This is a genomic window from Rhodospirillales bacterium, assembly GCA_028824295.1.
Taxonomy (GTDB): domain Bacteria; phylum Pseudomonadota; class Alphaproteobacteria; order TMED109; family TMED109; genus VXPW01.
In genome coordinates, this window is the sequence record JAPPED010000015.1 from 171,180 (window position 1) to 214,355 (window position 43,176).

A 43,176-nucleotide genomic window follows, 5' to 3' on the forward strand; every position below is an offset into this window, starting at 1 on the left:
CGAAGCTGATACCTCCCGCCACCAATGCCGCCAACAGCAACGTTTCCCGGTTCCGGACCATCGCGGCGATCAACACGCGGGGCTGATTAGGGGTGCCGGGAAACCACAGGGCGCCGATGAGCATGAAGACGCCCAGAATCAGTTGGGTGCCGGCGCCCGGAATCGAGGACGGATAGCCCTTGGGGTCACCGCCGGTCGCGATTGCGGATAGCGCGTACAGGACACCGTCAAACGCACTCACTCCGCCAGAGAAGAGAAGAAATACACAAGTCACTGTCAGCGCCGCATAGGCGACCGTGACCCCGCGGAACACCGAGGGCACCAAGCTGCTGACGCCGGCGGTCGATCCCGGGGTTGCGAACGCGGCACCGCCCAGCCCGGCCGGAAGAAACACGATGGCAGCCAGCAGGAGCGTGGTCAGACCTCCGATCCACTGCAGCACGGCCCGCCAGAGCACAAGGGCAGGGTCAGCCCCGCCGATCTGAATCGACCAGTAACCTGTGGTGGTAACGGCGGAGACGGAATCGAACAGCGCGGCATAGGGATCGGCCCCTGCAACCCAGAACGGAATGAGCCCGCCGATTGAAAGGGCCCCCCAGATCGCGGCCGCGCTAAGCAGGGCCGTCCTCCTCGTCCAGCTGCGGCCACGACTGCGAGTGGCGAGAAGTATTCCGCCGCTGACGAAGAGAGTACCGGTCGTCAGCAGCAGAAATCCACCCGCTGATGGAAGTCCGTCAAACCATGCCCAGAAGCCGACGACTCCTGCGAGCAGCCCTTCGGCACCCAGCGCCAACGCCAGGGCTCGCGAAATGGAGGCGAGTACCACTTAGAGCTTGACGGTTCCGAATGCAGCCTCGAGCGCCTGGACCTTCTCGTGGGTAACGAGGACAATGACTCGGTCGTGAGGGCGGATCACGGTGTCTCCGACCGGCAATATCACTTCGCCGTTTCGCACGATGGCACCGACCGCGATGTCGGAATCCAGTTTCAGGTTGCGGAGCGAAGTTCCGGCAATGTTGGAAGTGTCGAGCGCTTCGTAGTCCATGACTTCGGCACGTCCGTCATGCAGGGTATGGACAGCTTGGACGCGTCCGCGCCGCACCCATCGCAGGATCTTGGACACCGTCGCCGACCGGGGAACGATAGCCTGGTCGATCCCGAGCTGGCTTAGCAGGGAGCCGTACTTGTTGTCGTGCGTCACCGTCGCTGCGTAGGGACAGCCCTTTTGTTTGGCCAGCGCCGAAACAAGCGTGTTGACCTCGTCGTTCTCGGTGACTGCGAGGAGCATCGCCGCGTCGTGCACTCCGGCTTCTTCCAGCACGCCGTCGTCACGCGGGTCGCCGACTAGGACCTTCATGCCGTCGAGAATTTCGTCCGCCTGATGGGCGATATTCGGATCGGCCTCGAGAATCGTCACGCCCTCGGCTGACTCCTGTTTGGCAATCCGTTGCGCGACCAACCGGCCTAGGTTGCCGCCCCCGACAATCAGGATGCGTCGAGATGCCTCGATGTCCCGCCCAAAGGAACGGAGTACGCGATTGACGCGGTTGGCTTCCGTGACGACGAAGACCTCGTCTCCGACGGTCAGCGTCTCGTCTTTCCTGGGCACGATCCCGACACCGTCACGCACGATATAGACAACCCTGGCGTGGAGTTCGGGAAACAGCTCCGTCAGCTCGTGCAGGGGATGCGACAGGACCGGCGACTGTTGGTCCAGCTTCATGCCGATGAGCTGGACCCGGCCGCCCACAAAACCGACGGCATCGCTTGCCCCGGGCAGTGCGACCAGTCGTGACAGCGCGATTGCCACCTCTCGTTCCGGCACAATGATCTCGGCTGGCAGGTCGTTACGGCCGTATAGCTGCGGCCAGTCCTCCTCCTGGTAGGCCGGGTTGCTGACGCGGGCAATGCGCGTTCGAATCGAAAACACGCTGTGTGCCACCTGGCAGGCAACCATATTGGTCTCGTCGCTCCGGGTAACAGCTACCAGCAGATTCGCATTGTCGGCGCCGGCATCGCGCAGCACGGGAGGATGCGCCGGGTGCCCGTGGAGAGTTTCGATTCCAGCCGTGTCCCGGCGCGCCCGATCCAGGAATTCGGCTTCCTGGGCGACCAGCGTGACCGCGGCTGCTTCCTCCTCGGCAAGGTGCCGGGCGATGCTGCGGCCAACCTCCCCGGCCCCACAGACGATGGCCCGGAACTGGGCGTCTTCGTTCACGGTGTCTCCTGCTTGGAGCCGGTCTCGTCGGATATGCCCAGGAGCCGCAGCTTGCGATGCAGCGATGTGCGTTCCATGCCGACGAAAGCGGCCGTGCGCGTGATGTTGCCACCGAAACGCGCGAGTTGAGACGACAGGTACTGGCGTTCGAACTGTTCCCGGGCGGCCTTCAGCGGGTGGCTCATGATCGAGTCAGTTCCGAAGCCCCCGCCGGTTTCTCCGTGTTCGTAGAGTACGTCGTCGGGCAGCATCGAAGCCCGCACCGGACTGGCTTCCGAATCCGGTGCCAGGATCAGGACGCGCTCGATCACGTTTCGAAGTTGGCGAACGTTCCCGCGCCAGTTGTAGGCCTGCAGTCGGGCTTCCGCTTCTGCGTCAATTGGGCGCGGTGGCCTGCCCAGCGCCCGCGCGCATTGCGTCATGCAATGCCAGGCCAAGGCCGGAATGTCTTCCCGGCGTTCAGCCAGGGACGGCACGCGAATGGGCACGACGTTGATTCGGTAGTACAGGCTGGCCGACAGCCGGTCCTGGCGGATGTAGGTTTCGGGGTCCACGCTGGTTGAGGCGACGACACGAACGTCCACCTTTACGGGGGTTTGCCCGCCCACTCGCATGAAGCTGGGATTCTGGAGTGCCCGCAGCAGCCACGACTGGGCGTCCATCGACATTTCGGCGACTTCATCCACGAACAGTGTGCCGCCGTGGGCCTGCTCAAGCTGGCCGACGCGAAGGATGCGTCCGCTTTCATCCTCGCGGCCGAACAATTCCTCCTCGAATCGGTCGGCCGACGTGCGCGGAGCGTTCATCACGACAAACGGGGCATTGCGACGGTGCGATTGGGCGTGAATGGCGCGGGCTGCGGTCTCCTTGCCGGAACCGGGTTCCCCGGTGATCAGGACCCGGCTATTCGTGGTCGCCACGCGCGCGATCGCGTTCTTGAGGGCACGAATGGCCGGCGAAGTCCCCACAATCGCGTCCGTGGTGCCGGTGCGGTTCACCAGCACGGCATTTTCTCGGCGAAGATGCTGGGTCTCCAGGCTCCGCTTAACCACGTGCAGCAGCAGTCCGCTGTCGAACGGTTTTTCGAGGAAGTCGACCGCGCCGAGATTCATGGCGTCAACAGCAGTGCGTACTGATCCGTGCCCGCTGATCATGACGACCGGGAGGCCCTGAAATCGAGTGCCGATCGTCTCCAGGAGGTCGATGCCTTCTCGTTCGCCGTTGCGAAGCCAGATGTCGAGCAGCACAAGCGAAGGTACCCGTTCCGCCAAGGCGGCCAGCGCGCTATCGGTGTCGCTGGCCATTCGCGTCGTGTACCCCTCGTCCTGTAGCAAGTCCTGCACCGCCGCACAGATGTCCGGCTCGTCATCGACGATCAATATCTCGCCCATCCAATTGGTCGCCGTTCGAGAATTCTTGGACGAGGTGACCATGATGATCAGGCCGCCACGGCGGGCGTGGTCGGTGTGGACGGGGCGCAAGGAAGTGTCAGCATCACACGGGCGCCGCGACCTGTGTTGGCGAGGCTGATCTTTCCGCCCTGGTCCTCGACGATTCGACGGACGATCGCTAACCCGAGGCCGGTTCCGCCTTGGCGGGTGGTGACGTAGGGCTCGGTCGCGCGGTCAAGGAAGTCGTCGGGAAACCCGCCTCCATCGTCCTCGACCGTGACGTGATAGGTGTCGCTGTCGTCGGCCGCTTCCAAGATGATGTCGATGTTGCCCAACGCCGCAGCAGGTTCGGCGTGACCGTGAATGGCCTGGACGGCATTCTGGACCAGGTTTCCGAGGGCGCGGTCCAACTGGCTCGCGTCGCACAGAACGTACACGGGTTGGTCGGGGACGTGCGCGCTGACGCGGATATTGACGTGTGCCGTGTCATTGATGGCCTGGACGCCATTGATCAGGGCCACCATGTCGACCCGGCGCAACACTGGGGGCGGCAGCCGCGCAAACTCCGAGAATTCGTCAACCATTCGGGTCATTTCCACGACTTGGCGCACGATCGTATCGATGCAGGATTCAAATACTTCCGGCTCGGTCCGTACTTCCCCGGCGTAGCGGCGCTTGAGCCGTTCGGCGGCCAGGCGGATCGGGGTCAGGGGATTGCGGACTTCGTGGGCGATCCGCCGGGCCACGCCACGCCATGCCGCCGCCCGTTGGGCGAGAATCCGTTCCGTCATGTCGTCGAACGTGATGACGTACCCTTGGACCCGGGTGTTCCGGGTCGCGGCGTTGACACGCACCAGCAACACGCGCTCTTGTCCGTTTCGGGTCGTAACGACCTGATCCTGATTGACCCTGCTTGGGTAAATGGCCGCGCGGTGGAACAAGTCTGACATCGCCGGAATCGCTTGAGCGAAAGGCCGCCCGGTGAGCGAGTCCTCGGGCACGCCCAAGAGGTCCGACGCGGAGTGATTGGAGAGAAAGATCACGCCGCGGGAATCCACCGCGACCACCCCGGCGCTCACCCCTGCCAGCACCGCCTCCGTGAATCGCCGGCGCGTGTCGAGTTCGCGGTTGGCGGCTACGAGTTCGTAGCGCTGGTCCTCAATCTGGCCGGTCATGCGATTGAATGCGCGGAGCAACAGCAAGAGCTCGCCGCTCTGGCCCTCTTCCTTGACGCGGGCACTCAGATCGCCATCCCGCACTCGGTTGGCGGCATGGGCCAGTTCCGATACTGGACCGGCAAACCGGTTGGCGACCTGGAACCCGATCCAGGCGGCGACGGCCACGAGCAGTACGGCCACCGCGATGAACACCATCGTAAAAGTGATGTGCAGGCTGGCCCGCTCGCGTTCCGCCTGCTGGTATTCCCCCACCGCCGTTCGCACGGCATCGATGTTGCGCAGTACATTGGTGTCGATGTAGCGCCCCACATAGAGCAGCTGGTCGGCGAGTCCCGAGAGCGGAGCCAGTGCCCGCACGCGGTCGCCGCCGCGGATCTGAAACACGACGGTCTCACCCTGTAGCGCCCTCTGCAGCGCCCCTGCCGGTAGCTGGTCGAATGCCAGCAGCAGACTCAGCGAACTACGGGCCAAGATTTGCCCGTCCGCCCGAAGCACGAGAGCTTCGGCAATCCCACGCTCGGTCACCAGTTGGTCAAGTGTCGCGGTATCCAGGCGATTCTCGGTTGGGGTACGCGCGAGCCGGTTGGCAATCCACAACACGTCGGCCAGCACCAGTTTCCGATGATCTTCGTAGTAGGCGTCCGCCACGGCCATCGAATGCGTCAGCGCCGATGAGACGCGTTCCGAAAACCAGCCCTGGATGCCGATCGTGAAAAACCCTGCAGCCCCGGCGGCCACGATGACTGCCGGAGTGGCGGCCAGCAGGCCGAACGCGACGACCAGCTGGACGTGGAGTCGCGCACCCGGCTGCGCTCGCCGTCGCCGTGCCCAGAGCAGGGCTATCCGGCGCGCGAGGATCAACGTCAGCAGCAGGAGAACGAGCAAGTCGGCGTACAGGAGCGCAAGGATCAAGTCGGGATCCGAGTCCGCGCTCGGGGTCAGCACGGCGAACGTGACGACGCCCAGCACCGCTCCGGTCAGCGCGAGACCCCAGGCGAGCCACAGCTTTACCCGCTTGCTGCCGGCCAGCTGCCGAACTCGCGTCCGCAACGGCGCCCAGACGAACGTGACGGCAGTCATTCGGCTGCTCGCCGGCGACGCGGCAGTGCCCGGAGATCGAGATCGCGGATCTTCTTTCGGAGCGTGTTCCGGTTGATTCCCAAGAGCTCTGCTGCCCGGATCTGGTTGCCCCCGGTGGCGCGCAGGGTTCGCAGGATCAGCGGCCGTTCAACCTCTTGCACGAATCGCCGGTACAGCCCGGCAGGAGGCAAGGTATCTCCATGCGCCGCGAAATAGCGATGCAGGTGGCGCTCGACGCTGGCACCAAGCGTGGAGCCTTCGGTATCGGGCCTTACCGTTGACTGATCTGCACTGCCAAGCTCTTCCTCCACTGTATCGGCACTGATCACGTCCCCGGCTGTGAGCACCACCATCCGCCGGAGGAGGTTTTCCAGTTCGCGGACGTTTCCGGGCCACGTGTGTTCCGTCAGGCGTGTCAGGGCCTCCTCGGAGATCCGCTTGGGCTCCATACCGTCTTCCGAGGCGCGCGCAAGGAGATGCCGGGTCAGCAGGGGAAGGTCTTCCAATCGGTCCCGAAGCGGCGGCATACGGATCGGGACCACGTTCAATCGGTAGTACAGGTCCTCGCGGAACAGGCCTTCGCGGACCAAGGCGCCCAAGTCCCGGTGTGTGGCGGCGACGATGCGGACATCGGCCTGAACGGGAATCATTCCGCCGACGGGATTGAACTCGCCCTCCTGAAGCACGCGGAGAAGGCGGGTCTGTGCATCGGGCGGCATGTCCCCGATCTCGTCGAGGAACAGCGTTCCGCCCTCGGCCTGCCGAAAGCGCCCAGCGGACGCACGGTGTGCACCGGTAAACGCTCCGCGTTCATGCCCGAACAGTTCGCTCTCGATCAGGTCGCGGGGAATGGCCGCCATGTTGAGTGCAACGAATGGACGCGCCCGGCGTGGACTGAAATCATGCAGCGCCCGGGCAACGAGTTCCTTGCCCGTTCCCGATTCGCCAAGCACCAGAACCGTGAGGTTGGTGTTCACCACTCGGGCGACCACCCTGTACACGCGCTGCATCGCGGGCGACCGTCCGACCATTGGCAAGTCGTCCGGCGAAGTGTCGGCGGCGGATGGAGCGGGCACGCGGGTTTCCGCAATGGCGCGTCGGACGGTCGCCACGAGCTCGTCTAGGTCGAACGGTTTCGGGAAGTACTCGAAGGCTCCGCGCTCACCGGCCCGAAGGGCGGTCAGCATCGTGGACCGGGCGCTGATCACGATGACCGGAAGGTCGGGCCGAACCTTTCGAACCCGGGGCAGCAAATCAAGGCCGTTGCCGGATGGCATTGCGACATCGGTGATGACGAGATCGCCCGCTCCGGAGCTGATCCAGGACCAGAGTTCGCCCATGTCGCCGGTATCGCGGGCCGCGAAACCGTGCCGGTGCAGGGCACGCCGGACGACGGTCCGGATGGCCGCGTCGTCGTCGCCCACCAGGATAGTGGCGGTAGGGGATGTCAGCGTATTCAACGCGCTGTGTCCGTCGGCGAGGGGGCTTGGACCCCGTCTGTCGAGGAATTGACGGCCGGGAGGTACACCGTAAAGCGTGTCCCGGATCCGGCCGTCGCGTCCGTGACCTCCACCACGCCACCGTGGTCCTCGATTACCCGGGCCACCAACGAAAGTCCCAGACCGCGTCCGCCGGACTTGGTGGTAACGAACGGCTCGAATAGATGCTGGCGCATGTCTTCCGGAATACCGGGTCCGCTGTCCTCGATAGCGACAAACACCGGCAGCCCCCGGTGGGCCGCCGTTCCCGTCTGAACCCGCAGTCCATGTCGAATACCGGTGATCAGTCGAATGGTCCCCTCTGGATTGGCCTCGGCTGCATTCTTGGCGAGGTTGAGGAAGGATTGGACCAGCCGGTCGCGATCTCCTGGAACCATGGGGATGGAAGGATCGTACTCGCGCGTGAACGAAGCGTTCTTGGCAAACCCGTTCTTGGCCAGCATGAAGACTCGATCGAGCACAACGTGCACGTTCACGGGAGCAGTTGGCACGGTGGCCCCATCCACGAAGGTGTCGAACCGGGCGAGCAGCTTGCCAATTCGGTCGGTCTCGTCGCGGATCAGGCGGGTGAGCTCGCGGTCGGACGGACCGACGGCTTCTTCCAGCAGCTGGGCGGCCCCGCGGATCCCGGAGAGCGGGTTCCGAATCTCGTGGGTCAGGGTCTCCGCGAAACCGGTCGCCGAGCGCGCAGCGCTCATTTGCCCGAGGCGGTGCCCGCCAATCGACTGGGCTACCGACCGTGCGTGCAACGTCAGCACGATCTGATGGTGTGCGTCATGGCAAGGAGATGCCCGGGCATCGACGATCCGTGGCGCCATGGCAGGCCCGGTCAGGCGAATGCCGTACTCGACGGCGCTGCTGCCGCGGCGAACGACACGGTCGAGCATGGCGAGCACGGGGCTGTCGCCGGAGAGAAAGTTTCGGATCGGTCGCCGCAAGAGGCTGCGGGCACCGGTTCCGAACAGGTGCTCGCCGGCTGGATTGACATAGAGAATATGGCCGGTGTCAGAGATCAGGAAGACCGGCACTGCCATTGATTCGAGCAGATCCTGAGGACCGACAGCCGTTTGGGTGGAGGTGTCGCGGGACTCCGCCACTGCGCGGTACTCCTGCACAAGGATTAGGCACAACACACTAATACCAGAACACACTCCAGCCCAACATTGCGCAACGGTACGAGCGGCGACGTCGTCGCAGCGCTGGCCCGGCACAAGTCTTGCGACCGTCGGTCCAGCTTGCGAGGCCCGTTTGCGGATTCTCCACTGCGAACCTGTGCTCGGCGAGAGCTCGAGACCTTCTACGCCGGTTGCCGGTCCTCTACAGCGGCCCGGTTTCGCACCTGTCCGCCGTCAGGCTGGCGAGGGTCGGTCACCCAGCCGAGCCGACGTCCTCGGATCAGCGGCAACGATCACCCATCAGCACTGACCACAGGACCAGATCCGTCGCCAGTGAGTGCTGGTCGCGTCAGCGGGATCATGCCTTCGTCACACGCTTTGATCTGGAGTGCCAGGTATTTCGAGTAGATCCGGCACTGGGCGAAGCTGCCCGCGATGAACCAGAGTCCCGGCTGCCCGGTCCGGGTCCATAGGTTGCGGAGTTCCTGCTGTTCGGGATCGAACCCCCAGATTGGGCCGACCCGATCCGCGACATCATCGCCGAACAGTTTTCGGACCAGATAGTCCTGGCCCTTGAAGCCAGTGGCCAGCACGATGAGATCAGCTGCCCGCATATCGCCGCTTCGCATGCGGGCCCCGTTGGCGACGAACTTGTCGATATCGGAGAACTGGATCAGCGCGATCTTGCCATCGGCGATCAGGTCCGAGCAGCCGACGTTGAAGTAGTATCCGCCGCCGCGCTCGAGATACTTGAATTGCCACCCTGTACCGTCGGTTCCGAAGTCAAGCTTGAAGCCCGCGCGCGCAAGGCCGTCGAGAAGATCCCGGTCGAGAGCCTTGGCTTGCTCGGTAATCTGCTGGTGCGTTTTCCTCAGTAACTTCAAGGGTATCGACGTGGTGATGAGATCGCAGTCCGCCAGAGAAGGGCCCTCGTCGTACAGGGCGTAGGGAAGCTGTGCGCTCGGCTCAATGTTGACGATCAGGGTCGGGTTCCGCTGGACCAGCGTGACATTCGCACCGTGCGAATACAGGTCCTGCGCAATGTCATGGCCGCTGTTGCCCGTCCCGAGAACCAGCACGTTGCTGTCGGCCCAATCGGCACCTTCCCCGAATTCACTGGAATGCAGGACCTGGCCGGCAAAATCCATCAAGCTCGGAATATCCGGTCGGTTGGGAACGCCGCTGACACCAGTCGCCATGACGATATGGCGAGGATGGATCTCCCGTGTGCTGCCGTCGGGCAGACGCAGCATCACCGACCATCTCTCGTCCCGCTCTTCGTAGGTGCCGCCGGCGAACTCGGTGCCCGTCCAGAAATTGAGCTCCATGATTTCGACGTAGGCCTCGAACCAGCCGGCGATCTTGTCCTTGGGGATGTAGGTCGGCCAGTTCGGCGGGAAGGGCAGGTAAGGCAGATGATTGACCTGGACCTGGTTGTGCAGGGTCAGCGCATGGTATCGGTTGCGCCAGTTGTCCCCGATGCGTTCTTCGCGGTCAACGATGAGCGTGTCAATCTGCAATTGTGTCAGTTGCGCTGCGATGGACAGCCCTGCGTGCCCTCCGCCGACCACAAGGACCGTCGGATCCCGGTCCGCATAGGCGACGGAGGATTGCCGCTGGTCGAACCAGTTTGGTCCTCGGAAATCCCTCGAATAGGACTGGCCTGTTGGCCTGGCATCACCAACTGCTGCTTCAAACCCTTCGATCTCGCTGAGCGCTGTTAGCAGGGTCCACGCCTTCACAACTCCATCTTCGTCGTCGCGGATCAAACGAAGGACGCCTTCCGCCGGGCCGAATGCGCTCGTGAACCCGAATATGGCTTCGATTCCTTCCGTTCCTGCCCGGGTGACGAGGCGGGGCGGCGTCCGACCCGGATCCGTTTCGAAACTGCCGGGTTGGGCGTGGGGTCCGTGTTGCTTCAACGCCTTGACGATGTTCGTCTTGCCACTGATGGTCTGGACGTTCCAAGTGAGGGCGAGGAGATCGCGCCAGTGGCTGTTGCGGAGAAACAACGACTCGAGCGCCTCTGGATCGGAGGCGGAAATAGCCGACTCGAAATCTGCTAGCCAGCGGTCAACAGCCCGGACCGGGGAGTCCTCCAACCCAACTAACATGCTTTGTTCCTCGTCCATGGCGGCAACTTGTCTGTTATTGAGGTCCCGTTGTCGTGCAGCGCCGGGGACGTTCCGCGCCCTGCCGTCACTCGTTCATCGGACACTGCCGGTCGGGCAGTCTAGGCAGCCGGCCAGCTTGCATCGATGGGCCCAGACGGAATGTTAGTGCACGGCGGGTTCAGCGGCCAAGTTTGACGGATGGCCGAGCTAAGCGGCGCCGGATGCACGGACCTGGCGGCCTGACGGCGTTCGATGCCCGTGTGCGGCAACCCAGTCCCGGGCCGCCGCACCGTGTGGTAAGGGTGACGCCAGATGTCGATCTGCAGTCGGACGTCGCCACGTGAGAAGAAGATCTCCCGATGGGACAGCCCGTCCCGTAGATCGCCGTTTCCTGTGGACCGCCCCGGTGGAATCCGGGGTAGGGGGGAACGCGACGAAGCGCGTCGGGTGTTCAGGGTTTCTGCCCGTGTTCCGGCGTTGCGCTGCTGTGCACCCTCCGGCACATTGCGCCCGGACTGAGGAGAGGGTTCATGCGTTCACAGGCGCGGAGTCTCGGCACGTTTGACTATGTGGTGGTGGGCGCAGGATCAGCCGGGTGCGTGCTCGCCAACCGACTGAGCGCGGATCCCGGCACTCGCGTGCTGCTTCTGGAGGCGGGCGGCTCGGACCGTTGGCACTGGATCCGTATCCCGGTGGGGTACCTCTATTGCATGGGCAATCCGCGGGTGGACTGGTGCTTCTCGACCGAAATCGAGGCGGGGTTGGGGGACCGTGCAATACCCTATCCACGGGGCCGGGTGCTCGGTGGCTGTTCCTCCATCAACGGCATGATCTACATGCGCGGCCATGCCGCGGACTACGACCATTGGCGCCAACTCGGCAACGCCGGTTGGTCCTGGGATGACGTGCTCCCGTACTTCATCCGTGCGGAAGACCATTGGCGGGCTGACGATTCGATGCACGGCCAGGGCGGGGAGTGGCGGGTCGAGCAGGCCCGAATCCGATGGGACATCCTCGACGCCTTTCGTGCGGCCGCTCGGGAGGCGGGCATTCCGTCGACCGAAGATTTCAATCGGGGTGACAACGAGGGCTGCGGCTACTTCGAGGTCAATCAGCGGCAGGGCATGCGCTGGAACGCGGTACGGGGATTCTTGGACCCGGTGCGCCGCCGGCCCAACCTCGAGGTGGTTCAGGATGCGCATGTCAGGCGGGTTCGGATCGAGGAAGGGCGGGCCGTCGGGCTCGATCTCTGGCAGGGAACCGAGGCCGTCCGTGTGGACGCTGCAAACGAGGTGGTTCTCGCGGCCGGCGCCATCGGCTCACCTCAACTCCTGGAGCTCTCAGGAGTTGGCCAACCGGGGCGACTGACGGAGCTCGGGGTGACTCCGGTCGTGGACCGTGCAGCAGTGGGCGAGAATCTCCAGGACCACCTGCAGGTGCGCCTGGTTTACCGCGTGCAGGGCATACGCACCCTCAACGAAACCGCCGGGACGCTCAGGGGCAAGGCGGCGATTGCGCTGCAGTACCTGCTGTTCCGTCGCGGGCCGATGACGATGGCCCCGAGTCAGCTTGGTTGTTTCGCGCGTTCCGATCCGGATCGCGATGCGGTCAACCTGCAGTATCACATTCAGCCGCTCAGTCTCGACCGCTTCGGCGCGCCCCTGGACCCGTACCCGGCCTTTACTGCCAGTGTCTGCAACTTGGCGCCGGAATCGCGTGGGAGCGTGCACGCAACGTCTCCGGATGCCCGGAAAGCGCCAGCCATCCGGCCCAACTATCTTTCGGCCCCGGAGGACCGGCGGGTGGCGGCCGATGCGATTCGGCTGACCCGGCGTATCTGTGCGCAGCCCGCGTTGCAGCGATACAGTGCGACGGAGATTCGCCCGGGGCCCACTCCGGACGATGACGAAAGCCTGGCCAGTGCCGCCGGCGCGATTGCCACATCAATCTTTCACCCGGTCGGAACGTGCCACATGGGCCGTGACGGGGTAGTCGACGAGCGCCTTCGGGTCCATGGGGTTCGCGGACTGCGAGTGGCGGATGCGTCCGTGATGCCGACGATTACGCACGGCAACACGAATGCACCGACCATGATGATCGCGGAACGGGGCGCGGACATGATTCGCCGGGACGCGCGCGCGTGACGGCGGACGCGGCGGGGACGCCGCCGGGCCGCGTCGATGCGCTGGTCGTGGCTGCGGGTCGCGGCGAACGTGTCGGGGGCAGAGTGCCCAAGCAATTCCGCGTCGTTCAGGGCCGACCCGTCGTCCGCTGGGCCGTGGAAGCATTCACCCGCCACCCCCAAGTTGAACGTGTACTGACCGTCGTCGCTCCCGGTCAAGCCAACGCTGCTGCCGCCGCACTAAGAGGTGTGGAGGTTCGCATCCTGGATCGCGGCGGCGCCACCCGGCAGGAAAGTGTGGCGGCGGGTCTCGAGGCGCTCGCCTCGGATCCGCCGCAGACCGTGCTCATCCATGATGGGGCCCGTCCCCGACCCGGCGCAGCGCTGATCAGTCGGGTCATCGATGCCCTGTCCAATGCCGACGGCGTGGTGCCGACCGTGCCGCTGAGCGATACCCTGAAGGAAACCGGTGACGACGGGCACGTCCGGCGGACCCTCCCGCGGACCGGCTTGCACGGTGCGCAAACGCCGCAGGGCTTCCGCTTCGACCTCATCCTCGGCGCGCATCGGGCGGCGTCGGAGGAGACCGGCGCGACCGACGACTCCTCGCTGCTCGAAACGGCTGGTCATGTCGTGCAGGCGGTTGCGGGGGATCCCGAGAACCTGAAGGTCACCGCCCCTGGCGACTTTGCCCGGGCTGAGAGGTTATTCGGGGAACGCCTGCCCCGGACCGGGCAGGGCTTCGATGTACACCGGTTTGGTCCGGGGGAATCGGTTCAATTGCTAGGCGTCAGACTCCCGCATGATCAGGCGCTGGTCGGGCACTCTGACGCAGACGTCGGACTGCATGCCGTGACGGACGCCATTCTGGGTGCCCTTGCCCAGGGTGACATCGGGCAACATTTCCCTCCGGGAGACCCACGGTGGCGCGACGCCAATTCGGCCAAGTTTCTTCAGCACGCCGGAGCCATGGCGCACGAAGTAGGTGCAGAAATCACGCATATCGACGTCACCATCATTTGCGAAGCTCCGGCGGTTGCCCCGCATCGCGAGCGCATGCGGCAGTCCGTAGCCGGCATCCTGGGCCTGCCGGCCGCAGCGGTGAGCGTGAAAGCCACCACGACCGAGGGTCTCGGCTTTGCTGGTCGTCGTGAAGGGATTGCGGCGTTTGCTTTGGCCACGTTGCTCGTACCGAACGAGAGTGCATGAACGCGATGGTCAGTGACCGTCTGGCCGAATCCGTGGCACTGGTGGGTGGCCTGGGCCGGGTCGGGCCAGCGCCCGGTACCGTCGCGTCCTTGGCGACGATCCCAATCGGCGTGGCCCTGCATGTCCTCGGCGGCGCGGTGGCTGTGGGCGTAGCGGTTGCCTGCGTGGTGGCGTGTGGCTGGTGGTCAGCAGAGCGATACGGGAGGCTGACCGGCCGCCATGATGCGCCCGAGGTGGTCGTGGACGAGGTGGCCGGAATGCTGGTACCACTAGCCGCGGCTGGAAGTGACATCGTGCTGGTACTGGTCGCGTTTGGTCTGTTTCGCCTGCTCGATATCGTGAAGCCGTTCCCGATCTCGTGGTTGGACACAAAGGTTCCCGGAGGATTGGGGGTCATGGCTGACGATCTGGCTGCGGGTTGCTTGGCAACGGCAGGTACCCTCGGGTTGGGAGTCTTGCGTGACGCCTGGTTCTGAGCTACGGAAGGTCAGCGCGGAATGCCTGCGATTGCTTGATCGCGTCGACCTGACGCTGGCAACGGCCGAGTCGTGCACCGGCGGGATGATCGCGACCGCACTGACCGATCACCCGGGCGCGTCGCGAGTGCTCAGCCGTGGCTTCGTGGTGTACTCCGACGATGCCAAGGAACAAATGCTCGGCGTCCCCCGCAGCGTTCTGACGGCCTGCGGCGCCGTGAGCGAGGAGGTCGCTCTGGCCATGGTCAGGGGTGCGCTTGCGCAGGCGCCGGTCGACCTCGCGGTCGCCGTGACCGGGATCGCCGGACCGGACGGTGCGACCACGACGAAGCCTGTTGGGCTCGTGCACATCGCTGCCGGCCGACGTGGGGATCGGGCGTGCCATGAACGTCTGCAACTGACCGGTGACCGGCAGACCGTCCGAGAACAGTCCGCAGTATGCGCTCTAAGGTTGCTGATGCAGACGGCAGTCCAATCGTGAAGGGCGCACATGCGTTGCTGGTCGGCGGCGCTGGGTTTGTCGGCGGCTGGACGGCACGGGCGTTCTTGGATGCTGGATGGCGCGTGACGGTCGTCGATCCCTCCGCGGCAATCGCGAGCCGGCTGCCCGGGGGCTGTACCAGCGTGGCTCGGCCAGCGCGCGCTGACGTTCTCAATGACATTCTGACAGCAGATCCGCCTCAGGTTGCGGTCGGGCTCGGTGCGTTCGGTTCCGGTGGGAAGGGGCTTCTGGCGGCGGCGGACCGCGACCCCGGGTCCGCCATTGCCGTCAATGCCGGGGGGCTCGCAACCCTCCTGGAAGCAGCGGCTGCGGCTGGTGTGCGAAGGGTCCTTTGGACCAGCTCCACGGTGGTGTACGGCCGGTCTGCGGATGGCGGCCCGGCGCCAGCCCACGAGTCGCTACCGGCGAATCCGGACACGGCCTACGGTCTCTCGAAGCAGCTGGCGGAGGCCACGGCGGAGTGGTTCCGGGCGCATCGACCGGTCGAGCCAACGGGGCTACGGTTGCCACTGGTGCTGGGACCAGGCCTCCACTACCGTGGCGCAGCGGCGGAATTCCTGGATGTCATGATGGCTGCCGTTGCCACGGGCACCGTTCCGGCCCGGCTGGCGGCCGATTATCGGAGCGATGTGCTGTACGTGAAGGACGCTGCCCGGCTGCTGGTATCACTGGCAGAATTTCCCAGCGACCTGGCGCCGGTTTACAACGCCCCGTCGTTTTCGCTTCAGCTTTCCGAGTTCGTGCGTCAGCTGGCTGCGGAAACGGGCAAGATCGTTACGCTGCCTAGGGTTGCCGAAGCAGATACGGAACCCAATTGGCGTACTCTTTCTGACGCACAGCTGCGTGCAGATACGAAGTTTGCGCCCGCGTTCGACGTTGCTGCAATGATTTCAGACTGGCTGGGGGAGGCCGCAGAAGGGACACGGAAAGCATGACCGACATCCTCGAAATGGCACGACTGACTTCACCGGAAATGGCCGCCGCCATTCCGGACATCGAAGTCGCCCTGCAGCCGATCGGGGCCACAGAGCAGCACGGCCCCAACCTGGCGCTCGGTACGGATTTCGTGGCGGCCGACCGAATTGCACGCCGCGTTGCCGCCGAGCTGGGCCGCAGGGCGTTGCTTATGCCCGTATTGCCGTTCGGATTGTCACCGCACCACATGGGTTTCCCCGGTACGATCACGCTTGACGCGGAAACGGTGATCCGGTTGTGTTTCGACGTCGCGCGCTCGATTGACCGGCAGGGGATCAAGGCGATTGTGTTCGTCAACGGACACAATGGAAATTCTGCGGTCCTGCAAGTTGCTGCCACCAAGATCCGCTACGAACTCGGGATGCGCGCGGCTGTCGCCTTCTACTTTGCCCAGGCCTCGGATCGGGTGCGGGCGCACGGGCGCACGCAGCGTTTTGGCCACGCATGTGAAGTCGAGACCAGCGTTCTGATGCACCTCGACGCGGCTTACGTCCGAGCCGACGCGCTTGTAAAGGGTGAGATGAAGGAGACCGGGCTCGCGCATGGGTTCAACAATGATCCGTTTGCGTTGCAGGTGCCGGTGCCGTTTGATCGGCAGACCGCGAACGGCGTCTTCGGGGACGCCCGCCTGGCGTCGGTCGAGGCGGGACGTGACATTGTTGACACCGCGGTCACCCGGACGGTTGCCTTCATCGAGAGCCTGAAGACCGCTTCCATCTGAACAGGAAGATGAAGGCTGCTCCGCAACCATGGGGAGCGCCGTGAATTCCTCGGTACCCCAACGAGTTGCCAGCAAATGCGACGAACCAGGTTTGTAGGAATGCCCAGCCCGACACGATCGCCAAGCCTGGTACCAGGACGGGGGTCTCCTGCGGTCGCGCGACCCGCAGAGCGCGGTCCCGAATTCATTCGACGTTCGGTACGGATCGTGTGCAGCCTGGCAGTGCTGGTCAGTGTGCTCCTGCTGGATGCACCGGCGGTCCAAGCTGCTGCACCAATCCTGTCAACCGATGATCGGGCGCTGTTTCGAAAGGCCCTTGTGGCCATGGATCGAGCCAAGTGGAAGCGTGCTCTCGACCTGACCCGAAGGGCGGACGACCCGTTGCTGCACACCATCGCGAAGTGGCGCTGGCTGTCGGCCGAGGACGGCCTGGCATCGTGGCGGCAGGCGCGTGATTTCCACGTGGGACATTCCGGCTGGCCACTTGCTGAGCAACGGCAGGCGCTCGCTGAGCGCCGGATGCCGGCCAATCTCCCGAATTCGGAAGTCATCAATTGGTTTGAACGTTTTCCGCCGCGAACCGGACCAGGGCAGGTTCGCTATGCGGAATCGCTTGCTGCGGCGGGCGCCGATGCGGATGTAGCAGTCGAAGCCCGGGATGCGTGGCGGACGAGCGACTTTCAGTCCGCGGAGGTCCGACCGTTCCTGCAGCGCTACGGGAAGTACCTGAGCGACGAGGACCATGCCGCCCGACTCGACCATCTCATCTGGGAGCGGCAGTGGGGGGCTGCACTTCGACAGCTCGAGCGTGTTTCGGCCGATGTCCGGCGTCTCGGTACCGCACGGATCCGGCTCGGCAGGCGGTCGCCCGGCGTCGACGCCGCCGTCGCCCGGGTTCCACCGGCACTGACTTCGAATCCGGGGCTCGTGTTTGAGCGGGCGCGCTGGCGACGAAGGTCCGGCCTGCACGAACGCGCCCTTGAATTGCTGACCGAGCCCCCGCGCGAACTTGGACCAAGGCCGGACCGCTGGTGGTTCGAGGTACGCGTGCATGCCCGACGATTGGTCAATGCCGAGCGGCATGCCGACGCCTATCGACTGGTGTCCGCCTATACAACGTTGGAAGGGGTTCCGGGAGTTGAGGCGGATTGGCTGGCGGGCTGGCTCGCGCTCCGGTTTCTCGGCAACAACTCTTCGGCCAACCGTCATTTCAGGAAAATGCGTAGCGCCGTCACCATGCCGGTATCGATCGGCCGCGCGGCCTACTGGACCGCCTTGTCTTCTGAGGGAGACGAGGAATCGGTGCGCTGGCTCGACGAGGCGGCCGAGTACCCGGCGACGTTCTACGGCCAACTCGCGACCCGTTGTCGCGAACGCCCCGTTGCGTTGCCTCCGGTCCCGGCAGCTGCCGTCGACATGGCACGCTGGGAGTCTCAGCCTGAAGTGCGAGCGATGCTCCTGCTGGCGGAGCACGGACGACACCGCCTTGCGCGCTCGTTTGCCCGGCAGCTAGCCGGCACGGCGGAATCGCTTGGGGAGGTGACCAGTCTCTACCAGCTGCTTCATGTGACGGGACACACGCATCTCGGGCTGGCCATGCTCCGGAAGGCCACACGCCTTGGGTTGTACGTGCCCGGGGTCGCCTTCCCGGACGATGCGTATCCCAGCGCGTTCAATGCGGTCGAAGCGGACGTTGAGAAGGCGCTTCTGTTGGCAGTCGCGCGGCAGGAGAGCGCGTTTCAGGTTGGCGCCCGAAGCGTTGCCAATGCCCGCGGGTTGATGCAGGTGCTACCGAGTACTGCGAAGTTTGTCGCTCGTCGGGAACGCATGCAGTACGACCAGCAAAAGCTCTCGACCGACGCTGCCTACAATGTCTCGATCGGTTCTCGCTATCTCGCGGGCCTTCTTGAGGACTATGATCAATCGTATCCGCTTGCCTTGGCTGCGTACAACGCGGGTCCCGGTCGGGTAAGACGTTGGCTCCGGCGGTACGGAGATCCCCGCCAAGGCGAAATCGCCATGCTCGACTGGCTCGAACTGATCCCGATAAACGAGACTCGGAACTACGTCCAGCGAGTCCTGGAAGGGGTTGCGATCTATCGTTCAGCCGTTGGCGACGGAATTACCGGGCAATGGGAAATGCCGCTCACGTGTCCGCGCTAGAAGCGGGCGCCACAGGAATCTCGCGGGACGAGATCGTCGCCGCGAGCAAGGTCATCGAGGGCCGAGCCCGGCTTACACCCCTGCTGGAATCTGGGGTGCTCAATGCGCGAACCGGAGGGCGCGTGCTGATCAAGCCCGAGTGCCTGCAGCGCACTGGATCGTTCAAGTTTCGGGGTGCATACAACCGGATTGCCGCGATTCCAAGCGAGCGGCGAACTGCAGGAATCGTCGCCTGGTCGTCCGGAAACCATGCTCAAGGTGTGGCGTGCGCAGCCCGTCTCTTCGGAAGTCCCGCGACCATCGTGATGCCAAACGACGCGGCCCGCATCAAGGTGGCCGGTGTGAAGAACTTTGGGGCGGAGATCGTGTTCTACGACCGTCGTGCCGAGGGGCGCGAGGAACTGGGCAACAGAGTTCTCCGGGAGAGGGGAGGTACGTTCGTCCACCCGTACGACGACCCGCTCGTCGTGGCTGGGCAAGGTACGGCCGGTCTCGAGGCAGCGCAGCAGATGCGCGCGCGGGACATCGTTCCCGACGTTGCGCTGGTCCCGTGCGGCGGTGGCGGCCTCCTATCCGGCGTGACGGTTGGCCTGCGGTCGGAGTTTCCGCAAATTGACGTCCGTAGTGTGGAGCCCGAGGTGCACGACGACATGGCGCGCTCGCTTGCTGAGGGCCGGCACATCGCAGCCGATGAAGGTGTCACCACGATCTGCGACTCGCTGCTGCCGCCACGGGTCGGAAAGATCGCCTACACGATCGGAACCAAGAACCTGGGGCCCGGTCTTGTCGTGTCGGATGCCGAGGTGTTGGAAGGGGTCGCGTTCGCGCTGTTGCGATTGAAGCTGGTAGTGGAACCGGGCGGGGCGGCGGCCTTGGCGGCGGCCCTATCCGGCCGCGTCGATCTGCGCGACAAGACTACGCTCCTGGTGGTCTCGGGCGGCAACGCCGACGCGGCTATATTGGCCCGGGCGCTCGCCGAGGCTCGCGAAGCTCGGATCGGCAGTAGCTGAGGATGACGCCAAGCGCTCTGCCTTCAACGTCTCGTAGAAGGTGCTTGGCAGGGAACCGTTCGGGCGGTGGCGGATGGGGCGGGATTCGAACCCGCGATACGGCTCATCACCGTATACTCCCTTAGCAGGGGAGCGCCTTCAGCCGCTCGGCCACCCATCCAGCGCCACAGTATGGCATGAACTCAGTCCGAATATGGCGGACCGCTGCTCGATTTTCCACGCTGCTGAAACTATTAGCGGGAAACATCGGAGGCTGCCCGCGCCAAAGCATCCGCCCGTTCGTTACCCGGATCGTTCGTGTGGCCGCGTACCCACTGCCACGTCACGTCATGTCTTGCTGCCGCCTGCTCAAGTCGCTGCCACAGGTCCTGATTCTTCACTGGTTTGCCGTTAGCGGTCCGCCAATTCCTTCGACGCCAGTTGTCCATCCAAGACGTGATGCCGTCCATCACGTACCGGCTGTCCGTGACGACTTGAACAGGCGAACCGGGCTCGATTTCCTCGAGCGCGCGGATTGCCGCCATCAGCTCCATCCGATTGTTCGTGGTACTGGGGGCACCACCTGACAATTCCCGGGTACCTGCGGGAGATTCGATCACGACCCCCCAGCCCCCGGGCCCTGGATTGCCGACGCAGGACCCGTCCGTGTAGACGATCGTCGGTTTTTCGATCACGTGCGGCCAAGCCCGTAGCTGTCTGGACCCCGGGCTGCGCGGTGAAATCGGAGGCGTCCCAAGTACTCGGCGGGATCCTTCGGCCGCACAACTGCGGTGGACGGGGTGGTCTCCCAATCGACCAGACGCGTGAACAGGAACCGCATCGCTGACCCCGCACACAGCACCGGAAGTGCCGCGATCTCTCCGGCCGATAGGCGGCGATTCTCCTCGTACCCCTTCAGGAGCGCGCCGGCTTTCGTGATGTTGAAGTCGGCGTCCCGCTCAAAGCACCAGGCGTTGATGCAGATGGCGAGGTCGTAGGCGAAGAAATCATTGCAGGCGAAGTAAAAGTCGATCAGCCCACTTACCTCTCCGTCCCTGAAGAACACGTTGTCCGGGAACAAATCGGCATGAATGACACCCCTGGGCAGGGATGTCGGCCAGGCAGCGGCGATACGCGTGAAGTCGTCGCTAACTTCCTCGTAGAGCCCCTTGTCGTAGTTCTCGAGTCTCGCTTCCGACTGCGTTAGCGTTTGTTCCCACGCACCGAGCGACAGCCCGTTCGGGCGCGATTTCCCGAAGCCGGAACTGGCGGTGTGAAGGCGCGCCAAGGCCCGTCCTACGGAGCGGCAATGCCCGGGCTCGATCCGGGAACGGGCAATGCCCTCCAGAAAGGTGACGAGTGCGGCCGGGCGGTCCGCCAAGCGGCCTAGCGCGTTGCCCTTGCGATCGTGGAGCGGTACCGGACAGGGGATTCCCTGACTGCTGAGATGGTCCATCAGGTCAAGGAAGTACGGCAGGTCGCCTTCCGCTACCCGTTTCTCGTAAAGCGTGAGGATGTATCGACCCGAGCTTGTAAACAGGAGATAGTTAGTGTTCTCCACGCCATCTGCGATTCCGACGTAGGTTTCCAGGGACCCGATGTCGTAAGCAGCTATGAAGGCCCTAACCTGGTCCGCGTTTACTTGTGTGTAGACCGCCATGTTTCTGCCGCGAAGTCCGGGGGAGCGCTCAGTCAGCGACACGGGACCGGAGTGTATGGCATTCGTCTGGGGAACGACGTCGGTCTCCATTGCCGGCAGAGCGACGGCGGGCGTGGTATGCGTTTACCCTTCGCGCTATGCGGGCCGGCCCGTTTCCGGGGCCCTCTCAGTGCTGATCCGTTGTGCAGCCAGTCGCTGCCGCAGGCAGCTAGGGTGGGCGGCGGTTGGCAGCGCGGAACTTGTCGCGAGCCGGTACGCTGCGGCGAGGTGCTGGTACAGGACTGGGGGCAGATTGGCGTGCCATTACAACAGTCGCAGCGCCTGGTCGCGGGTGGCGGGGGCGAGCCTCCCGTGTGTGCTCTTCCTCGAGATGGCTTGAGCCAGGGAGTTTGACAGTGGCCCGCGTCGCTTACGTGGACGGACACTATTCCGACCTGACTGGAGCTGTGGTCTCCGTCGAAGATCGCGGGCTGCAGTTCGCCGACAGCGTCTACGAGGTGATTGCGCTGGTCGCTGGGAGACTGGTTGACCTTGACCAGCATCTTGCGCGGTTGGCGCGATCCGGGAGCGGATTAGGGCTGCCGGCGGCGATGACCGACGCGGGCCTGCGCGTCGTGCTGAGTGAGGTGGTACGGCGCAACCGGCTGCGGGACGGGCTCCTCTACTTGCAGGTCACCCGCGGGCAGGCACCGCGGAACCACGCGTTCCCGGCTGAACCACGGGCCTCGCTGATGGTGACGCTGCGCTCCTGGACACCGTTCCCCAGGACGCTGGCCTCGGGCGTGGCAGTGGTTTCCGCCGACGATCTTCGCTGGCAGCGGTGCGATCTCAAGACGACCGGCCTGCTCCCGAACGTTCTGGCCAAACAGCGTGCCCAGGAAGCCGGCGCATTTGAGTGCTGGATGGTCAAAGACGGAGTGGTGACGGAAGGCGCGTCGTCCAATGCCTGGATTGTGCTGGATGGGTCAGTCCACACGCATCCACTGAGTCATGATGTGCTGGGCGGTATCACCCGTGAGGTGCTTCTGGAGCTTGCCGCCGCGAACGACATAGAGATCCTGGAGGAGCCCTTCCGCCTGACCGATGTCAGAAGTGCCGAGGAGGCGTTTCTGACCAGTACGTCGTCGTTCGTCGTGCCGGTTATTTCAATTGACGGCAACGAGATTGGAGACGGCGTTCCGGGTCCGGTCACTCGTCGCCTGCGGGAACTCTACCGGGACCACGTGTATGGCCCGGCCGGCTGATCCGCCAGCCGGGCCCGATGCGGTTTGTCGTCAGGCGGTCGCGACCGCCGGAATCGGGTCGAAGTCGCCCCCAAGTACCACCGCCGGGTCTGCCCCCATCCAGTTCCCGACCGCGCTGGAGTACACCCTGCGGAAGTCGGTCGTGTGAAGCAGGTTTCCGTCGTCTAGCTCGGTCAGGCTAGGCGGTGTCCCGTATTGGCCGCCGGCCACTGGCGCGCCGGCGAGGAACACCGGAGTGGCAGTCCCATGGTCGGTGCCCAGGGAGATGTTCTCGGGCACACGGCGTCCGAATTCCGTAAACACCAGCATGAGCACATCGTCGCTGCGGCCGATTCGTTCGACGTCATCCACGAAGCCGCGAATCGCGTCTGTTGCATAGGCCAGAAGCCGCGCATGGACGTCCACTTGGTGGACATGGGTGTCAAAGGAGTTGCCGCGGTACCCGCAGTAGTAGAAACGAGCGGGCATCCTGGCATCGATTAGCGACACGATTTTCCGCAGGTCTTGCGCGAGCCCGATGTTGATGCCGTAGTCGACATCACTCTGATAGGCATTCCATGCCTCGCGAACGAGCATTGCCGACTGGCGTGCGTCCCGTGCGCTCCGGCTCAGGAACGCCAGATTGGATTCGGAAGCCCCGGGGTCTCCGATCAGCTCGTCGAACATCGGTTGCTGCTCGTAAACGCCGTCTCTCCGGAAGGTTTCCGGCTGGTCGAACACGAGCGCCGGGTGCACCGGATTCCGCACCGCCTGCGACGGACGCTCGTCCACATTGATGATGTAGTCGCGCTGCGGGGTCGGACTGAGGTTTGCTGCGGCACGCCCCACCCATCCGGAAGACTCGCCGCTGTTGGGTGCTGCCGAGTGCCAGTAGCTCATGGAGATGAAATGCGAAAAGCTTGGCTGGTCGTAGCCGCATCCGTGAACGATCGCGAGTTCTCCCCGGTCGTACAGCTCGGCCAGACCCTTGCACGAAGGATGGAAGCCGAAATGGTCGTCGATGGTGCGAAGGTTGCCGGCCGGGATCCCGATTCTGGGTCTCGCGTTGTAGTAGGCGTCATCGCCGTACGGTACGACGGTGTTCAGCCCGTCATTCCCGCCGGTGAGTTCGACCACGACCAGAATTCGCCCTTCGCGGTCCAGCGCAGCTTGGTCGCCGACGTCGGTGGTCACGTCGGAGGCGGCGAGGGCCTGCTGGAACACCGGCGGCACGCCGAACGCGCCGAGCCCCGCAGCGCCGGCTGCGGACATGAAGTGACGACGAGACAGGCGCCGAATTGGGGAGAAGTTCATGATAGCTGGTATTCCGGGGTGCTGAGTACGAGGTGCACGAGAAGACGGAGAGGTTCACGGATCCATGACGTTGCTTCCGCAAGTGATGCACCTGCGAGCTCGTCGTCCAGGAACTGAACCAATGCCAGTCGGTCCGCCTCGGCGAGTGGACGGCGCAGCAGCCGCTGGCAGAGCGAATCCACGACTTCTTCCGAGGTCTCCAGCCCATCCAGCAGGGTCAGGACGTCCAGTTGAGCGGCATCGTCCGTGGCGGGTTTGACGACGCGCATGGCTTCAGAGTGGCCATGCCAGGAGGCGTAGCGCGTATTGTACGCTTCGTCGGACGCCGCCATCTCCATCGCCATGGACTCGCCTTGCACCGTAGCCTGGGTGATCTCCGCGCCCGCGGCGATCTTCGCCCCGACCTTGACCAGCGTGTCGGAATAGAGCGGATCCGGCGATCGGAACGCGAACATGTCGGGGAACAGGAGCTGGCGGCCGAAATTCCCGCGGTCGAGCAGGGTGGCAGAGGTAATCCAGGCGCGGCCGCCGGCCCATCCGGCGACATTGGGAGGCTCAAACAGCCGCTGTCCCAGCCGCTCCGTGGTCACGTGAAAGTCGGGCACGCCGGGCAATCCGGCGAGACCGAGTTTGCGGTACGTGCCCACCACCATTTGCACAGGGCTCTTGATCAGGCTCCCGACGGAAGCCGGGGCGTAAAAGTCCCGGCTCAGGAAGATCGTCCGCAGTAAGCCTGCCGTGTCGTAGTCACTTTCTCGGTACGCATTCGCCAAGGCGTCGATGACTGCTTCGCTCCCGCGGTCACGCACGAAGTAGCGATACATCTTCCCGGCGAGGAATCGCGCGGTTGCTGGCTGCTGGAGGATCAGGTCGATGATGTCGTAGCCGTCGAAATTGCCGGTGTGACCAAGGAACGTCTTCGGGTCGGTGTCGTGCTGGTCGGCATTGACGACGAAGGAAAGCGTGCGAGGGTCGTGCGTCCAGCCCGTGAACGCGCGGGCCGCTTCCCGAATGTCCGCTTCCGTGTAGTTGCCCGGGCCCAGCGTGAAGAGCTCAAGGATTTCGCGGGCGAAGTTCTCGTTTGGATTGCCCCGCACGTTCTGTCCGGCGTCCAGGTAGACCAGCATCGCCGGGTCGGTGGCAACGCCGCGAAGCAGGTCGCGCAGGGATCCCTTGCCCTTGGCGTGGAACAGCTCGAGCTGCTGCAGCATCTTCCGGTAGTCGCGGACCTTGACATTCCCGGTGGCGAAATGCCCGTGCCAAAACAGTGCGAGTTTTTCCTGCAGCGGCCGCTCGGTGAGCACCATCCGCTCGCCCCACCACCGTGACAGCCGCCTGATTTCCAGGCGATCGGCATTCAGGATGTAGAAAAACGCATTCACGACCGGCTGCAGCGGCCGCGATCCTCCGGGCTTGATCTTCACGCCCAAGGTCTCGCCGTCACGGCGGGCGTCGCGCACCGCCTGCGCACGGCTTCGTGGCACTTCGATCATGCCCGCCCGAAAGATGTCGGAATGGTCGAAGTCCTGCAGGCGGTCGTTTGGCACGCGGTCCCAATCGATCAGGAATGAGACTGCGTCTTCCGGGCTCAACGCCGCGAGGCGTGCCACGTCTTCGGGAGTGCCACCGAAACCCGCTCGCTCCAAGAGGTGAGCGGCGTGCTCGTAGTTCCACTCCGATGCTGTAATCGGAGCGAGATCCCCCTCCCACTGGGTCATGGCTGCACGGTCGCCGGCACTTCCTGTCGCAGCGATCGCCACCCCCCCGAAGATTGCCGCAAAGGCCAAGAATATTCGCGTCATGATGCCCATTTCCCTGGAAGAGCTTCCGTGCAGACTATAGCAGCAGCACTCAAGCCAAGACGGTGCCGCAATTCGGGTGACCGACGCACAAAGTGGCGGAACGAGCTTGAAGTTGAATACGCTGATGGTGCCAGCCGGGCCGCCGTTGGGCGCAAGGTTCGGTGCGTTCTATCCGGGTTCGTCTTGGTCATCGATCGTCTTGCCCGCCACACTCACGTGCCGCTTGGACCGAGTACAGGAGACATCAATTGGACATCAGACGCGTCGTTCCGAACATCACGTCCGATCGGCTTGAAGAGAGCCGAGCGTTCTACACGGAATTCCTCGGCTTCGAGGTGGCAATGGACCTGGATTGGATCGTGACGCTGGCGTCGCCGAGCCATCCGGCGGCGCAGGTCAGCCTGCTGCAAGGTACCCGGTCGGACGCCGGGCACGACGGGATGAGCGTGTCCGTCGAGGTCGCGGACGTTGACGAAGTCTACGCTGACGCGGAGTCACGAGGCATTAGGGTTGAATATCCGTTGACGGACGAACCATGGGGAGTCCGCCGCTTCCAGGTCATCGATCCGAACGGCGTACTCATCAACATCCTGAGCCATACCGAGTGACGTGCTCCGGAAGGAGCCACCGCCGCCCGGAATGACCTGCAACCGGAATCCCGTTGTTCGCGGTAGTCGGAGATTTTTTGGCAGCTTGCTCAGTGCTCGTTGGTCTGGAACGGCGCGACTGCCTGCTTCCCGGAACCAACAGCTTGATTGCGCGGGACTCGTGTAGTCTTGTAACGAATCGCCATAATTTCGGTGCAACTGATCACTCGTTGGACTAAGGAATCACATGGCAACGCAGTCGTCTCTGTTCCCGGCCCCGCGGCATGATCACAGTGCGTGCATAGCGACTGGCCTCGCCCGGGCCGAGGAAATATGCCAGGACCGACAAGAACGGTTCACCGAAAACCGCCGGCAAGTGCTGGAGCTCTTGCTCGCGGAACACCGCTCAGCCGGGGCCTACGACATCCTCGAGCGGTTCGACTGGAAGGGCCGCAAGCCGGCGCCGGTGCAAATCTACCGTGCGTTGTCCTTCCTCGAGACCATGGGCCTCGTCCATCGGGTCGCAAGTCAGAACGCCTATGTCGCTTGCAGCAGTAGGGGAGAGGGGCACGGCACATTCCTGCTGGTGTGTGAGCAGTGTCGGATAGTCGCCGAGCCGAGCGCTGCCGGATTGAGCCGTGCCGTGAAGGAACTGGCCGGCAATTCCGGTTTTGAGCCCCGCGCTCACATCCTAGAAGTCATTGGCCGGTGCCCGGATTGCGTTGCGACTGGGGATACCTGAGACGGTTCAGCTGGGCCTGATGCCCTTGCTGATCGGCTGCACGGGCGTGCTACGAAAACGCAGGCCGAATTCGGGCTGAGCCTCCGAACAGCCCCGCCGATCTTCCGGCCTGGCAGTCCAGGCGCCGGTCCGGGCGCGAACCGCAATCGGGCTCAGACGACTCCAGCCCATCGCCTGCCCGAGCGGCAGGCTGCTTGCTGCGTTGCATCAGTAGAGTTCGATGCTCATCGCCTCCATGGTATACCCGGCGTCGCCGACTTCGTTGAGGTGTGCCTGCGTGGTGATCACACCGGTGACCCATACCGGTTTGAATACGTTTGTCATCGGGTAAGAGTCCTCGGTCGTCACATAGACGATTTGGTTCGCGGGCGGTGGGGGCACATGAATGCATGCGCCGAAGTACGGGACGAGCAGAAACTCCCAGATCGCCATGTGCTCGAATTCCAGAGGCACCATGTATCCGGGAATCCGGATCCGCTGGCCATCGAGCTCCGCGACAACCGGCGCCGAGCGGGCAGCTTCGCGATAGGCTTCAAGCAGTTCTAAGGCTCGATCGCTCCCGTCGGAAAGGTCTTGCAAGTCCTCGCCCCCTAGGGATTCGAGGTCGGCACGCGGATCCCAGCCACTTGGAATGAGATCCTCCCATCCGAGTTCCCGCGCCGAATCCGGCGTTGCCGCGACAGGGCTGCTCGACGCCAGCGCAGCGCAGAGTGCGGCCGCGGTCAAGGCCGCCGGCAGGGCCCCGGCTTTGCGGGCCTGTCTTGTCAACATGGTCAAATCCTCATCGAAAGGCCGTCGGCGAGCGACAGCCGGTAGGCGCGGATCGCTGGCACGGCGCCGGCTGCGGTGCCCGCCGCGACGACGGCGGCGATGATCCACCAGTCTCCGGGTCCAGGTAGCGCAATCGGCAAGTGCAGGCCGAACTCGCGCGCGACGATCGGTTGGCCGATCAGCAGCGCGACGTAGAGCAGTACCACTCCGGCGGCCGCCCCTACCAGAGCAAACACCAACGCCTCGCTCATGAACAGAGCGAACACATGCAAGGGCCTGGCTCCGACGGATCGAAGCACCGCCATTTCCCGCCGTCGCGCTTCAAGGCTCGAGAGAATGACGGTTAGCATTCCGAGCAGCCCGGTCGCTACCACCATGGCGGAAACAAAGCGAAGCAGGTTCTCGGCGACACTCATCAGATCCCACAACTCCTGCAGGGCAACGCCGGGAATGATCGCCAGGACTGGCTCCTCGCTGTACTCGTTGATTCTACGCTGAACGTCAAAGATGGCGATCTTGCGGTCGAGCCCAACCAGGAAGGCGGTGATCGTCTTCGGCGTGAGGTCCATGCCGCGCGCCTCATCGGCCGTGATCGTGAGCCCGGGCATCGGCGCTCCAGCCCTCCAGTCGACATGCATCGCAGTGAAGCCTTGCACGCTGACATGCACGGTGCGATCGACCGGCGTGCCCGTCGGCCGGAGAATCCCGGCCACGCGAAACGGTTTGTCATCGTGTTCCACGAAGCTCACGGCGCCCGCACCGTGGGAGACAACGATCCTGTCATCGAGCGCATAACCCAGCCGGTTCGCGACTTCCGCTCCGAGCACTGCGTCGAAGACGTCGACGAACGACCCGCCGCTGCTGAATTGGAGGGTTTCGGTGCGGGCGTACCGATAATGCTCGAAATAAGCGCTCGACGTTCCCATCACCCGGAAACCGCGGTGCGAGTCCCCCAGCGAAATCGGCACCGTCCAAAGGACCCGGGGGAAACTCCCGATGTCCTGGTAGGTCTCCCAGGAGATGTTGTTCGTGGCGTTGCCGATGCGAAAGACCGAGTAGAGAAGCAGCTGGATCGCGCCGCTGCGGGCCCCGACGACAAGGTCGGTGCCGGAAATGGTATTGGCGAAGGCGCCACGAGCGTCGCGCCGCACTTTTTCCACGCCCAGCAGCATGGCCACACTGATCGCGATTGCGAGCAGGGTCAGCCCAGCTGTAACGCGACGGCTGAATACGCTCCGCAGTGCGAGTCGAACCATCGCCATCGGTCGTCCTAGGCCGGGGAACCCATCACTTTGTCAAAACTCGCGCGGGTGCCGGCCGACCAGCGGGGCAGGCCCGGTCCCGAGGTCGGCCGCGCATTCCCCGCTTGTGTGCCGAAGACCGATGCATGACAGCAGTTCAAGGCGCTTGTCCGGGCATGCCGGTGCCGTTTCGATTCAGCTCGTCGAGTGAAATCCGGCGGTCGAACAGCGCGCCCAGGCGCGTATCGTGGCTCGCGAACAAAAGCGACACCCCGGCCTCGTCGCACTGCTCCGACAAGACCTGGAGAAAGCGTTTGCGGGTGCCCTCGTCGAGCGCGGAGGTGGGCTCGTCAGCCATGATCAACTCTGGCGCTCCGATCAGTGCCCGCGCGATGGCAACGCGCTGTTGCTGGCCGATGCTGAGTTCGGTAACCGGGCGCGCCAGCAGCTCGGCTGGTTCCAGTCCGAGGCGGACCAGGAGGCGTCGCGCCTCTGCTTCGGGCGATCCGGATCGTGTCTGGGCCCGCTCGAAGCGCCGGTGAGAGAATCGGCAAGGCAGCACGACATTGTCCATCATCGATAGGTAGGGCACCAGATTGAACATCTGGAACACGAAACCTATGTGGTCGGCCCGGAATCTGTCCCGCCGGGCCGCCGGCATCCGGGAAATGTCTGCTTGAAGAACCCGTACCGTTCCTTCTCGCGGGCTTACGACCCCGCCCAGCAGGCTGAACAACGTGCTCTTGCCGCTGCCGCTCGGGCCTTCGATGAATACGCGCTCCCCTGCGGTGATTTCCAGCCGCGTAATGTCGAGGATGTCTCGCTGGCCGGTCTTCCAAGCAAACCGTACGCGATCGATCTCGACGATCATCCTTGGCTCCGCTCCCGGGCTCTCACCGACGATCTCAGGCCGGATTCACCAAATCGGCTCTGCCGCCGGTTTCCACCGCACCGGGGACGTGGTTCCATGATGATCATTTTGCCGCGCTTGGCGAACTTTTTGCGGTCGCGCGCAGGGCCGCGACAGCACACTGCCAACCGGTTGTATCGACCCGAGAACATGGGATTCGCCGCCAGCGTTGACGGCGACGGCTAAACGTGCCGAATGTTCCTGGGGCCGCGTTCAGGCGTCCCTGCCTCAGGGTGCCAGCGCGACGGCAGTCGAATCCGGATGCAGATCGGTTGCCGACTGCGCAGTTGGCGTTACCACGCGCGCGCTGATCTCTTCAACGTCATGCAGGTGCTCGAACACGCGAACGTCAACCTGGCTGAGCTGCTCGGGCGCATTACAACGGAAACGATAGGTTGCGCGAAGCTCTGAATGCTCCTCCTCGCCAGCAGCCGTCTCACTCCCTTCGTCCTCATGCGCTGCATGCTCGTCGTCGTGCGCTTCGTGCTCGTCGTCGTGCGCTTCGTGCTCGTCGTCGTGCGCTGCGTGCTCATCCGCTTCGTGGTCGCCTTCGTCATGATGGTGTTCGTCGGACAAACTGACGATATCGGCGGCAGCCTCTTCAATGGCGCAGTCTGCATCTGCAGATAGCGCGAACAGCGAGCCCCCGTTCCGGAGGGGTTCGAGCGCCCGCCGCACGGCTTCGTGCTCGGCATCGTCTCGCGGAGCGTGCTCAAATCCGACTACGTTCACGGCGGGAATACGAAGCTCGATCAACGCCTGATCGCCTTCGACGACGATATCGAGCGTTCCGTGTCCGTGCGCATGGGCATCGTGCTCGCGATGCTCATGTTCCGCTGCCAGAGCGACAGGCGCAAGGAAGATGGGAACGGATGCCGCGGCTAGCCGCCAGCCGCGGAAGGAATGTCGTTTCTGATTCGATATCACTTGATCTTCTCCACACTCAGGCTGATAAATCGACTCCAGCTTTCATGGAGGAACGATATAGTATTACACCGTGCGGACGGTGCCTACTCCGCGGCTCCCAGAGGGACATCTGGTACGCGCCGACCGGGTTGCAGGCGCGAAACCGGGACTTCCGTGCCACTCGATCGAGAAGGTTTGGCTGTCCGCCATCTTCCGGCGGCAGGTGGCGCGGCTGCCGCCCGGGGGCGGCAACGCCGTCGAAACGGCGCGCAGGCATGTCGGTCGCGTGCATTCCAGCTGGAGCCGACCTGGGATCTCTCGACTGCCGGCTGGTCGCCTCAAATTGGTATCGGATGGGATGGTGGTTCTGCCTTCAGCTGCCTGAGATTCAATGGTTTGCATATTGGCTGGGAGAGGCCGCAAGACTTAGCAGAGATGGCATAACCTCCTTATTGGCATAACAAAAGAGAGGCCTTCCGACTTTGACGGGATTCTGCGCCCCACCTACTATGGAAGCACGGCCATCGGCCCCCGATTCGCAGGAGGAATCATGAGACTGGCACTGGGCGCAGCCCTCGTTGCGATACTTGCGATTGGTACGGCAGCGGCGGACGAGATCGATTCCCGCGAGTTTGCGGTTGTCGGTACGTGGGGCAACCTCACCAATTGGAGCCTGCATGAAAGCAGGCTTTGGGGCGACGTGCTGCCGACGGCATCCGATGGGAAGATCACCGCGAACGCCAAGCCTTACACCGAGCTGGGCCTCTCAGGCTACGAGGTCGTCAAGCTGCTCAAGCTTGGTGCCTACGACGCTGTCCACGCGCTGACAACCTACACGAGCCAGGACAGCCCTGCCCTGGAAGGCATTGACCTTGCTGGCGTTTTCCAGGACATGGATACGTATCGCAGGGCGCTGCAAGCCTACCGGCCGATCATCGAGCGCGAGCTCAAGAACAAGTACGACGCCGAGCTCGTCATGCTCTACACGTTTCCGAGCCAGATGCTCTGGTGCAAGCTTGGCGACGCCGAGGACGGCTCGCTCGCGAGTCTGGCCGGGAAGAAGATCCGAACCTATTCCACTTCCCTTGGCGACTTTATCGAGGGGCTCGGGGCGTCAGCGGTGACACTGTCCTTCGCCGAGGTCGTACCGGCGCTGCAAAAGGGTGTTGCGGACTGCGGCATCACGGGCACCGGGCCCGCTTACAACGCCAAGTGGTGGCAGGTGGTGACACACAACATTCAGATCCGCCTCGGCTACGCGGCGACGTTCATGGCGGTGAACGGTGATACCTGGAGTTCACTCAGCGAGGCTACCCGGACGGTGATCCGCGAGAGCGCCGCCAGGGTTGAGAACGAGATTTGGGATTCGATCAAGCAGCTGGACAAGACAGCGCTGGCGTGCAATGCGTTTGGACCCTGCCCGTGGGGCGAGGTGGGCGGCATGACCCCGGTTGCCCCGTCTTCGGCTGACCAGGCCATGCTGAAGGACATTGTTGAGAATTTCGTCCTCAAGCGCTTCGCTGAGCGCTGCGGCCGGGCCTGCGCCGAAGAATGGAACGCCACCATGGGCGACATCGCCGGGTTGAAGGCACCACTTTGATCGCGAAGCAGTACACGGCACCGGGTACCATCTAAGCAATTCGCGGGCTCCACGGACGGTAGCGCCGATTGGAACTGCTCGCCTACATCCACCGGTTGCTTGAACGGCTTGCACTCTGGGCGGTCTGGGCCGGGGGGGCTGCGCTCCTGCTGTCGGCGGTGATGGTCACCATCGACGTGCTCTGCCGCAAGTACCTGAACGTGACCATGTCGGGCTCAGACGAGATCACCGGCTACGTATTTGCCGGCGCCACGACGTGGGCCTATGCGTACTGCCTGCTACATCGCTCGAACATTCGAATCGATGCGCTGTACAACCTCTTGCCGCTGTTCCTGCGCGCCGCTCTGGACATCGTCGGGTTGCTGGCGCTGCTGATCTTCATCGGCTTTCTGTCCTCCAAAGCCGTGACCGTGTTCACCGAGTCATGGGTGAACAATTCGGTCTCGGTCACGACGCTGACCACGCCCTTGTGGATTCCGCAGCTGGTGTGGCTGGCCGGATTGATCTTCTTCAACGTCACGCTCATTTTCGTGCTCCTCTACACGGCATGCTCCTTTGTGGTGCATGGCCCGGCCTCGGTCCAGCGGCTCGCCGGGACCCGGAGCGTCCAGGAAGAGATCACCGAAGAGACCCATAGCCTCACGGAACCGGAACGGTGATCCGGCGCGGCCTGGGAGTGCGAGGAGTGGCCCGGGCAGACTGGCCGACGGCGAGCGTCTCTGCCGGGGCGCGGGCAATGGGCTGCTGTTCCGCGGCAGCCTTCGGGCGTGGCAAGAGGGCCCTGTAGATGGCTGCTTGGGCGTTCGTCGCGACTTTGGGGCTGGTGCTGGTTGCCGTGCCGGTGGCCGCGGTCCTGGGCCTCCTTTCGATGGGGCTCGACGAGATCTACATGGGCGGGCGGCTGTCCCGTGCCATGGGTGAATTCGTCTGGGACAAACAGAAGGAGTTCATTCTCGTCGCCATCCCAATGTTCATCCTCCTCGGCGAGATCATGCTGCGCGCCGGCATCGCCCGGAGGATGTACAACGCGGTGGCGCAGTGGCTCAGCTGGCTTCCGGGCGGGCTGATGCATGCGAACATCGGCTCGTGCGCAATCTTCGCCGCCTCGTCCGGCTCTTCGGTGGCGACCGCCGCCACCATCGGTACGGTGGCTTATCCGGAAATCGAAAAACGGAAGTACCACGAAGGGTTGTTCCTCGGATCACTCGCCGCCGGCGGCACGCTCGGCATCCTGATCCCCCCGTCAATCAACCTGATCATCTACGGCCTGATCACCGACACGTCGGTTCCCGAACTCTACATGGCGGGCTTTGTGCCGGGCCTGATCCTTTCCAGCCTCTTTATCCTGATCATCGTTGCAGCCTGCGTTTCGCGGCCCGCCTGGGCGGGTGCCAAGCCAAGGACAAGCTGGTCAGAGAGAACTCGCGCGCTACAGGACCTGTTACCCCCGATTTTTCTGTTTGCCGCCGTGGTCGGCTCGATTTACGCCGGGATCGCCACGCCGACCGAAGCGGCGTCCATTGGTGTGGTCTTTGCGCTGCTGCTGGCCGCCTGGACCCGCTCCCTGAATCTCAGGATGCTGCGGGAGGCCTTCGAGGGAACCATGCGGACGACCGCGGTGATCATGCTGATCATTCTCGCGGCCGTGTTTCTGAATTTCGTGCTCGGCTTTATCGGCGTCACGCAGGCGCTGATCAACTTCATCGGCGAACTCGGCTGGACACCCCTGCAGACCATGATCGTGCTGGTGGTGTTCTACCTGATCCTCGGCATGTTCATGGAAACGCTGTCGATGCTGCTTACCACTGTCCCGGTGGTGTTCCCCCTGATCGTGCAGTTGGGGTACGACCCCGTGTGGTTCGGGATCCTGATCACGGTGCTGATGGAAACTGCGCTGATCACGCCGCCGATCGGGGTCAATCTCTATGTCGTACACGGGATCCGGTTGCGGGGTGGCAAGTTCAACGATGTCGCCTGGGGAGCGCTCCCCTTCGTGCTCATGATGATTGCCATGGTGGCGCTGCTGCTGGCCTTTCCGCAGCTCGCGCTCTGGCTACCGGAACAAATCTATTGACCTCGGCCCGGCCCCGTGGGTTCCGTTCAGACGTGCTGTCGTTCCAGGAAGCCCTTGGCGACGGCTGCACATTGGGTGCCGTGCGACAAGGGCAACCCGTGTTTCGAATGCGCAAACACCTGCAGCTCCGCGTTCGGGAGCTTGCGCCGCATCTCGGCCATCAGATCAAGCGCTATGAATGGGCTTGCTTCTGGTGCCAGCAGCAGGGTGGGAAGTTTGATTGACTCTAGGTCGTCCATGAAATCGGCGTGTAGCAACAGATCGGCAAGCGCCAGATTGACCTCCATCGAGCTGTCTTCATGGACCGCCCTGAACCATTCGCGGACATGGGGATCTAGGGAATCCGGATAGAAACGCCATTCCATCATCTGGCGAGCCCAGCCCGCCGCGCCGTCACCATCGGCGATCGCTTTCCAGCCGTCGACGTTGCGAATCAAGCCGCCGCGTGCCGCGGCATTTGACAGGATGAGGCTGTGCAGGCGCTCCTGGGCGCGGAGGGCCAACGCGATTCCCACCGTGCCGCCCATGGATTCGCCGACAAAATGAAACTTTTCCGCGCCTGCGGCATCAGCGACCGCCAGGACGTCGTCGGTGAGCGATTCGAACGTGAACGTGAAACCCTGGCCGGCTGCCGAGGAGCCGCCGTATCCCCGCGTATCGAAGCGGACGATGCGGTAGCGGTCGGAGAGCGCCGACAGCCAAGGCGACCAGAGGTGCAGGTTGGCGGCAACGCCGTGGTGGAACAGCACCGTTTCCGGCGGTCCCGCCCACGGCGGAACGGCTTCCAGAACCTGGTAGTGCAAGTCGCCGGTCGGCGTCGTGGCAATGGGCATGGGAGACCTCACTCATCGGAACCATCGTTCCGACACTATTTCTTCTGAACCGTCTCGAGAAACGTGAACACCTTCCAGAGATCCTCCTCGGGCATCACGTCACGCCAAGGGGGCATGCCCTTGTTGGGGCGTCCGTCGAGCGCGGTCGTCAAGAACACTTCGGCGACCTTCTTGCCATAGCGCAACGTCAGGCGCCGAAGGTCGCGCGGCCGCTCACCCTGAATCGCGTTGGGCCCGTGGCAATGCGAGCAATGCACGTTGAACTTTGTCCGCCCCTCGGCCTGAATGTCCTCCTGCCCGGAAAACGGATTGCTGAACATGAGCTTGCCAGGCGCCGCGTCCGAGCCATCCGATTCCTGGGCTGCTGCCGGACTACCGGACAACCCGACGAGGACGATGATCCCGGCGGCGATCACCGGGCGGCAACTGAGGGAAACCGGAGCGATGAGGGTCATGACACGTCTGCGCCGCTGAATCGGGTTAGTTCCCCTCCGGCGAGGCCGGGCCTGATCCCCTGCCCTCGCCGCAGAGGCAGCTGGCCAGACGCCGGAGGCGGTGCTGCTGCATCCCGCCTCCGATGTCCGAACGGCTCAGGAGCCGTGCAGCTTGAAGACGATCAGGGCGCCTCCCGGGGGTGTGGCGCTCGTGACCTCCTCACCCATGGTGCCGAGGAAGGACGGCGGTCCCACGAGTCGGCCACTGACCACGGCCAGGTACTGCTCGCCGTCGATCTCGTAGGTGATCGGTCCTTGGTTCACGCCCGAACCAGCCCGAAACCGCCAGAGAATGTCACCGGACGTCGCGTCGACCGCTTTCACGATCCCGCGCGCGTTTCCGTAGAAGACCAGGTTGCCGGCGGTGGTAAGCGTGCCGCCCATCATGACCAGATCTTCCTTGATTCCCCAGACCTTCTGCTGGTTTACCGGATCCCACGCTGCGAGTTCGGTCAGGTATCCACCCTCGCCGCGCACGTCCAGGTTGAACTCCTGCGCGAGATAGAAAGTCCCCTTCACGAACTCCTGCTCGCGATTGACCAGATCCATGCAGTAGTTGTTGGTCGGGATGTACACGAGACCGGTATTCGGGTTGTACGACATCGGCTGCCAGTTCTTGCCGCCGAAGATGTTCGGGCAGATGTTGCGAGCCCACTCATCGAGTTTCGGTCGATATGTCGGGTTCTCGACCGGCATGCCGGTCTCGAGGTTGACGTCGGTCGCCCAGTTGACCTCGACGAAAGTCTCGGCCGAGAGGAGGACCCCGTTCTCCCGGTTCAGCACGTAGAAGAAGCCGTTGCGGTCGGCCTTCAGCAAGGCGGGAACCTCAAGGCCGCCGATCGTGAGATCGACTAGTACCGCCTCATTGACGCCGTCGTAGTCCCAGACGTCGGAAGGCGTCATCTGGTAACCCCAGACGATCTCGCCGTTCTCGGGGTTGAACGCGAGTTGAGCCGCGGTCCAGAGATTCGTGTACAGCCCGATGTCGGACGAGTCGTTTCCACGCGTGTGCCCGCCCCATGGAGCTGCATTCGAGGTTCCGTAGAAAATTAGGTTGCGTTCCGGGTCGTACGAACCGAGGTACCACGGGGTGCCGCCACCGGTCTTCCACGAGTCGCCCTTCCAGGTCTCATTGCCGGGCTCGCCGGGACCAGGGATGATGTCGGTGCGCCAGGCAAGTTCACCGGTGTCCTGGTGGTACGCCTGGAGCGTTCCACGAACCCCGTACTCACCGCCTGACAGACCCGTGATGATCAGACCGCCGACGGGAAGCGGCGGCGAGGTGAGCGAGAAGCCGTCCGCGTAGGGACGCACTTCCGTTTTCCAGAGTTCCTCGCCGGTGTTGGCGTCCAGCGCGACAAGCATGGCGTCAAGCCGGCCGAAGAAGATTCGGCCGTTGGAATAGGCGATTCCCCGGTTAGCGTGGCCGCAGCACACGATCGAGTGGTAGTCTGGAGGCATTTCGGGCTGGTGGGTCCAGATCGTCTCCCCGGTCTTGGCGTTAAGGGCGAACACGTAGGCTGGACCCGCCGATGTCGCGAGATACATCACCCCGTCTATCACTAGCGGGGTTGCTTCCTGCGAGTGGGTGCTGCCCAACGACTGGATCCAGGCGACACTCAGCTGGTCGACGTTGGAAGTGTTGATCTGATCGAGCGAGCTATACCGCGTGTTCGCGAAGTCGCCGCCGGCGACCCTCCATTCCTTGCCGGACTCGGCGAGACTCGAACCCGCAAACAAGGAGAGCGCGGCGCCGATCGCACCGGCCACCATCCAGCGGCTTCTCAAACCTGAGACATGCATTGCATTTCCTCCCATGAACGGCGTACCGACTTCCGGCTGCGCTGCATGGCGTACCGGATGCGCACGCCCGTTCGGCCAGCTGACCAGCCCCTGTCTCCGCTGAAGCATCCAGCGAGACAAACACTTTACCTGGCCGCTCAGCGATACTAGGTGGGCCGGACCAAGAGCGTCAAAACAGGAACTAACTGCCGTGCAGTGTTGCCACTTCCGGGGCCGTGCGGGGCGGTTTTGGGCCGCAGTGGGGACACGTGTACGGCGTTCACGGGCTACCAGTGCGCGTGGCTGTTCGCTGTTAACCGTGCTGAGCACATGTACGAAATCGAACCCGCAGTGGCATAGGCGTGCGTGACCGATCGGTGCGATGCCGAGCGGCACAGGGGAGAGGCGAAAGAAAACGGGATCGGGTCGAGCAAGATCGGTGGGTCATCCTCGGCAAGCTCGGAGTTCCTTCCCCGATTGCCCGTATCGTGCTGAGGAACCCCGGTTCCTGGCTCCCAGGACGTGTTCTTGCGTCATGATCGGGACTCGGCCGCGGTCAATCCACCCATTCAGGCCGATTTGTTACTCAGACGTATGTTTCGCTTACGATTTGCGTACAAGTCGGAGTGACTCGTCGTCCGCTGCCGCGATAGACTGGATCAGTTTCCAGGCAGAATCTTCCAAGACGTCTTGATAAGCGTGCTCGGCATAGTCGCTGCTGCTTTCAGGTTTCGTGTCGAAGAAATCGTTCCAGCCTCTCCACTGGCCGCCCAACGCGCGGTACACGAATTCCGGGTGTAGCGGCATTGCCTCGTCAATGGTCTGGTGCTTATCCGTTCCTCGCGTTAGCCGTTCTCGACAAGTCTCATCAATAACTGGCACTACGCATTCGAGGATCCTTCGGTTGACGCTCGCTCGTTCCGCTGCACTGAGCTCCAGTTCATCAAGAGAGGTACCAAAAATCCCTGCGACTTTGTCGGCAAAGGTCTTGCCAGGTTTGCCGTTGTCTCGGCTCGACATCGACGGGGCTCCTCCTAGTGGGCGTTGCGCAGCCGTGCCGGTGCGGCAAACGACCCGGTGCAGTGAGTGCACCGGGGGAATTTGGTCAACCTTCCTGCCACTCATTCCAAGGCCGTACGATTACCCGCTTTGTGGGCTGATGTGGCGGAGGGCTAGCCGTTCCGGCTGGCTGAGCTGGTTGGGGTTTTACCAGCACTTCTCACAACATTTCACGCGCAAAAAACGGGCCAGGTTGCAGCCGTTTTCGCAGCGCATTTTCGTGGCCATCCGGCGGATCAAAAAACCAATGCCAAACCCTCGGAAATCCAGGGTCGTTCCCTGCATCCGCAGACGTGCTGACGACCAGCCGGACGCTTCGAGTCAACCGTTGCCGGAACCCGAGCTGCAGGAACTGCGGAGTGCCAGCGTGTACCCAACGCAAGAAGCCGGGCCCGAACCGGGACCCCCACGACAAGCTGACAAGCACCAACAACGGCCTGGTCCCGGGCATCGGTTCCCACGCCTGCTGCGAAAGCGCCCCGCTCCGGTCACGCGGGGGGAAAGCCGCCGAAATCGAACACCTGATCGACGAAGACCGCCTCTGCACACCCAAAGAACGCACCGTGTGCGCGAACCCCGACTGCGTCTATCACGCCCGTCCGGTCGGAAGGTACGCCGAGGCGTACTGCAAGGACGGCTTCACGGCCAACTGTGATTGTCGCTGCCACTGTATTTCGTGCGGTTCCTCGCCCTCTGTATCGGATCCCCCGCGGCTGCCCGCGACGAACCAGAAATAGGCGATCGATGTGTTCTCCAGGATCGTCAACAAGTCCCCGGTGCGCGGCATCGTCCGCGGCGCGCACCTGAAGTCCACGGCCGCGTACTACCGGATCCTCGACTTCATCCACCGGTGCTGCCAAGTCCATTCAGGCGCGGTCGACCGGGCCATGATCGACGGCCGGCAGCGCCTGCCCGGCGCTATGCACATCGAGTCGGGCACACAGGTCTACACGCTGAACTGGATCATCCGGATGAACCGGCGCAACGTCGACATCGACTCCAATTGCAGCGTTGATGCGCACTCCCGGTTCATCTTGGGCCAGCGCTGCAACTTCGATGCAGCAGCCGACGCGTTCACGGTCAACGCCTAGGCGGCGCGATTCGGCGACATGGTGCGCGCCGACTCCTTCCGGCGGGACGCGCGCTACTGGCTGGCCAGCGACAAGCTCCGAGCTGGCCGCAGCAACAACTCTTCACCGATCCGGCCACACGCCGGGGCCTAGAGACGGAGTGGATGCTCGTCCGGACGGACGTAACCCCGCCCGAAAATCCCACCTCGGCGGTGGTACCCCTGACGCCGGGAGGCGGCAGAGCGCAGCGGGGAAGAACGGATTACGGGCAAGCGAAGATCGAGCAATCCTAGGCAAGGCCCGATGCACCCGATTGCAGCGCCGAGGCGCGGCCCCGACGTCGGTTCCGGCCGCGGGATTTGTGCCGTGGGTGATATCCGTTTCTTCTGGGCTTGGGTGCATGGCTCGGCGTGTCGGGCACAGGACCGTCCCCAACTACCGTCAGAGGGGAACGGATCAGGCGCTCGATGGCGTTGAGATACTTCCGTTCCGTCGGGTCGCAGAACGAGAACGCAAACCCGTCGGCACCGGCCCGCGCCGTGCGGCCGATTCGGTGGACATAGTTTTCCGCCTCGTTGGGCAGTTCGTAATTGATGACGTGGCTTATGCCGTCTACATCAATGCCGCGCGCTGCGATATCAGTCGCGACCAAGACACGGGTTTCGCCAGCCCGAAACCGTTTTAGCACCCGCTGGCGAGCGCCTTGGGATTTGTTTCCGTGGATCACCTCGGCGTCGACGCCGGCCTGGTCGAGCTGCTGCACGATCCGGTTGGCACGATGCTTGGTCCTCGAAAACACCAGGACGCGCGACAGCGCCGGATCATCCAGAATACGGGTTAGCAAGGCCCGCTTTCCCTGTGCACCGACATGGTAGACGCGCTGTTCGACACGCGTCACCGGCGTGGCTCGGGGAGTGATCTCAACATGGACGGGATCGGTCAGGAAATCGCCGGACAGACGGGCAATCTCGGTCGGCATGGTGGCCGAGAACAGTAGCGACTGGCGGCTGACCGGTAGGTCCGAGATTATTTTTCGGACATCGCGCACAAAGCCCATGTCGAGCATGCGGTCTGCCTCATCTAGGACAAACACTTCGACCGCGTCGAGCGCCAGCAGACGCTGGTTCACGAGGTCGAGCAGGCGACCTGGCGTGGCTGTCACAATGTCAACCCCACGCCGCAGGGCATCGACTTGGGGCTTCTGCCCGACCCCACCGAAAATCACCGTTTGGCGTAGACGGAGGTATTTGGCGTAGGCGCTGAATTCTTCGCCGATCTGAATTGCGAGTTCGCGGGTGGGCGCAAGGACGAGCGCGCGTGGCCGACGCCGACCGGACTGGCCGCGATTGCGGTCAAGTTGGTGGAGAATGGGAAGTGCGAAGGCCGCTGTCTTGCCTGTACCGGTTTGGGCGATGCCCACCAGATCGCGGCCGGCGAGAAGATCGGGAATGGCGCGTGCCTGGATTGGTGTCGGCTCGACATGGTCTCTGGCGGCCAATGCACGCTGTATCGGACCGGCTAAACCGAGATCCGAGAACTTGGGTTTGGTCAACAAATTTCCTTCTTTGCGGCACGATCAGCGTGGGTGGCGCGGTTGGGCCGAGATGATCCGTCCCGGTCGCGGCCGGAGCGGAAACATGGGATTGGTTTTGCCCGGGGAATGGCGCCGCTGGTATCCGGCGCACCACGCTATCGTTAGGCAGTGCGCGAGTTCAAATGGTTATTCGAGCCCAAACAATCAAGTACACCAGTTTTTCTTATCGTACAGCGTGACCTGCCCCCGACGCCGAGCTATTTGACATACAACAAACGCGGCCGGCATGACGGTTAGGGGCAAGCCCAGCCAATCTGTCACGACGCCGCCAAGAGGACCGGTCAGCTGCGGCCCACGACCCCGAGAGGAAATGCCAGTCCTTGATCACCGGAGGGAAGCGGGTTACCCCGCTCCAGCCGCGCAGATCCGAACGTGCGCGCTAACACATCCGGCTCCTCCTTTGAGTGGTGACGGCAAACCGTTGTTCCATCTACGGGTGGCAGCTGCGCGGCTCGGGGAGGCACCGGCTCGCCAGTTGGTTGATTGACCTGCCTCCCCTTGAATTGGTCCACCGTTAAGGTGAGTGAACGAAGGCGACCGCAGGGCTAGCGCGAGAAAATGCTGGGGAATCCCGTGGCGACAATATGTCGCCGCGCGCGGGGCGCCGCGGTCAGGCCAGCTCGCGCATCAATTCGGCGCATTTCTCGCCGACCATGATGCTCGGTGCGTTCGTGTTCCCGGATGGCATGGTCGGGAAGATCGACGCATCGGCGATGCGCAGGCCCTCAAGGCCGTGAACCCGCAGGCGGTCGTCGACGACGGCGTCGGCTCCCGGCCCCATGCGGCAAGTGCCGATGGGGTGGTACGCGGTCTCGGAGTTCTCCCGGATCCAGTTCTCGATCGCCGCGGCGCCTTCCACCTCCGCGCCGGGCGAGATTTCCTCGCCGCGGAACGGGTCCATCGGCGCCGCCGCAGCGATTTGCCGTATCAGCCCGACGCCGGCGACGAGGGTTTCCCGGTCGATCGGGTCGCTCAGGAAGTTGAAACGAATTGCCGGCGGCTCGGCGGGGTCGGACGAGCGGATGTGGATCGAGCCCTGGCTTTCGGGCCGCAATTGGTAGCATGCCGCGGTCATGGCCGGGAACGCGTGCAGCTTGCGCCGCTTCGGATCCTTCACCGCGTAGGGAATGAGGTGCAACTGGATGTCCGGCGTCGCCAGCTCCGGTCGCGTCCGCAGAAAGGCGACGAGCGGCGCCGAAGGCAGGCTGAGGAAGCCGCCGCCGGTCGCCAGGTAGCGCGCTGCCTGCCCGACTAGGCGGAGGCCGCGCGTCCGCTCGTTGTACGATACGCCGGGCGCGCTGACTCGCCATTGCACGCGCGCGATGATGTGGTCACGGAAGTTCTCGCCGACGGCGGGCAGCGCGTGCCTTACCGGAATGCCGTGCGCCCGCAGCACTTCGGGCGCGCCGACGCCCGACAGTTCGAGAAGCTGCGGCGAGGCGACGGCGCCGGCGCACAGGACAACCTCGCGCGCAGCGCTCACCTCGCGTGTCCGACCGCGCCGTTCGTAAACGACGCCGGTGCAGCGCCGGCCGTCGAACGTGAGCCTTCGCGCCGCGGCTTCGGCGACGACCGTGAGATTCGGCCGCCGCATCGCCGGCTTCAGGTAGCAGTGCGCAGTGCTCATGCGGCGGCCGCGCGCGATCGTCGCCTGGGTCTTGGCGATCCCCTCCTGGTCGGCGCCGTTGTAGTCCGGGTTGCGGCGAATGCCGAGCGCCCCGGCAGCGGCGAACCAGGCATCGTAGAGCGGGTTGCGGTCGGG

Annotated in this window: 36 protein-coding genes and 1 tRNA gene (1 of these 37 cut by a window edge); 15 read left to right on the forward strand and 22 right to left on the reverse strand. The window is 63.8% G+C overall.

The window, feature by feature from the left end:
* From OXH60_07250 to OXH60_07280, 7 genes are all read right to left on the reverse strand, one after another.
* Nucleotides 1-826, reverse strand: partial view of a hypothetical protein gene (locus OXH60_07250; GenBank protein ID MDE0711916.1) — the 5' portion only. The gene continues 557 nt to the left of window position 1, outside the view; 826 of the gene's 1,383 nt are visible here — the first part of the coding sequence; it begins with the start codon at nt 824-826; the stop codon falls past the left edge of the window.
* On the reverse strand, nt 827-2,218 hold the full coding sequence (gene trkA / locus OXH60_07255) for a Trk system potassium transporter TrkA (protein MDE0711917.1): 1,392 nt from the start codon (nt 2,216-2,218) through the stop codon (nt 827-829).
* Nucleotides 2,215-3,609 (reverse strand): sigma-54 dependent transcriptional regulator, encoded by a 1,395-nt coding sequence (locus OXH60_07260; protein MDE0711918.1) that lies wholly within the window; start codon nt 3,607-3,609, stop codon nt 2,215-2,217. The genes trkA and OXH60_07260 overlap by 4 nt, the downstream gene beginning before the upstream one ends.
* A 47-nt stretch (nt 3,610-3,656) precedes the next feature.
* Nucleotides 3,657-5,867: an ATP-binding protein gene (locus OXH60_07265; protein MDE0711919.1), complete on the reverse strand. Its 2,211-nt coding sequence runs from the start codon at nt 5,865-5,867 to the stop codon at nt 3,657-3,659.
* On the reverse strand, nt 5,864-7,318 hold the full coding sequence (ntrC, locus tag OXH60_07270; GenBank protein MDE0711920.1) for a nitrogen regulation protein NR(I): 1,455 nt from the start codon (nt 7,316-7,318) through the stop codon (nt 5,864-5,866). Before ntrC ends, OXH60_07265 begins: the two co-directional genes overlap by 4 nt.
* Before the next feature lie 5 nt (nt 7,319-7,323).
* Nucleotides 7,324-8,463 carry an ATP-binding protein gene (locus OXH60_07275; protein ID MDE0711921.1) on the reverse strand — a complete coding sequence of 380 codons (1,140 nt, stop codon included), beginning with the start codon at nt 8,461-8,463 and terminating at the stop codon, nt 7,324-7,326.
* A gap of 311 nt (nt 8,464-8,774) precedes the next feature.
* Nucleotides 8,775-10,595, reverse strand: coding sequence for an NAD(P)/FAD-dependent oxidoreductase (locus OXH60_07280; protein MDE0711922.1), 1,821 nt, complete (start codon nt 10,593-10,595; stop codon nt 8,775-8,777).
* 530 nt (nt 10,596-11,125) lie between these two features.
* On the opposite strand from OXH60_07280, the gene OXH60_07285 reads away from it, so the two are divergent.
* From OXH60_07285 to OXH60_07320, 8 genes are all read left to right on the forward strand, one after another.
* Entirely contained in the window at nt 11,126-12,739 is a 1,614-nt protein-coding gene (locus OXH60_07285; GenBank protein MDE0711923.1) for a GMC family oxidoreductase N-terminal domain-containing protein, read from the forward strand.
* Complete coding sequence (locus OXH60_07290; GenBank protein ID MDE0711924.1) at nt 12,736-13,926, forward strand: bifunctional 2-C-methyl-D-erythritol 4-phosphate cytidylyltransferase/2-C-methyl-D-erythritol 2,4-cyclodiphosphate synthase; 1,191 nt, start codon at nt 12,736-12,738, stop codon at nt 13,924-13,926. The genes OXH60_07285 and OXH60_07290 overlap by 4 nt, the downstream gene beginning before the upstream one ends.
* A complete protein-coding gene (locus OXH60_07295; protein MDE0711925.1) occupies nt 13,923-14,402 on the forward strand; it encodes a phosphatidylglycerophosphatase A in 480 nt (159 codons plus the stop codon). Before OXH60_07290 ends, OXH60_07295 begins: the two co-directional genes overlap by 4 nt.
* A complete protein-coding gene (locus tag OXH60_07300) occupies nt 14,386-14,883 on the forward strand; it encodes a CinA family protein (GenBank protein MDE0711926.1) in 498 nt (165 codons plus the stop codon). The genes OXH60_07295 and OXH60_07300 overlap by 17 nt, the downstream gene beginning before the upstream one ends.
* Nucleotides 14,880-15,839 (forward strand): NAD(P)-dependent oxidoreductase, encoded by a 960-nt coding sequence (locus tag OXH60_07305; GenBank protein ID MDE0711927.1) that lies wholly within the window; start codon nt 14,880-14,882, stop codon nt 15,837-15,839. The genes OXH60_07300 and OXH60_07305 overlap by 4 nt, the downstream gene beginning before the upstream one ends.
* Complete coding sequence (locus tag OXH60_07310; protein ID MDE0711928.1) at nt 15,836-16,600, forward strand: creatininase family protein; 765 nt, start codon at nt 15,836-15,838, stop codon at nt 16,598-16,600. Before OXH60_07305 ends, OXH60_07310 begins: the two co-directional genes overlap by 4 nt.
* 207 nt (nt 16,601-16,807) lie before the next feature.
* A complete protein-coding gene (locus OXH60_07315; protein MDE0711929.1) occupies nt 16,808-18,763 on the forward strand; it encodes a lytic transglycosylase domain-containing protein in 1,956 nt (651 codons plus the stop codon).
* Nucleotides 18,751-19,773: a threonine/serine dehydratase gene (locus tag OXH60_07320; GenBank protein MDE0711930.1), complete on the forward strand. Its 1,023-nt coding sequence runs from the start codon at nt 18,751-18,753 to the stop codon at nt 19,771-19,773. Before OXH60_07315 ends, OXH60_07320 begins: the two co-directional genes overlap by 13 nt.
* Nucleotides 19,774-19,840: 67 nt before the next feature.
* On the opposite strand, the gene OXH60_07325 is transcribed toward OXH60_07320, so the two are convergent.
* The 3 genes from OXH60_07325 to OXH60_07335 all read right to left on the reverse strand — a co-directional run bounded on the left by OXH60_07325 (nt 19,841) and on the right by OXH60_07335 (nt 21,412).
* Nucleotides 19,841-19,933 (reverse strand) — tRNA-Ser (locus OXH60_07325).
* A gap of 73 nt (nt 19,934-20,006) precedes the next feature.
* Nucleotides 20,007-20,444: a ribonuclease HI gene (gene rnhA / locus OXH60_07330; protein ID MDE0711931.1), complete on the reverse strand. Its 438-nt coding sequence runs from the start codon at nt 20,442-20,444 to the stop codon at nt 20,007-20,009.
* Nucleotides 20,444-21,412 (reverse strand): homoserine kinase, encoded by a 969-nt coding sequence (locus OXH60_07335; protein ID MDE0711932.1) that lies wholly within the window; start codon nt 21,410-21,412, stop codon nt 20,444-20,446. Before OXH60_07335 ends, rnhA begins: the two co-directional genes overlap by 1 nt.
* A gap of 395 nt (nt 21,413-21,807) precedes the next feature.
* On the opposite strand from OXH60_07335, the gene OXH60_07340 reads away from it, so the two are divergent.
* A complete protein-coding gene (locus OXH60_07340) occupies nt 21,808-22,656 on the forward strand; it encodes a D-amino-acid transaminase (GenBank protein MDE0711933.1) in 849 nt (282 codons plus the stop codon).
* 30 nt (nt 22,657-22,686) lie between these two features.
* Here the strand turns inward: OXH60_07340 and OXH60_07345 are convergent, their stop codons facing one another.
* Together OXH60_07345 and OXH60_07350 are read right to left on the reverse strand one after the other, a co-directional pair.
* Nucleotides 22,687-23,949 (reverse strand): DUF1501 domain-containing protein, encoded by a 1,263-nt coding sequence (locus OXH60_07345; GenBank protein MDE0711934.1) that lies wholly within the window; start codon nt 23,947-23,949, stop codon nt 22,687-22,689.
* Nucleotides 23,946-25,751 (reverse strand): DUF1800 domain-containing protein, encoded by a 1,806-nt coding sequence (locus OXH60_07350; protein ID MDE0711935.1) that lies wholly within the window; start codon nt 25,749-25,751, stop codon nt 23,946-23,948. The genes OXH60_07345 and OXH60_07350 overlap by 4 nt, the downstream gene beginning before the upstream one ends.
* A gap of 248 nt (nt 25,752-25,999) precedes the next feature.
* Between OXH60_07350 and OXH60_07355 the strand changes: the two genes are divergently transcribed.
* On the forward strand, nt 26,000-26,359 hold the full coding sequence (locus OXH60_07355; protein ID MDE0711936.1) for a VOC family protein: 360 nt from the start codon (nt 26,000-26,002) through the stop codon (nt 26,357-26,359).
* A 226-nt stretch (nt 26,360-26,585) separates the two neighbouring features.
* Nucleotides 26,586-27,080: a Fur family transcriptional regulator gene (locus tag OXH60_07360; protein MDE0711937.1), complete on the forward strand. Its 495-nt coding sequence runs from the start codon at nt 26,586-26,588 to the stop codon at nt 27,078-27,080.
* 207 nt (nt 27,081-27,287) lie between these two features.
* On the opposite strand, the gene OXH60_07365 is transcribed toward OXH60_07360, so the two are convergent.
* The 4 genes from OXH60_07365 to OXH60_07380 all read right to left on the reverse strand — a co-directional run bounded on the left by OXH60_07365 (nt 27,288) and on the right by OXH60_07380 (nt 30,929).
* Nucleotides 27,288-27,851: a DUF3299 domain-containing protein gene (locus tag OXH60_07365; GenBank protein ID MDE0711938.1), complete on the reverse strand. Its 564-nt coding sequence runs from the start codon at nt 27,849-27,851 to the stop codon at nt 27,288-27,290.
* Between the two features lie 2 nt (nt 27,852-27,853).
* The gene (locus OXH60_07370) at nt 27,854-29,107 is read right to left on the reverse strand and encodes an ABC transporter permease (GenBank protein ID MDE0711939.1); all 1,254 of its coding nucleotides are present in this window, start codon (nt 29,105-29,107) and stop codon (nt 27,854-27,856) included.
* Nucleotides 29,108-29,249: 142 nt separating this feature from the next.
* Nucleotides 29,250-29,963, reverse strand: a complete 714-nt coding sequence (locus OXH60_07375; protein ID MDE0711940.1) for an ABC transporter ATP-binding protein — start codon at nt 29,961-29,963, stop codon at nt 29,250-29,252.
* A 267-nt stretch (nt 29,964-30,230) separates the two neighbouring features.
* Entirely contained in the window at nt 30,231-30,929 is a 699-nt protein-coding gene (locus OXH60_07380; GenBank protein ID MDE0711941.1) for a DUF2796 domain-containing protein, read from the reverse strand.
* 529 nt (nt 30,930-31,458) lie between these two features.
* Between OXH60_07380 and OXH60_07385 the strand changes: the two genes are divergently transcribed.
* From OXH60_07385 to OXH60_07395, 3 genes are all read left to right on the forward strand, one after another.
* Entirely contained in the window at nt 31,459-32,508 is a 1,050-nt protein-coding gene (locus OXH60_07385) for a TRAP transporter substrate-binding protein (protein MDE0711942.1), read from the forward strand.
* Between the two features lie 68 nt (nt 32,509-32,576).
* A complete protein-coding gene (locus tag OXH60_07390; GenBank protein MDE0711943.1) occupies nt 32,577-33,167 on the forward strand; it encodes a TRAP transporter small permease in 591 nt (196 codons plus the stop codon).
* A gap of 128 nt (nt 33,168-33,295) precedes the next feature.
* The gene (locus OXH60_07395; GenBank protein MDE0711944.1) at nt 33,296-34,582 is read left to right on the forward strand and encodes a TRAP transporter large permease; all 1,287 of its coding nucleotides are present in this window, start codon (nt 33,296-33,298) and stop codon (nt 34,580-34,582) included.
* Between the two features lie 26 nt (nt 34,583-34,608).
* Here the strand turns inward: OXH60_07395 and OXH60_07400 are convergent, their stop codons facing one another.
* From OXH60_07400 to OXH60_07415, 4 genes are all read right to left on the reverse strand, one after another.
* Nucleotides 34,609-35,415, reverse strand: a complete 807-nt coding sequence (locus OXH60_07400; GenBank protein ID MDE0711945.1) for an alpha/beta fold hydrolase — start codon at nt 35,413-35,415, stop codon at nt 34,609-34,611.
* A gap of 35 nt (nt 35,416-35,450) precedes the next feature.
* Entirely contained in the window at nt 35,451-35,870 is a 420-nt protein-coding gene (locus OXH60_07405) for a c-type cytochrome (GenBank protein MDE0711946.1), read from the reverse strand.
* A 135-nt stretch (nt 35,871-36,005) separates the two neighbouring features.
* The gene (locus OXH60_07410; GenBank protein MDE0711947.1) at nt 36,006-37,712 is read right to left on the reverse strand and encodes a PQQ-dependent dehydrogenase, methanol/ethanol family; all 1,707 of its coding nucleotides are present in this window, start codon (nt 37,710-37,712) and stop codon (nt 36,006-36,008) included.
* Nucleotides 37,713-38,294: 582 nt separating this feature from the next.
* Nucleotides 38,295-38,711, reverse strand: a complete 417-nt coding sequence (locus OXH60_07415; protein ID MDE0711948.1) for a hypothetical protein — start codon at nt 38,709-38,711, stop codon at nt 38,295-38,297.
* Nucleotides 38,712-39,496: 785 nt separating this feature from the next.
* Here OXH60_07415 and OXH60_07420 point away from each other — a divergent pair.
* Entirely contained in the window at nt 39,497-39,841 is a 345-nt protein-coding gene (locus tag OXH60_07420; GenBank protein ID MDE0711949.1) for a hypothetical protein, read from the forward strand.
* Nucleotides 39,842-40,109: 268 nt separating this feature from the next.
* On the opposite strand, the gene OXH60_07425 is transcribed toward OXH60_07420, so the two are convergent.
* Together OXH60_07425 and OXH60_07430 are read right to left on the reverse strand one after the other, a co-directional pair.
* On the reverse strand, nt 40,110-41,372 hold the full coding sequence (locus OXH60_07425) for a DEAD/DEAH box helicase (GenBank protein ID MDE0711950.1): 1,263 nt from the start codon (nt 41,370-41,372) through the stop codon (nt 40,110-40,112).
* Between the two features lie 652 nt (nt 41,373-42,024).
* On the reverse strand, nt 42,025-43,176 hold a 1,152-nt coding region (locus OXH60_07430; protein MDE0711951.1), incomplete at its 5' end, for a GMC oxidoreductase.

Bases quoted from the DNA above. Each gene is read 5' to 3' on its own strand.
- OXH60_07385 (MDE0711942.1), top strand. From the start codon at position 31,459: ATGAGACTGGCACTGGGCGCAGCCCTCGTTGCGATACTTGCGATTGGT.
- OXH60_07280 (MDE0711922.1), bottom strand. From the start codon at position 10,595: ATGTTAGTTGGGTTGGAGGACTCCCCGGTCCGGGCTGTTGACCGCTGG.
- OXH60_07310 (MDE0711928.1), top strand. From the start codon at position 15,836: ATGACCGACATCCTCGAAATGGCACGACTGACTTCACCGGAAATGGCC.
- OXH60_07365 (MDE0711938.1), bottom strand. From the start codon at position 27,851: ATGTTGACAAGACAGGCCCGCAAAGCCGGGGCCCTGCCGGCGGCCTTG.
- OXH60_07285 (MDE0711923.1), top strand. From the start codon at position 11,126: ATGCGTTCACAGGCGCGGAGTCTCGGCACGTTTGACTATGTGGTGGTG.
- OXH60_07395 (MDE0711944.1), top strand. From the start codon at position 33,296: ATGGCTGCTTGGGCGTTCGTCGCGACTTTGGGGCTGGTGCTGGTTGCC.
- OXH60_07375 (MDE0711940.1), bottom strand. From the start codon at position 29,963: ATGATCGTCGAGATCGATCGCGTACGGTTTGCTTGGAAGACCGGCCAG.
- OXH60_07265 (MDE0711919.1), bottom strand. From the start codon at position 5,867: ATGACTGCCGTCACGTTCGTCTGGGCGCCGTTGCGGACGCGAGTTCGG.
- OXH60_07415 (MDE0711948.1), bottom strand. From the start codon at position 38,711: ATGTCGAGCCGAGACAACGGCAAACCTGGCAAGACCTTTGCCGACAAA.
- OXH60_07335 (MDE0711932.1), bottom strand. From the start codon at position 21,412: ATGGCGGTCTACACACAAGTAAACGCGGACCAGGTTAGGGCCTTCATA.
- OXH60_07370 (MDE0711939.1), bottom strand. From the start codon at position 29,107: ATGGTTCGACTCGCACTGCGGAGCGTATTCAGCCGTCGCGTTACAGCT.
- OXH60_07360 (MDE0711937.1), top strand. From the start codon at position 26,586: ATGGCAACGCAGTCGTCTCTGTTCCCGGCCCCGCGGCATGATCACAGT.
- OXH60_07405 (MDE0711946.1), bottom strand. From the start codon at position 35,870: ATGACCCTCATCGCTCCGGTTTCCCTCAGTTGCCGCCCGGTGATCGCC.
- OXH60_07345 (MDE0711934.1), bottom strand. From the start codon at position 23,949: ATGAACTTCTCCCCAATTCGGCGCCTGTCTCGTCGTCACTTCATGTCC.
- OXH60_07410 (MDE0711947.1), bottom strand. From the start codon at position 37,712: ATGCATGTCTCAGGTTTGAGAAGCCGCTGGATGGTGGCCGGTGCGATC.
- OXH60_07260 (MDE0711918.1), bottom strand. From the start codon at position 3,609: ATGGGCGAGATATTGATCGTCGATGACGAGCCGGACATCTGTGCGGCG.
- OXH60_07400 (MDE0711945.1), bottom strand. From the start codon at position 35,415: ATGCCCATTGCCACGACGCCGACCGGCGACTTGCACTACCAGGTTCTG.
- OXH60_07295 (MDE0711925.1), top strand. From the start codon at position 13,923: ATGAACGCGATGGTCAGTGACCGTCTGGCCGAATCCGTGGCACTGGTG.
- OXH60_07350 (MDE0711935.1), bottom strand. From the start codon at position 25,751: ATGACGCGAATATTCTTGGCCTTTGCGGCAATCTTCGGGGGGGTGGCG.